General features: G+C 40.2%; 52 protein-coding genes (1 of these 52 running past the window's edge). 31 read left to right on the plus strand and 21 right to left on the minus strand.

The genetic code is table 11. The features are described from left to right. Window positions 1–1,447, plus strand: a 1,447-nt coding sequence (locus AAFN64_RS16180) for an OmpA family protein (protein ID WP_347761310.1), incomplete at its 5' end; no start/stop codon positions are given. 666 nt (window positions 1,448–2,113) lie between these two features. Here the strand turns inward: AAFN64_RS16180 and AAFN64_RS16185 are convergent. Genes AAFN64_RS16185 through AAFN64_RS16195 form a run of 3 tightly spaced genes read right to left on the minus strand, consistent with a single transcriptional unit; the run spans window position 2,114 to window position 6,948 of the window. Next, a complete protein-coding gene (locus tag AAFN64_RS16185; RefSeq protein ID WP_347761311.1) occupies window positions 2,114–3,478 on the minus strand; it encodes a DUF5689 domain-containing protein in 1,365 nt (454 codons plus the stop codon). Window positions 3,479–3,494: 16 nt separating this feature from the next. Then, window positions 3,495–4,106, minus strand: a complete 612-nt coding sequence (locus AAFN64_RS16190; protein WP_300485439.1) for a DUF5017 domain-containing protein — start codon at window positions 4,104–4,106, stop codon at window positions 3,495–3,497. 25 nt (window positions 4,107–4,131) lie between these two features. Further along, window positions 4,132–6,948, minus strand: coding sequence for a TonB-dependent receptor (locus tag AAFN64_RS16195; protein ID WP_300485440.1), 2,817 nt, complete (start codon window positions 6,946–6,948; stop codon window positions 4,132–4,134). A gap of 138 nt (window positions 6,949–7,086) precedes the next feature. Between AAFN64_RS16195 and AAFN64_RS16200 the strand changes: the two genes are divergently transcribed. From AAFN64_RS16200 to AAFN64_RS16210, 3 genes are all read left to right on the plus strand, one after another. After that, the gene (locus AAFN64_RS16200; RefSeq protein WP_300485442.1) at window positions 7,087–8,193 is read left to right on the plus strand and encodes an endonuclease/exonuclease/phosphatase family protein; all 1,107 of its coding nucleotides are present in this window, start codon (window positions 7,087–7,089) and stop codon (window positions 8,191–8,193) included. Window positions 8,194–8,259: 66 nt separating this feature from the next. Further along, a complete protein-coding gene (locus AAFN64_RS16205) occupies window positions 8,260–8,799 on the plus strand; it encodes a 3-hydroxyanthranilate 3,4-dioxygenase (protein ID WP_300485444.1) in 540 nt (179 codons plus the stop codon). 116 nt (window positions 8,800–8,915) lie between these two features. Then, window positions 8,916–10,463 carry an aldehyde dehydrogenase family protein gene (locus AAFN64_RS16210; protein WP_300485446.1) on the plus strand — a complete coding sequence of 516 codons (1,548 nt, stop codon included), beginning with the start codon at window positions 8,916–8,918 and terminating at the stop codon, window positions 10,461–10,463. 143 nt (window positions 10,464–10,606) lie between these two features. Here AAFN64_RS16210 and AAFN64_RS16215 read toward each other — a convergent pair whose 3' ends face one another. Genes AAFN64_RS16215 through AAFN64_RS16230 form a run of 4 tightly spaced genes read right to left on the minus strand, consistent with a single transcriptional unit; the run spans window position 10,607 to window position 13,850 of the window. After that, window positions 10,607–11,155: a DUF3575 domain-containing protein gene (locus tag AAFN64_RS16215; protein ID WP_300485449.1), complete on the minus strand. Its 549-nt coding sequence runs from the start codon at window positions 11,153–11,155 to the stop codon at window positions 10,607–10,609. 42 nt (window positions 11,156–11,197) lie between these two features. Next, on the minus strand, window positions 11,198–11,926 hold the full coding sequence (locus AAFN64_RS16220; RefSeq protein ID WP_347761312.1) for a metallophosphoesterase family protein: 729 nt from the start codon (window positions 11,924–11,926) through the stop codon (window positions 11,198–11,200). Continuing rightward, window positions 11,919–13,082, minus strand: a complete 1,164-nt coding sequence (locus tag AAFN64_RS16225; RefSeq protein ID WP_300485455.1) for an ATP-binding protein — start codon at window positions 13,080–13,082, stop codon at window positions 11,919–11,921. Before AAFN64_RS16225 ends, AAFN64_RS16220 begins: the two co-directional genes overlap by 8 nt. 15 nt (window positions 13,083–13,097) lie before the next feature. Continuing rightward, complete coding sequence (locus AAFN64_RS16230; protein WP_347761313.1) at window positions 13,098–13,850, minus strand: SDR family NAD(P)-dependent oxidoreductase; 753 nt, start codon at window positions 13,848–13,850, stop codon at window positions 13,098–13,100. A gap of 171 nt (window positions 13,851–14,021) precedes the next feature. Here AAFN64_RS16230 and AAFN64_RS16235 point away from each other — a divergent pair, with 171 nt between their 5' ends. The 8 genes from AAFN64_RS16235 to AAFN64_RS16270 all read left to right on the plus strand — a co-directional run bounded on the left by AAFN64_RS16235 (window position 14,022) and on the right by AAFN64_RS16270 (window position 22,954). Further along, a complete protein-coding gene (locus AAFN64_RS16235; RefSeq protein ID WP_136404041.1) occupies window positions 14,022–15,026 on the plus strand; it encodes a MoxR family ATPase in 1,005 nt (334 codons plus the stop codon). A gap of 73 nt (window positions 15,027–15,099) precedes the next feature. Further along, entirely contained in the window at window positions 15,100–15,966 is an 867-nt protein-coding gene (locus AAFN64_RS16240) for a DUF58 domain-containing protein (protein WP_300485464.1), read from the plus strand. A gap of 2 nt (window positions 15,967–15,968) precedes the next feature. Next, complete coding sequence (locus AAFN64_RS16245) at window positions 15,969–17,591, plus strand: hypothetical protein (RefSeq protein WP_347761314.1); 1,623 nt, start codon at window positions 15,969–15,971, stop codon at window positions 17,589–17,591. Next, window positions 17,591–18,592: a VWA domain-containing protein gene (locus AAFN64_RS16250; RefSeq protein ID WP_300485557.1), complete on the plus strand. Its 1,002-nt coding sequence runs from the start codon at window positions 17,591–17,593 to the stop codon at window positions 18,590–18,592. Before AAFN64_RS16245 ends, AAFN64_RS16250 begins: the two co-directional genes overlap by 1 nt. A 2-nt stretch (window positions 18,593–18,594) precedes the next feature. Next, on the plus strand, window positions 18,595–19,629 hold the full coding sequence (locus tag AAFN64_RS16255) for a VWA domain-containing protein (protein WP_300485469.1): 1,035 nt from the start codon (window positions 18,595–18,597) through the stop codon (window positions 19,627–19,629). Next, window positions 19,629–20,393 (plus strand): tetratricopeptide repeat protein, encoded by a 765-nt coding sequence (locus AAFN64_RS16260; RefSeq protein ID WP_347761315.1) that lies wholly within the window; start codon window positions 19,629–19,631, stop codon window positions 20,391–20,393. The genes AAFN64_RS16255 and AAFN64_RS16260 overlap by 1 nt, the downstream gene beginning before the upstream one ends. 54 nt (window positions 20,394–20,447) lie before the next feature. Further along, window positions 20,448–22,205 carry a BatD family protein gene (locus AAFN64_RS16265; RefSeq protein WP_347761316.1) on the plus strand — a complete coding sequence of 586 codons (1,758 nt, stop codon included), beginning with the start codon at window positions 20,448–20,450 and terminating at the stop codon, window positions 22,203–22,205. Between the two features lie 5 nt (window positions 22,206–22,210). Beyond that, window positions 22,211–22,954: a tetratricopeptide repeat protein gene (locus AAFN64_RS16270; protein WP_347761317.1), complete on the plus strand. Its 744-nt coding sequence runs from the start codon at window positions 22,211–22,213 to the stop codon at window positions 22,952–22,954. Window positions 22,955–22,956: 2 nt separating this feature from the next. On the opposite strand, the gene AAFN64_RS16275 is transcribed toward AAFN64_RS16270, so the two are convergent. Next, on the minus strand, window positions 22,957–23,490 hold the full coding sequence (locus tag AAFN64_RS16275; RefSeq protein ID WP_347761318.1) for a CvpA family protein: 534 nt from the start codon (window positions 23,488–23,490) through the stop codon (window positions 22,957–22,959). A 21-nt stretch (window positions 23,491–23,511) separates the two neighbouring features. Here AAFN64_RS16275 and AAFN64_RS16280 point away from each other — a divergent pair, with 21 nt between their 5' ends. The 5 genes from AAFN64_RS16280 (at window position 23,512) to AAFN64_RS16300 (ending at window position 29,184) form a co-directional block, all read left to right on the plus strand. Beyond that, window positions 23,512–24,348: a hypothetical protein gene (locus tag AAFN64_RS16280; protein ID WP_347761319.1), complete on the plus strand. Its 837-nt coding sequence runs from the start codon at window positions 23,512–23,514 to the stop codon at window positions 24,346–24,348. Window positions 24,349–24,355: 7 nt separating this feature from the next. Then, complete coding sequence (locus AAFN64_RS16285) at window positions 24,356–24,712, plus strand: hypothetical protein (protein WP_300485489.1); 357 nt, start codon at window positions 24,356–24,358, stop codon at window positions 24,710–24,712. Window positions 24,713–24,814: 102 nt separating this feature from the next. Beyond that, window positions 24,815–25,834 (plus strand): phenylalanine--tRNA ligase subunit alpha, encoded by a 1,020-nt coding sequence (gene pheS, locus AAFN64_RS16290; protein WP_300485492.1) that lies wholly within the window; start codon window positions 24,815–24,817, stop codon window positions 25,832–25,834. Between the two features lie 59 nt (window positions 25,835–25,893). Beyond that, on the plus strand, window positions 25,894–26,301 hold the full coding sequence (locus tag AAFN64_RS16295) for a hypothetical protein (RefSeq protein ID WP_347761320.1): 408 nt from the start codon (window positions 25,894–25,896) through the stop codon (window positions 26,299–26,301). 69 nt (window positions 26,302–26,370) lie between these two features. Beyond that, a complete protein-coding gene (locus AAFN64_RS16300) occupies window positions 26,371–29,184 on the plus strand; it encodes a GH92 family glycosyl hydrolase (RefSeq protein ID WP_347761321.1) in 2,814 nt (937 codons plus the stop codon). Between the two features lie 75 nt (window positions 29,185–29,259). Here AAFN64_RS16300 and AAFN64_RS16305 read toward each other — a convergent pair whose 3' ends face one another. Both AAFN64_RS16305 and AAFN64_RS16310 read right to left on the minus strand, forming a co-directional pair. Beyond that, a complete protein-coding gene (locus AAFN64_RS16305; protein ID WP_347761322.1) occupies window positions 29,260–30,237 on the minus strand; it encodes a TerC/Alx family metal homeostasis membrane protein in 978 nt (325 codons plus the stop codon). 224 nt (window positions 30,238–30,461) lie between these two features. Continuing rightward, on the minus strand, window positions 30,462–31,457 hold the full coding sequence (locus AAFN64_RS16310; protein WP_300485503.1) for an NAD(P)H-dependent glycerol-3-phosphate dehydrogenase: 996 nt from the start codon (window positions 31,455–31,457) through the stop codon (window positions 30,462–30,464). Window positions 31,458–31,617: 160 nt separating this feature from the next. Between AAFN64_RS16310 and AAFN64_RS16315 the strand changes: the two genes are divergently transcribed. After that, window positions 31,618–32,496, plus strand: coding sequence for a nicotinic acid mononucleotide adenyltransferase (locus AAFN64_RS16315; RefSeq protein ID WP_300485506.1), 879 nt, complete (start codon window positions 31,618–31,620; stop codon window positions 32,494–32,496). Window positions 32,497–32,584: 88 nt separating this feature from the next. Here AAFN64_RS16315 and AAFN64_RS16320 read toward each other — a convergent pair whose 3' ends face one another. After that, entirely contained in the window at window positions 32,585–33,745 is a 1,161-nt protein-coding gene (locus AAFN64_RS16320) for an iron-containing alcohol dehydrogenase (protein WP_300485510.1), read from the minus strand. Window positions 33,746–33,914: 169 nt separating this feature from the next. On the opposite strand from AAFN64_RS16320, the gene AAFN64_RS16325 reads away from it, so the two are divergent. Continuing rightward, a complete protein-coding gene (locus AAFN64_RS16325) occupies window positions 33,915–34,469 on the plus strand; it encodes a hypothetical protein (RefSeq protein ID WP_347761323.1) in 555 nt (184 codons plus the stop codon). Between the two features lie 5 nt (window positions 34,470–34,474). Here the strand turns inward: AAFN64_RS16325 and nadD are convergent, their stop codons facing one another. From nadD to AAFN64_RS16350, 5 genes are read right to left on the minus strand one after another with little or no spacing between them, the layout of a single operon-like run. Continuing rightward, window positions 34,475–35,056 carry a nicotinate (nicotinamide) nucleotide adenylyltransferase gene (gene nadD, locus AAFN64_RS16330; protein WP_300485518.1) on the minus strand — a complete coding sequence of 194 codons (582 nt, stop codon included), beginning with the start codon at window positions 35,054–35,056 and terminating at the stop codon, window positions 34,475–34,477. 14 nt (window positions 35,057–35,070) lie between these two features. Beyond that, complete coding sequence (gmk, locus tag AAFN64_RS16335; RefSeq protein WP_300485522.1) at window positions 35,071–35,643, minus strand: guanylate kinase; 573 nt, start codon at window positions 35,641–35,643, stop codon at window positions 35,071–35,073. 23 nt (window positions 35,644–35,666) lie between these two features. After that, entirely contained in the window at window positions 35,667–36,527 is an 861-nt protein-coding gene (locus tag AAFN64_RS16340) for a YicC/YloC family endoribonuclease (RefSeq protein WP_347761324.1), read from the minus strand. 54 nt (window positions 36,528–36,581) lie between these two features. Continuing rightward, a complete protein-coding gene (locus AAFN64_RS16345; protein WP_347761325.1) occupies window positions 36,582–37,508 on the minus strand; it encodes a DMT family transporter in 927 nt (308 codons plus the stop codon). Beyond that, window positions 37,509–37,859, minus strand: coding sequence for an ArsC/Spx/MgsR family protein (locus AAFN64_RS16350; RefSeq protein ID WP_300485531.1), 351 nt, complete (start codon window positions 37,857–37,859; stop codon window positions 37,509–37,511). Window positions 37,860–38,005: 146 nt separating this feature from the next. Between AAFN64_RS16350 and AAFN64_RS16355 the strand changes: the two genes are divergently transcribed. Beyond that, window positions 38,006–38,461: a DinB family protein gene (locus AAFN64_RS16355; protein ID WP_347761326.1), complete on the plus strand. Its 456-nt coding sequence runs from the start codon at window positions 38,006–38,008 to the stop codon at window positions 38,459–38,461. Here AAFN64_RS16355 and AAFN64_RS16360 read toward each other — a convergent pair. After that, on the minus strand, window positions 38,454–39,203 hold the full coding sequence (locus AAFN64_RS16360; protein ID WP_347761327.1) for a DUF4163 domain-containing protein: 750 nt from the start codon (window positions 39,201–39,203) through the stop codon (window positions 38,454–38,456). The two genes, AAFN64_RS16355 and AAFN64_RS16360, sit on opposite strands and share 8 nt — an antisense overlap. 69 nt (window positions 39,204–39,272) lie before the next feature. On the opposite strand from AAFN64_RS16360, the gene AAFN64_RS16365 reads away from it, so the two are divergent. After that, window positions 39,273–40,454: a cystathionine gamma-synthase gene (locus AAFN64_RS16365; protein WP_300485538.1), complete on the plus strand. Its 1,182-nt coding sequence runs from the start codon at window positions 39,273–39,275 to the stop codon at window positions 40,452–40,454. A gap of 61 nt (window positions 40,455–40,515) precedes the next feature. On the opposite strand, the gene AAFN64_RS16370 is transcribed toward AAFN64_RS16365, so the two are convergent. Then, window positions 40,516–41,307, minus strand: a complete 792-nt coding sequence (locus tag AAFN64_RS16370) for a glutamate dehydrogenase (protein ID WP_300485541.1) — start codon at window positions 41,305–41,307, stop codon at window positions 40,516–40,518. Between the two features lie 209 nt (window positions 41,308–41,516). Between AAFN64_RS16370 and AAFN64_RS16375 the strand changes: the two genes are divergently transcribed. The 7 genes from AAFN64_RS16375 (at window position 41,517) to AAFN64_RS16405 (ending at window position 50,829) form a co-directional block, all read left to right on the plus strand. Beyond that, window positions 41,517–43,808, plus strand: coding sequence for a two-component regulator propeller domain-containing protein (locus AAFN64_RS16375; protein WP_347761328.1), 2,292 nt, complete (start codon window positions 41,517–41,519; stop codon window positions 43,806–43,808). A 27-nt stretch (window positions 43,809–43,835) separates the two neighbouring features. Next, complete coding sequence (gene recO / locus AAFN64_RS16380; RefSeq protein WP_300485548.1) at window positions 43,836–44,549, plus strand: DNA repair protein RecO; 714 nt, start codon at window positions 43,836–43,838, stop codon at window positions 44,547–44,549. Between the two features lie 103 nt (window positions 44,550–44,652). Beyond that, window positions 44,653–48,057 carry an isoleucine--tRNA ligase gene (gene ileS / locus AAFN64_RS16385; protein WP_300485550.1) on the plus strand — a complete coding sequence of 1,135 codons (3,405 nt, stop codon included), beginning with the start codon at window positions 44,653–44,655 and terminating at the stop codon, window positions 48,055–48,057. A 9-nt stretch (window positions 48,058–48,066) separates the two neighbouring features. After that, window positions 48,067–48,447: a TraR/DksA C4-type zinc finger protein gene (locus AAFN64_RS16390; RefSeq protein WP_136404069.1), complete on the plus strand. Its 381-nt coding sequence runs from the start codon at window positions 48,067–48,069 to the stop codon at window positions 48,445–48,447. A gap of 83 nt (window positions 48,448–48,530) precedes the next feature. Further along, window positions 48,531–49,124 carry a lipoprotein signal peptidase gene (locus tag AAFN64_RS16395; protein ID WP_347761329.1) on the plus strand — a complete coding sequence of 198 codons (594 nt, stop codon included), beginning with the start codon at window positions 48,531–48,533 and terminating at the stop codon, window positions 49,122–49,124. A 325-nt stretch (window positions 49,125–49,449) separates the two neighbouring features. Beyond that, the gene (locus AAFN64_RS16400) at window positions 49,450–49,575 is read left to right on the plus strand and encodes a hypothetical protein (RefSeq protein WP_347761330.1); all 126 of its coding nucleotides are present in this window, start codon (window positions 49,450–49,452) and stop codon (window positions 49,573–49,575) included. Between the two features lie 45 nt (window positions 49,576–49,620). After that, the gene (locus tag AAFN64_RS16405) at window positions 49,621–50,829 is read left to right on the plus strand and encodes a hypothetical protein (RefSeq protein WP_347761331.1); all 1,209 of its coding nucleotides are present in this window, start codon (window positions 49,621–49,623) and stop codon (window positions 50,827–50,829) included. Window positions 50,830–50,873: 44 nt separating this feature from the next. On the opposite strand, the gene AAFN64_RS16410 is transcribed toward AAFN64_RS16405, so the two are convergent. Genes AAFN64_RS16410 through AAFN64_RS16420 form a run of 3 tightly spaced genes read right to left on the minus strand, consistent with a single transcriptional unit; the run spans window position 50,874 to window position 52,587 of the window. Continuing rightward, window positions 50,874–51,050, minus strand: a complete 177-nt coding sequence (locus AAFN64_RS16410) for a hypothetical protein (RefSeq protein ID WP_300489881.1) — start codon at window positions 51,048–51,050, stop codon at window positions 50,874–50,876. Between the two features lie 3 nt (window positions 51,051–51,053). Then, window positions 51,054–51,620: a 5-formyltetrahydrofolate cyclo-ligase gene (locus AAFN64_RS16415; RefSeq protein ID WP_347761332.1), complete on the minus strand. Its 567-nt coding sequence runs from the start codon at window positions 51,618–51,620 to the stop codon at window positions 51,054–51,056. Then, window positions 51,610–52,587, minus strand: a complete 978-nt coding sequence (locus AAFN64_RS16420) for a succinylglutamate desuccinylase/aspartoacylase family protein (protein ID WP_347761333.1) — start codon at window positions 52,585–52,587, stop codon at window positions 51,610–51,612. The genes AAFN64_RS16415 and AAFN64_RS16420 overlap by 11 nt, the downstream gene beginning before the upstream one ends. Window positions 52,588–52,710: 123 nt before the next feature. Between AAFN64_RS16420 and uvrC the strand changes: the two genes are divergently transcribed. From uvrC to AAFN64_RS16435, 3 genes are all read left to right on the plus strand, one after another. Beyond that, a complete protein-coding gene (uvrC, locus tag AAFN64_RS16425; RefSeq protein WP_300489889.1) occupies window positions 52,711–54,516 on the plus strand; it encodes an excinuclease ABC subunit UvrC in 1,806 nt (601 codons plus the stop codon). A 1-nt stretch (window position 54,517) separates the two neighbouring features. Beyond that, window positions 54,518–56,719 (plus strand): patatin-like phospholipase family protein, encoded by a 2,202-nt coding sequence (locus tag AAFN64_RS16430; protein ID WP_347761334.1) that lies wholly within the window; start codon window positions 54,518–54,520, stop codon window positions 56,717–56,719. A gap of 113 nt (window positions 56,720–56,832) precedes the next feature. Continuing rightward, on the plus strand, window positions 56,833–57,671 hold the 5' portion of the coding sequence (locus AAFN64_RS16435) for an amino acid permease (protein WP_347761335.1). The gene runs 799 nt beyond the window's last position; only the first 839 of its 1,638 coding nucleotides appear in the window; the start codon lies at window positions 56,833–56,835; the stop codon falls past the right edge of the window.

Here is a 57,671-nt window from a genome sequence, read left to right on the forward strand (position 1 = left end):
CTTTGATATCAAAAACATGGATATCAACAGTGATAAATCGGATTTTGGAGCGGTTTTAAGCAATGATAACACCCTTTATTTTGCCTCAGCGCGAAACACTTCGCGTAAAACCTACGGATGGAACGAACAACCGTTTTTGGATTTGTACAGTGCCACGTATAATTCCGATGGAACTTTTAGTCAGCCGACACCGGTAGAGAGTATCAACTCGAAATACCACGACGGACCGGCTACGATTAGTGCCGATGGAAATACAATGTATTTTGCCAGTGAGAGTTTTAAAGAGGGAGTGTTTGAAAAAGACAAAGCGCAGAAATTGAAATTCGGACAGGTAAACCTGTTTAAAGCTACTAAAAACGGAAGCAGCTGGAGTAATATCACTTCATTACCGTTTAACAGTAAAGACTATTCTACCAGTAACCCAAGTTTGAGTAAAGACGGTAAAACATTGTATTTCTCCTCCAACATGCCGGGTTCAGTTGGTGGCGTGGATATCTGGAAAGTGGCGATCAACTCGGATGGTACTTACGGAACACCGGAGAACCTAGGTAAAAAGATCAATACCGAAGGAAATGAAAGTTTCCCTTTTATCACGGATGACAACAAATTGTATTTCTCATCAGATGCCCGTCAGGGATTTGGAGGAATGGATGTGTATGTGATCGACTTAAACAAAGGAACCGACGCAACGAACGTTGGAAAACCGGTAAACTCGGAGAAAGACGATTTCGCGTTTAGTTTTAATACGACTAAAAACATCGGATTTGTATCGAGTAACCGTGCGGGTGTGGACAACATCTATATGGCGATTCCGGTTTGTGGTGTGGAAGTGGTTTCTTTGGTTAGAGATGCGAAAACAGGTGCTAAATTATCAGGTGCCCGTGTAGCGATCTTAGACGAGAAGAACAACATCATTTCGACTAAAACAACCGAGGCAGACGGTACGGTATCGTATGCTGTTGAGTGTGATAAAGCGTACACTATTCAGGTAGCGAAAGACGGTTATGAAAGCAATAACTTCCCGGTTAGCAAAACCAAAGGAGGTATTGTAAACATCAGCGCCGACTTACAGCCAATTGATGTTATTGTTACTGAAACAGAAGTTATCTTAAACGATATCTACTTTGAATACGACAAGAGCAATATTACCCAACAAGGTGCTTTTGAGTTAGACAAGTTAGTTCAGGTAATGAAAAATAACGCGGCTATGGTGATTATGGTTAAATCCCACACTGATAGCAGAGGTAGCGATAAATACAATATGAATTTATCTGATCGTCGTGCAAAATCGACAGTACAATATATTATCTCCAAAGGAATTGCTAAGGACAGAATCTCCGGAAAAGGTTACGGAGAAAGTGAGCCTAAAGTAAACTGTGGTGATAACTGTACCGAAGAAGAATACGCGAAAAACAGACGATCAGAGTTCCTGATTGTTAAGAAGTAATATAACACCTGACTGGTTTTAAAAACCGGTCAGGTGTAAAAAAGTAAAGGCGGCCAATCGGTCGCCTTTTTTATTTGTCTTTTTAGAGGTGTCTTTGTTGTTGGTAGGTATTTTATTACTGCGTGTGAAATAATGCGGCAGAAGGCTTAAAAATAGTGTTTTAAATGGTGTGGATCATGTGGTGGAGATTTTGTTTTGCCAGTACTTTTAGAAGCCTCATTTATCTTCGCGTTGGCGCGGATTTGTAATCCGTGCTATTTGTGCTACACCTGACAGGTTTCCAAAACCTGTCAGGTGTAAAAGATGAAGAAGCGAAAGAGGTGTAAAAAAATAAAGGCGGCCAATCGGCTGCTTCTATTTTTGCCATTTTGAAAGGTTCTTTTGTCTTGTGTAAAGGTTTTATTGCCTGGTTTGAGATGATGTTGCTCAGAGCTTAAAAAGGGTGTTTAAAACGGCGCGACTAATGTGTTGACAACTATTCGTTTCGCAAGAGCTTTTAATTGTGCATTATGCTTCGCGTTGGCGCAGATTTGCAATCCGTGTATTAATAGCTACATCCGACAGGTTTCCAAAACCGGTCAGGTGTATAGGGCGAAGAGGTGAAGCATTTAGAGGAAATAAAAAAAGCAGCCAATTGGCTGCTTTAAAAATATATAATTCTATTTTTTAGTTTACTGTAATATCATCAACCTGCATTGTAGTTGTAATAGTTGGTGTTCCCGAATGTTCGAAAACAAAATAACCGTTACCTGTTAAACTACCAGGAATGCTATAGGTACCACTAGACTGGAATGTTGAAGCCGATTGTCCTGTAGCCGGTGTAGAAATACTGAATGAAGAGGTAATATCTACAAAGTTAGCCAGGTTAATTGGTCCACCAGCAGTATAGTTAGCAGCAGTTACATAGTATACTTTTAATACATTACCCTGATAAAAACGAGCCAATGTTTTGAATGCAAATGTATTGGCAGCTGTAAAATCAACTGGTACAAAGAAATACGTTTTAGCTGTTACACCACCACTTCCGAAAGAAGTCATTTCGATGTATTTGTTTCCGGTATTAGCCGGGAACTGTTTTAACTGCCAGTATCTTCCTCCAATAGTCTGATCGTTTACATATTTAGGGAAAGCTGTTAAGTTAACCGCATAACTTGTAAAATCTTCAGTGAAAGATCCGTTAAACTGAATGTTTGTTCCTCCCTGAGCAGTACTGATATAGAATCTTGGGTTTTCCAACATAATATCTCTTTCTGTACGAGCAAGGAATTGGAAATCACTGTTGTATTTTGTTAATACACCACGAACTTTTCCACTTTTGTTAGGTACCATTTTAGCCGCAAACTTAGCGAACTCACTTGTTCTGAAAATAATTTCATGACCGGTATTGTCTGTAAGTTTCCAGTTGGTTGCACCACCGATGGTAGCCGTACTGTTAGCATCATAATAAGTCGATCCCATTGCAGCATCGTTAAACTGAACATTGTCAAACTCGATAAGTTTGTTAATGTGGTTGTTGTTTAATGCCTCAGCAATAGTCATGTGTGATACTAATTCATCTTCGTTTACGAAATCACAAGACGCTTTCGCTGTTCTTCTGAATTCTTCCGGTACCAAACGTCCTACGGCATTTCCTTGGTATAAATCACCAATTACCAATGAACTGTGTGCAATCGCGATATAACGGTTTTTTAGGCTTACGTATACTTTTCTTCCCGGTTCGAATTCGGTGTAGATGTTATACATATCAACCGGAATGCTGAAACCTCTTGATTTGTCAAGTGTCTCTAAAGAAACCGTTTTGTAAAATGTACCACCTTCATCGCTCGATACTACATAAGCTTCGATAACATCGTCGGCTGTAATTTGCGTCGGAGTACCGGTAGCAACTGTAAAAATATCAGCAACTGTTTTTGTCGGTGTTAAGGTATAACAAGGGCTATCCGCTTTAGGATAATGATCGCCATTCACACAGCCTGATAATATTCCAGCTGAAAGTGATGCGAATAAAAGGGATTTAATTGAAATTTTCATCGTTGTATTTTTTAGCTTAGAATATTTTTACGTTGTCAATCATATAAGCTCCGGAAAGTGCTGTAGCAGTACCTCCGGTTGCTTTAAATCCGATGTAAATTGTACCGGAATAGTTAGCAAGATTGATTGCACCCGCTTTAAAAAAGTCGTAGTTATGTGTGCTTCCCGCTAAAGGTGGCGTAAAGGATACCTGAGTCCAGGTAGCATCCGTTACGTTAGTTCCATCATAATCGGTAGAAATAAAAACTTCTAATTTATTGTTTACCAAATCGGTTACGTGGTGTTGTGCCACGTCGAAAGTTAAACGTTTTTTAATGGCTCCGTCGATGTTGATTCCCGGTGTTACGATCCAGGCAACATTCGATGCCTGTCCGCTGTTAAATGGCGTAAACTCGGCATATCCGTTACCCTGATATCCGTTTTCAATCCATTTTTTAGTACCTACCTGTGCGAAGTTAGTCCATCCTTCAAAATCAAATGGCGTATTGGCCACAGCAGTCTGGAAATCTTCAAAATAGATAGCCGGAACAATTGGTGGCAAATTAGTATCGTCTTCTTTAGTACAGCTGCTCAAAGCACCTAAGGCAACCAAAGCAACACAAAGTGTTTTTATATTAAAATTTTTCATGTGAGTTCTTCTTTACTGGTTTAAATTAGAATGTTAAGTAAACATTTACGAAATACGTTCTGCCGTAACCGTAGAAATATTTCGATCCGAATGAACGGGTACCGCTGGCATAATCCATATTTAACTCTCTGTAGTTCGCGTTTCTAGCTTGTTCGAAACCTCCAGTTTTGTAAGTAACATCAAAGATGTTGTTAACACTTGCAAAGAAACCTAAAGTATTTCCGCTAATTCTCCATGATTTACCACCTGTAAGGTTAACCAACATGAAAGAATCGAATTTCTCCTGGCTTAATAACTGACGTGCTCTGTCTTCTGTAACTTCCGGATACGATACTCCAGAACCTCCAGGTTGCATAAAGAAGTTGTTTGTACGGATTAATGGATCTACTTCAACATAACTGTCATCTAAGTAGTTTGCATTGGCTCCGATCCACCAGAATTTAGGATCTCTATATTCAATTCCAAGAGAGTAAGCCTGTTGTGGCATACCACCTTGTCTGTAGTTTTTAAGGTAAGAATCACCGAAGTTAACAATCGGGTTAAGACCCGCTGCCTGACGTGAATCGATGTTAAGAAGTACCGTTGGGTTGTTGCTGTAGATGTATTGACCATATGAAGCAGAACCGGTAACTTTAATTGTTTTAGACAATTGGTACTCTAAACCTAACTCTAAACCGATGTTTTGTTTGTCGATATTTTTTGTGATCTCAGCCACAAAGTCATTCTCACTGTCGTTACCACCATCTTCGATAGCTCCTAAACCTTCTGCATAGAAGAAACCAACTTTAGTTGCATCTTCGATTTTAGAGTAGAATCCGGTTAAACGTGCTTTTAATTTTGGTGCTCTGATGATATAACTTGCATCAACACTTGAAATTTTCTCATCTTCTAATCCACTAACGATACTGTTGTTTAAACGAGCGTTGTTGAATGCATTTCGCAACATAGGTGCTTTAGTCATATAAGCAGCGTTAACACTTAACATGTGTTTTCCAGTGATTTTATACGTAAGTCCTCCTTTAAATCCGTAGTTGTTGAATTCTAACTTGTCGCTTTTTCCAAATGAGTTGTTCGCATATAATCCGTTTCTGTAAAGACCTTCTCTCTGGTATCTTGTCTGAGAGAATGTTTGTGCTAAATAGAAATCGAATTTGTTGTATGTAAATTTAAACTGTGTAAATGCATCCGCAACGATAGCGCGCATGATGTAGTTGTATCCGTAACGGTCACCAGCGTTAACAACGCGGTTCGGGTTGTTTAAGTCACTTTGAGACTGGCCAGCTGTAAAACCGTTTCCTTCGTAGAATAAATCAGTATCAATAAAACCATAATCTCCAAGTGGATCTAACATTTTCTGGAAGTTTTCCGATTTTAATGAACGGAAGTTAATTCCTGCATTTAAAGTAATGTTATCCGATAATTGAGAGTTTAAGATAGAGTTGGCAGTCAGGGTAACATCTTCCATACGGTCTTCATACAAAGCATAGATACTGCGTTTGTTGATTTCGTTTGCATGGTACATTCTTTCCCAGTTGATCTGGCTGTTGTTGATGAAATCCGTTCTTGCGATATCAGCCTGTGCATAGTTTGGTGTATGCGTTGGTAAAGAACCGTCAGCTGGAATATTGTGTAAGTTTAAATAATAACTTGGTAAGTTTTTATAGTACGTTGGATCAGGGTTGTTTCCTCCGTTATAGTCTAATCTGGAATTTCCGATTCCTCCTGATTGGTAAGAAACATTCGTGTTTAACGTGTTTTTCTCGTTTATTTTCCAGTAGTGGCTCAACATTAAGATTGGCTCATCAACGTTTTTGTCTCTTGAGTTTCTCTTTTTACCATTTTGCCATCCCCAATACGAGTTGTACTCTGTACCCATTAAGTCAGTAACTTCCTGAGTGTTTGGTGAATTTTTACCTCTGCTGTTCTGCGCGTAGATAGAAGTAAAGTTAATACTGTGTTTGTCATTGAATTTTTTCTCGATACTTGCGAAAAGGGAATTAGCAGAATAATCTGTTCCTTCGAAGTAACCTTCTTTAGCCCATCTTCTGGATCCTGAAACCACAAATGCCCATCCGTCTTTGTTCATTCCGGAAGCATAAGTTGCCATAGTTCTCCAGCTGTAGTTTGAGTTTGTTCCTGAAAACGAAACACGTGTTCCAGGACGGTAAAAAGAAGCTCTAGTGTTTATCTCCTGTGTACCTAAAATGTTACCAAAGGTATAATCGGAAGGAGCAGATCCCATAGTGAACTCCTGGTTTCTGGTCGCGTCATTAAGACCTCCCCAGTTACTCCACTGTGGTCTTCCGTCAAAAAGTTTGTTCATTACGATACCATTAATCATAGTAGTACCATACTCGTTATCCAAACCTCTGATTCGGAATCTTGCCTGACCCCAGTTGAAAGCAGCAGCTTGTTGGTAAGTGTCGCGGGATGCCTGTAGCAAACCTGCAGTACTCTCGGAACCACTGTTGTCATCTCCAAGATCATTTTCTGTGATGGTGATCAAGCTTAGTTGTTGCTCAGATGTAATGTCTTCTTCTAAGAAAACCACACCCAAATCCAAAGATTGCCCTTTCACAATGCTAAGTGTAAAAGTCTGGGTAGTGTACCCTGTACTTCCTACAGTTAACTTTTGTTGTCCTTCTGTTGCTACATCAAAAGAGAAAACACCCGCTGCATCTGTTAAAGCAGACTGGTTAGTGCTTAAGATGGTCGCAACAACATTTCTTAATGGTTTTTGCGTTTTAGAATCAACAACTTTTCCCTTTAGTGCTGGGGAATGTTGTGACCAAACAAAAACGGCTTGCAGTACAAATAAAATACTAAATACAAGTTTTTTCATAAATAAAATTAAGTTAATTTTTTGTTTGCCAAGTCTTAATAAAAACTTAACAGCCTGCAAATGTACATCTTTTAATAATATTATTTACTTTTGGCCCGGAGTTTGTCTCAAACTTGATGTTAATTTAATATACCTTACATGAAAATTAGAAATTTCATCGCGCTTTTAATTGTATGTTTCTCATTTAATGGGATTTACGCGCAAAACAAAAAATTCAAAGTGTACACTGTTGCGTTTTACAACCTGGAAAACCTGTTTGATACAATCAATGGGCCGAACAATGACGAGGAGTGGTTGCCTAACGGTACACAACGCTGGACCAGAGCGAAGTATCAGAAAAAACTGGCTAATTTAAGTCGTGTTATTCCGGAAATTGGAACCGGTGAAAATCCACATGCTCCGGTAATCGTAGGATGTGCCGAAGTTGAAAACAGAGGGGTATTGGAAGACCTGGTAAAGCAACCGGGAATGATCGAAAAAGATTATGGTGTGATCCATTTTGACTCTCCGGACAAAAGGGGAATTGATGTGGGCTTTTTATATCAGAAGAAACACTTTAAGCCGTTAAGCTATAAAAATATACCATTATATATATATGAAAACGAGCAAGGTCTGAATAAAAAAGACAAAGAAGAAGGTGATGACAAGGTAGAGGTAAATGTGAATCTGGATACCAAAACCAGAAGAATATATACTCGTGACCAATTATTGGTAACCGGATTATTAGACGGTGAAGAAATCAGCGTTATCGTAAATCACTGGCCATCGCGTTCCGGAGGTGAGAAAAAAAGTAGCCCGTTCCGTGAAGCTGCCGGTGCTTTAAACAAAAAAATTATCGATTCCCTATACCGAATCAACCCGAATGCCAAAGTAATTACTATGGGTGACTTGAACGATGGTCCTTATAATAAGAGTGTAAAAGAAGCTTTAGGTGCCAAAGGGAAAAAAGATGATGTTAAAGAATTCGGAATGTTTAACCCAATGGAGCAAATGTCTAAAGACGGTATCGGTACATTAGCCTATCGTGATGCATGGGATTTATTCGACCAGATCATCATTAGCGAACCATTGATCCGTAAAGATTATTCATCATTGCGTTTCTGGAAAGCAGGCGTGTTTAATAAACCATATCTGATCCAGAGTTCAGGGCAATACAAAGGGTATCCGCTGCGTAACTCCAATGGTGAAGTCGGATTTAGTGACCACTTTCCGGTGTACATTTATCTGATTAAAGAAGTGAAGTAATAATAAAGGCAGGTTTTTTTAACCTGCCTTTTTCCTTTTTTGTACTTTAGTACAAACATTCAACCTATGGCAATCCAACCCCCTTTTAATCTTAATCAGTGGATTAATGAGAACCGGCATTTGTTAAAACCGCCGGTTGGCAATAAAAATATATATGTAGACGCTAACGATTTTATTGTAATGATTGTGGCCGGTCCTAATGCGCGAAAAGACTATCATTATAATGAAACGGAAGAAATCTTCTACCAACTGGAAGGCGATATTAAAATCGTAATTCAGGAAGAAGGTGTGCGAAAGGAAATGCCGCTCAAAGCCGGCGATATGTACCTGCATCCGGCAAAAATACCGCACTCACCGGTGAGAAGTGAAGGTTCCATCGGATTGGTAATCGAACGGAAAAGAGCCGGAAAAGGGTTTACCGACGGATTACTATGGCATTGCGACAATTGTAACCATAAATTATACGAAGTGTATTTCGAATTAAATGATATCGAGAAAGACTTCCTGCCGCATTTCCAGCATTTTTATAATTCGGAAACCTTACGAACCTGCGAGAAATGTGGAACCGTAATGGAATCCGATCCGCGTTTTGTCGCAAAAAAATAAAAAAATAGAAAGGTTATTGTTTCGGAAACATAAGCGTAAAAGTTAATCCTTTATAATGCTAAACAAAAAACAGTAACTTTGTGAAAAATAAAAACACACGAAAATAACTTAGAATAATGGCAACAGCAATTGACCAATTCGGTATTCAGGAAGCGCTACAGCAATTAGGGCTTAAAGAAATAAACGAAGGAACATCAACCGGATCAAACTGGTTTTCAAATGGTAAAATTATCGAATCGTATTCTCCTGCAACCGGAGAATTAATCGGAAAAGTAAAATCATCGACAAAAGAAGATTATGAAGCAGCCATGAAAACGGCTGAAGAAGCTTTTAAAGAATGGCGATTGATCCCGGCTCCGAAAAGAGGAGAAATTGTGCGCCAAATGGGTGAAGCACTTAGAAAATATAAAGAACCCCTGGGGAAACTGGTTTCTTACGAAATGGGTAAAAGCCTTCAGGAAGGTTTAGGTGAAGTTCAGGAAATGATTGATATCTGTGATTTCGCAGTAGGATTATCCCGTCAGCTTTACGGATTAACCATGCATTCCGAAAGACCAATGCACAGAATGTACGAGCAATGGCATCCGTTTGGAGTAGTAGGGGTTATCTCTGCTTTTAACTTCCCGGTAGCCGTATGGAGCTGGAACTCAATGTTGGCTTGGGTTTGTGGAGACGTTTGTATCTGGAAACCAAGTTCAAAAACACCTTTGTGTGCGGTAGCTTGTCAGAATATCATTGTTGAAGTATTGCGCAACAACAATGTGTCGGAAGGTGTTAGCTGCTTAGTAGTAGGTAATGAGTCTGGTGATTTAATCAATAACGACAAACGTATTCCATTGGTATCGTTTACAGGTTCTACAAGAATCGGACGTCACGTATCTAAAACCGTAGCGGAGCGTTTCGGAAATACCATTTTGGAATTAGGAGGAAACAACGCCATTATCGTTTCAGAACATGCCGATATCAGCATGGTATTGGTTGGAGCGGTATTCGGAGCGGTAGGAACTGCCGGACAACGTTGTACCTCTACAAGACGTTTAATCGTTCACGATAGCGTTTACGACAAAACAATCAGTGTATTGAAAAATGCATACGGACAATTAAAAATTGGAAATCCATTGGATTCTAACAACCACGTTGGACCGCTAATCGACAAAGGTGCGGTTAACGATTACCTGAATGCTATTGAAAAAGCAAAACAGGAAGGTGGAAACATTATCGTTGAAGGTGGTGTTTTAGAAGGTGAAGGATACGAAAGCGGATGCTATGTAAAACCATGTATCATCGAAGCGAAAAATGAATTCCATATCGTTCAGGAAGAAACATTCGCGCCGATCTTATATGTGATGAAATATTCAACTATCGAAGAAGCGATCGCTATGCAAAACGGAGTGCCTCAGGGATTATCTTCGTCGATCTTTACCAACAACATGAGAGAAATGGAATTATTCCTTTCTCAGGCGGGTTCTGATTGTGGTATCGCAAACGTAAACATCGGAACATCTGGTGCTGAAATCGGTGGTGCTTTTGGTGGTGAAAAAGAAACCGGAGGAGGACGTGAGTCAGGATCTGATGCGTGGAAAGCGTATATGAGAAGACAAACGAATACCATCAACTACGGAACTGCGTTGCCATTGGCACAAGGTATCAAGTTTGATTTCTAATCGATACATCTCTTATAGAAAAAGGGCTGTCTATTTTTGTAGACAGCCCTTTTTTATTTTTAACACCTGATGACCAGATATGTTATTTAGATTTCTAACACCTGACAGGTTTCAAAAACCTGTCAGGTGTAGCATTTAACGTTTTAAAAACGATACCCGATACTTACTCCGGCGTTAAATTCAAGCGCGCTAAAACGATCGTTTACCGCACGGCTAAAGTTACGTCCGATATTAGCATACGGAGCAATCGCAAATTTATTGTTCCAAGCCCATTTGTATCCGGTTCCAAAACCGATGATAAAACTGTTCATATCGGTAGTGAGGGTTACTTCCACATCGTCGATGACTTCTTTTTCGTTAAAATCACCAAAACGGTATTTTAAAAATGGCGATAGATAATAACCGGAATTGCTTTCGCCATTGGCTCCTAAATAAAAATTATAAGAGGCTAGAATACTATTGGTTTTAAATTCTTTAGCACCACCACTCTTTTCAGTAGTATAGGAAAAACGATCGTTAATCAGAAATTCAACCCCGATAGACTGGTTGTTGTCCAGGAAATGCTCGTAGCCTAATTCCACTGATGCCAGTACGAGCGTATTTAAAATATTAACTTTAACCTCGTTCTTGGATTGTGCATTGGCAAAAAGGCCGCTCAATAGTACGCCTAAAAGAATAATGTGTTTTTTCATGTCTCAAAATTTTTACAAAAGTATAAAAATTGGACGAAACACTTAGTTACGTCCTTTTTCGTTGGCGTAAAGTTCGTGTAACGGATCACTTTGCCAGAAGGCTTTGGTATCCACATCCATAATGGTTAACCGGCCTTTAAACGCAGCTCCGGTATCGACATTCCAAACATTGGCTTTGTTTACCGGAACGGTTTCTCCAATTCGGGTTACCGGCGTATGACCGATAAAAATTTCCTGATATAACGTAAGACGTTTCGGGTAAAACAAATCGTCTTTCGAAAGCGCCGGGTTTAACGACATGGCCGTTTCCCATAACGTTCGATCCCAACAGAACATCCCGCGGAAAAACTCGTAATAAACCCCTTTCTGATTCGTAAAACCGGCATGAACATACAGTCGGTTCTGTTCGTCGATATAATAGTCGTTTAAACGCGCCAGAAAACCTACGTGACGGTCTTTGGTGTGAATGTCGAGATCCTGATAGGCATCTACAGTCGATTGTCCACCGTGGATACGCCATTCGGCATTGTCGTCGCCAGCCGTTAACCAGCGTAAAACCATTTCTTCATGGTTGCCGCGGATAAAAAAACAATCGTGGGTTTTGTCCAGTTCAATTAAAAAATCGATTACACGAGGCGAATCACTCCATCCGTCGATATAATCGCCTAAAAACACTAATTTATCGTTTGTAGTAACCTGGGCGCGCTCCAGAATCTGATGTAACGCTTTCAGTCCGCCGTGTATATCTCCAATAACTAACGTTCTACTCATTATTCATTCCGTATTTCATTTTTCGTAAAATGCGCATGGCTTCTTTAAACGACACATAAACCGTAGGATTATCGTGCGCCTTAAGGAGCAATTTGGCATCAATAAGTTTTTGTTTGGCCTCGTCAAATCCATTCAGATAACAGATCATTAGGGTCGAAGGCAGGTTTTCCAGGTCTTTGTTCTCGCGTTCGGACAACGGTAAACCTTTTTGCAATTTACGGATTAATGCCAAATTGGAGTTATAAATATGAAATAACATTTTCCGGTTAAATTCCGGTGGCTCGAAAAGCATCTGGTTGTCGATCTTGTAATAACCATTGTCATAAAACCGGATGCTGACCTGTTCCAACGGGTAATAACTCGTTTTGTCGTTTAATCCTAAAAGCAGGTATTCGGTGATCCTAAAACAATCGTCCGAATAATCTACCGTCACTTCGTCTAATGCCGAATAAAAAAGTTTGACCTGTTCGTTGATTAATTCGATATCAACCCGGGATAAAAAAGTCGTGTCCCGTATTTTCTTTTTGTTTCCGGCCCAGCAAACAATGAAGAATTCCTTGAAAACCTTATACTCGGGATTCATGTCCTTGTGCCGGTTGTTCATAAAATCGATAACGCCTTCCAACGTATATTCAATGCTGTTACGGGAGTTGTTTTCGATACTGATAACGGTTTCGGTATTGGAACTCGCTGCGGGTTCCTGTGAAAAATCCGGCTCGTCAATCGGGATCGAATTGCTGCCACGTCGCATAAAAATGGCTTTGGCCGGTATGGTATAAATCGCTTTTTTAAAAGAGGACATTTTATGCGTGGGTCGAATCGTAACCAATCCGACAACCTTGTCTTTTGGTAAATGCGGAAACGGAACGTTTTCGTACTGAATCCGCGGTGGATTATCCAAAAAAGCATTGACCAGATTCTGAATCCGGCTGTCGTCGAAAAAGTCGTCGCCCACAATTTCGTTGTCCTGATCTTCCACGCCAACCACAATATAGGAATTGTTCGTAGGGTTGGAATTCGATAACGCACAAATGTGCTTTAAAAACTTCGCCTTGCCTTCTTTGGTATGCAGGTTCAGCTGACGTTTTTTGTCATAGAAGCTGCTCTCATCGTTGTGAGCCAATAGGTTTTTGATAAGCAGGCGCTTGTTAATCATCGAATGAAACGAACTTTATAAATTTTTATTTATGATTGTAGACGTAGCCTGAGCAGTCGATAAGACCATCAGGTCGGCAATGTTAACATGATACGGTCTCGAAATTACAAAGTGGATAATATCCGCGATGTCTTCGGCTAGTAAAGGCTGGAAACCTTTGTATACGTTGTCGGCACGAACGGTATCGCCTTTAAAACGCACTTCCGAAAAAGCCGTGTGAACCATGCCCGGATGGATACCGCCAACTTTAATTCCGAAAGCATTCAGGTCGATCCGCATGCCCTGCGTAATTGCATCAACAGCGTGTTTGCTCGCGCAATAAACGTTTCCGTTGGGATAAACTTCCTTTGCAGCGGTCGATCCGATGTTGATAATATGACCGGATTTGCGTTCGGTCATCTGCGGCAGTATGGCTTTCGAAACATACAACAAACCTTTTACGTTAATATCGATCATCGCATCCCAGTCGTCGGTGTTCCCGGTTTGAATTGGATCCAGTCCGTGGGCATTTCCGGCATTATTGATCAGAATGTCGATTTTTGAAAAGTCCTCCGGAAGAGACGAAATGGCTTTGAAGACCGAATCTTTGTCCTTCACATCAAAGACAAGTGACGTAATTTGTGTATGTTTTGCTAAATCGCTTTCTAATGTTTCGAGAATTTCTTTTCTTCGTCCACAGATAATCAGACGATATTGATGACGGGCCAAAAGCTCAGCTGTCGCTTTTCCGATTCCGCTTGTAGCACCCGTGATAAGAACTGTTTTCATGGTAATTAAATTTCAGATCTTAAAAATATAAAAACAAAATCATAATTCAGGCTTAAAAAGAAACGGTTACCAAGACTTTTAACCAATTGTTAACAACAAAACACTAAATAAATTTTCAATTTGCAGTGTTAAAATAACTTATTTAATTTCACGGCTCAAAAAAACATAAAAATGGACGACACCACAGCTACTTTAGACATTAGAGCAATTAATGAAAAAATAGAGAGAGAAAGTGCTTTTATCGATCTGCTGACAATGGAGATGAACAAGGTGATTGTAGGTCAGAAGCACATGGTAGAACGATTATTAATCGGACTTTTAGGACAAGGGCATATCCTTTTGGAAGGAGTTCCGGGATTGGCAAAAACATTAGCCATCAATACCCTGTCGCAAGCGGTTCAAGGTTCTTTCAGCAGAATTCAGTTTACGCCCGATCTTTTACCGGCGGACGTAGTGGGAACCATGATCTATAACATCAAACAAAATGACTTCTCGATAAAAAAAGGACCGATCTTCGCCAATTTCGTATTAGCGGATGAGATTAACCGTGCTCCGGCAAAAGTGCAATCGGCATTACTGGAAGCCATGCAGGAAAAACAGGTAACCATTGGCGACGAAACCTTTAAATTGGACAAACCATTCCTGGTAATGGCAACCCAAAACCCGGTGGAACAGGAAGGAACCTATCCGTTACCGGAAGCGCAGGTCGATCGTTTTATGTTAAAAACGGTAATCGACTATCCTAAAATGGAAGACGAGCGTATGGTTATCCGTCAAAACCTGAAAGGAAGCTACGAAAAAGTGAACGCGGTGATTTCTTTGGATCAGATCCGAAGAGCACAGGAAGCGGTTCGCGAAGTCTATATGGACGAGAAAATTGAAAAATATATCCTGGATATCATCTTTGCTACCCGTTATCCGGAAAAATACAAACTGGCCGATTTAAAACCATTAATCAGCTTCGGCGCTTCTCCAAGGGGAAGTATCAACCTGGCTACGGCGGCTAAATGTTATGCCTTTATCAAACGCCGTGGTTATGTAATCCCGGAAGACGTTCGCGCCGTGGTTCACGATGTGTTGCGTCACAGAATCGGAATTACCTACGAAGCAGAGGCCGAAAACATCACTTCTGTAGAGATCATCAATAAAATTGTAAACGAAATCGAAGTGCCTTAGAATATAGATGACTGATTTTTAACCCTGTTGCCAGACAATAGGATCGAATCGTTAATCTGTAATCACTCTTAGAATGGATACCAAAGAGCTTTTAAAAAAAGTACGAAAAATAGAAATCAAAACCCGAAGACTGAGCGATCATATCTTTTCGGGCGAATACCATACGTCCTTCAAAGGACGGGGGATGACGTTTTCGGAAGTGCGCCAGTATCAGTTTGGCGACGATGTTCGTGCGATCGACTGGAATGTAACGGCACGTTATAACGAACCGTATATCAAGGTTTTCGAAGAAGAACGTGAACTCACGATGATGTTGCTGGTCGACATCAGTGGATCGGAAAGTTTTGGAACCCGTAACCAGCTTAAAAAGGATGTGGTAACCGAAATCGCGGCAACCTTAGCTTTTTCGGCGACAAAAAACAACGACAAAATCGGATTGATCTTGTTTTCGGATCAGATCGAATTGTTTATTCCGCCTAAAAAAGGGAAATCCCACGTGTTGCGCATCATTCGCGAACTAATCGAGTTTACGCCAAAAAGCAAAAAAACCGACTTTTCGCAGGCGTTGAAATTCCTGTCAGGTGTTATGAAGAAGAAAGCCATCGTATTCGTGATTTCGGATTTTATGACTTCCGATTACGAGCAAACGCTGAAAATCGCCGGAAAAAAACACGATGTAACCGGAGTAAGGGTATACGATGTCCGCGAAGAAAAAATGCCAAACATTGGAATGGTACATATGGAAGATGCCGAAACCGGCGAAACCTTATTGGTCAATACCAATTCGAAATCGGTTCGGACAGAATACGAAAAACACTATCTGGAAAACGTAAAATATTTTAAAGAAACGTTTTCCCGTTGTGGTTCCGGAACGGTTAGTACCCGTGTGGACGAATCTTATGTAACCAAGTTATTGGGTTATTTTAAAGCAAGAACCTAGAAATGATAAAGAATAAGTTTTACATACTGCTGTTTTTAATGCTCGGTACTGTGGTTTTCGCACAGCAAAAACCGGTGCAGGCTACGGTAGATTCGACAAAGATCAAAATAGGATCGCAGTTTAACCTGACGTTAAAAACAACAGTAGACAGTACGACACAGGTCTATTTCCCGGATAGCAAAACATTTGGCTATCTGGAAGTACTGGAATCCTATCCGGTGGATACCATCAAAAAAGCAAACCAATACGAGCTAATCAAAAGATACGGCCTGACGCAGTTTGATACCGGAAAATATACGGTACCGCAATTACCGGTGATCATCAATAACAAACAGTTCCTGACCGATTCACTTGCGATTCAGGTTATGGGGGTGGTGGTCGATACGACCAAACAACAGATGTATGATATCAAACCGGTGATCACGGTTAAAAAGCCAATCAGCAACGTTTGGAAATATAGTATTATTCTGGCTTTGATAATTGGTGCCGGGTTTTTGGTGAACTGGTTGCTAAAACGCTATCAGAACAAAGACAAAAAAGTAGAAGAGATTTATGCGACACCCATTGAAAAAGCAACGAATCTGCTACAAAATCTGGAGAAAAAAGAGCTTTGGCAAAATGGGGATGTAAAATCCTATTATTCCGAAATGACCGATATCACGCGTACCTATATCGAGGAAACCATTCAGGTTCCGGCGATGGAAAGTACGACGGCCGAATTGCTTACCGCCTTGAAAGAAGCGGTGATCAAAAAGAAAATGGGCATCAAAAAGGATACGTTCGAAACCTTTGAAAAAATCCTTAAAAATGCCGATTTGGTAAAATTCGCAAAATCCAAACCGCTGGATTTCGAAATTGCCTCCGACCGTAAAAATATCGAAGGGATCATCTTTACCATCGAAAAATCCATCCCGAAAGAAGTAGAGCAGGCGATTGTTGACGAACGATTACGACAAGAACGATTATTAAAACAACAAAAAGTACGACGAATCCTGATTTCGACAGCGACAAGTCTTGTGCTTTTTATTGCCGCCTTTACCTACTTCCTGTCGACCGACGGATTGGATTTTATTAAAGACAAACTAATCGGTCACAGTACCAAAGACCTTTTAAAAGGCGAATGGGTAAAAAGCGAATACGGAGAACCGTCGGTGATTATCGAAACGCCAAAAGTGTTAAAACGATTTAGCGACGAACGCGTTCAGACGAATTTACCGGCCAATATTAAGTCAACTCAGAAATTCCTATATGGAAGTCTGATCGATAATTTTAGTATTGCAATCAATACAACCACGTTTAAAGATTCACTTCGCGCGGATAACGATGCCATTCTGAATGAGAATATTACCCGATTTGAAAAAACAGTCGGAGCCAAAGGAATCATCGTAAAAACGGATGATTTTGAAATCAAAGACGGATTTACCGGAAAAAGAGGTTATGGAACGATGACGATCTTTAATCCGGCGAAAAACGAAGACGAACGAATGGAATACCAGATTATTATCTTCTCCCAAAAATTCGGAATACAGGAAATTGCACTGGTATACCGCGAGGGAGACGAAAATGCAAAAGAAATAGCCGACAGGATTGTGAAATCCATTGAACTTAGAAAAGTAACCGAATGATGAAGAATATCTCTTTTTTACATCCCGAGTTTTTTTGGCTGTTTTTGGTAATACCGGTCGTAATCGCATGGTATTTCTGGAAAAGAAAAAAACAATCGGCGACCTTAAAAATCAGTTCGGTAAAAGGATTTAAAGGAACAACCTCGATTTTACCAAAGTTAAAACCGTTGTTGTTTGTACTGCGCATACTAGCGTTAAGCGCGATGATTGTCGCTTTAGCGCGTCCGCAGTCGACCGATGTGACCAATAAAACCCGTACCACCAGTGGAATCGATATTGTAATGGCAATTGACGTTTCCGGAAGTATGCTGGCCAAAGATTTAAAACCCAACCGAATGGAAGCGCTGAAACGCGTGGCTTCCGAGTTTGTAAAAGAACGTCCGAACGACCGGATCGGATTGGTGGTGTATGCGGCCGAAAGTTATACCAAAACACCGGTAACGAGTGATAAAGCCGTGGTGCTTGAAGCCTTAAAAGGCGTAAAGTACGACAACGTATTACAGGACGGAACCGGAATTGGCGTAGGATTGGCAACTGCCGTAAACCGATTAAAAGATAGTAAAGCCAAAAGTAAAGTAGTAATCCTGTTAACCGATGGTGTGAACAATGCCGGGTTTATCGATCCGAGAATGGCATCCGAAATCGCCAAAGAATACGGCATTAAAGTCTATACCATTGGAATCGGAACGAACGGAATGGCGGAGTTCCCATATGCGATTGCACCAAACGGGCAATTCCTGTTCCGCATGATGCAGGTGGAAATCGATGAAAAGCTGATGAAAGAAATCGCAGCAACCACCGATGGGAAATACTTTAGAGCGACCAGTAATAAGAGCCTGGAAAATATCTATAACGAAATCAATAAACTGGAAAAAACCGAAATAGAAGAAATGCGCTATTTCAACTATGATGAGAAATACAGACCGCTTGTATTCCTGGCCTTAGGCTTACTGGTTTTGGAAATTTTATTACGAAAAACTATTTTTAGAAGTTTTATCTGATTATGTGGCAATTTGAAGAACCAAAATATTTTTACCTGTTGGGCGTGATACCGTTTTTGGTATTGCTTTTCCTGATCAATCTCTATTGGAAACGGAAAAAGCAAAAACAATTCGGTGATCTCGAACTGATTAAAAAATTAAGCCCGGAGAAATCCATTTTTAAACCGGTATTAAAACTGGTGGTGTTACTATTGGCATTGGCGGGAATCATCCTGGCTTTGATCAACCCGAAAATCGGAACCAAAATGGAAACCGTAAAACGACAGGGAGTGGATATCGTTTTTGCCGTGGATATTTCCAAAAGTATGCTGGCAGAGGATATTGCACCCAATCGTTTGGAAAAGAGTAAACAGTTGGTTTCTCAGATCATCAACCAATTGGGAAGCGATCGTATCGGGATTGTTGGATATGCCGGAAGTGCCTATCCGGTTTTGCCGATTACAACCGATTATAGCGTGGCTAAAATGTACCTGCAAAGTATGAATACCGATATGGTGTCGTCGCAGGGAACCGCCTTGTCGGAAGCGGTTAAACTGGCAACCTCTTATTTTGATGATCCGCAAACAAGTAAACTGATCGTGTTGATTTCTGATGGAGAAGACCACGGAGAAGGTTTTGAAGATGCGGTGGAAGAAGCCAAAGAAAAGCGAATCAAAATCCTGACCATCGGTGTCGGAACCGAAAAAGGCGGGCCGATTCCGTTGCGAAATCAGGGCAAAATAGAAGGCTATAAAAAAGATTCCAAAGGGGAAACCGTGGTGACGAAATTATACCCGGAAACCTTAAAAAATATAGCGAAAAGCGCTAATGGCGGTTATGTATATGGCGGAAACACCAAAGAAGTAGTGGAGTTCGTGAAAAACGGATTGGACAATCTGGAAAAAACCGACTTCGAAAGTCAGCAGATAGCCGATTTTCAATCGCAATACCAATGGTTTTTAGGCATTGCATTTGCACTATTATTATTGGATGTTTTCCTACTGGAACGCAAAACAGCCTGGGTTAAAAAGTTGAATTTATTTAATGAAAAAGAATAATGAAGAAGTGGTTTAGTTGTTATTTTCTGTTGTTTTCATTGGTAATGGCGGCTCAGGTCAAAGACCGGAACCTGCCGCGCGGCAATGAAGCGTTCGGCGAAAAAAACTATTCGGAAGCCGAAGCGGATTATCGTATCTCGCAATCTAAAGTGCCAACACGAGCGACTTCATCCTATAATCTCGGGAATGCCATTTACAGGCAAAACCAACCCGGGGAAGCGAAGTTTGCGTATATGAAGGCGATTGAAAATGCCAAAGGGAAAAAGCAAAAGTACAAAGCAATGCACAACCTTGGTAACGTTTTTATGTTGGAAAAAAACTATTCGGGAGCGGTGGAAGCCTATAAAGACGCATTGCGGAATAATCCGTATGACGAGGAAACCCGTTATAATTATGCATTGGCCAAACAGAAGTTAAAAGAAAATCCGCCGAAAAATAATAATAAAGACAAAAACAAGGATAAGAATAAAGATCAGCAGGATCAGAAAGATAAGGATAAAGACAAAGATAAAGGCGACAATAAAAAAGACCAGAATAAAGATAAAGGTCAGGATAAAAAAGACGATAAAGGCGATCCGAAAGACAAAAACGGAGATAAAGGCGACAAAGACAAACAGAACGCCCAGCCAAAACCAAGTGGCGCTTCCAAACAACGAATGGAAAATATGTTGGACGCTTTGAATAACGAAGAGAAGAAAATTCAGGACAAAGTGAAGGCAAGAGAAGTCAAAGGAAGTCCTGTTAAAAATGAAAAAGATTGGTAATCGGACAAAAAAGTATACCTTGTCGGACAAACTAAGTAGTGACACAAAACAACAATGAATAGAGTTATTTTTCTGCTATTATTATGCTTTCAGGGGCTTTTTGCTCAGGTGCAGTTTGAAGCAACCGTGAGTAAGAATACCCTTGGGATTAACGAACGCCTTCGTATTGATTTTACAATGAACGAAGACGGGGATAATTTCAGCCCACCGGCTTTTGAAGGATTCCGGGTTGTAGGTGGCCCGAATCAGGCGGTGAGCTATTCGTGGATTAACGGAAAAAAATCATTTAATAAATCCTTTTCCTATTTTCTGATGCCGTTAAAAAAAGGACCGGCGATCATTAAATCGGCTTCTATTGAAATCGAAGGGAAAATTTATAAAACAAATCCGGTAAAAGTAACGGTTACCAATGCGGTACAGGAAGAGGTAAATCCATATTATCCACAACAAAAAACCGGCGAAGGAATTCATCTTGTAGCCGAAATTTCCAAAACCAATCCGTATATCAACGAACCGATAACGGTGGTGTATAAATTATATGTGAGCAATACGGCCAGTGTGAGAAACTGGCGCGAAATGGCCAGTCCGAAATACAACGATTTCTGGAGTCAGAATATCGATATCAAAAAACTGGTTGTGGAAAACGGAAAATACAACGGTGAAGACTATCGTTATGTGGTGTTGCGCAAAACCGTGTTATACCCGCAAAAAGCCGGAAAACTCGAAATAGAACCGCTTTCACTGGATATTGAGGTCGACTTACCAACCGGACGTCGTGATTTCTTCGGACGTATGGAATATGCCAGCGGTAATAAAACGGTTTCGGCCGGAGCCAAATCGATCAATGTACGCACCTTGCCGGAAGCCGGAAAACCAATCGATTTTACCGGTGCCGTGGGGGATTTCGATTTTAAAGTTACACCGTCGAAAACCACATTAAAAGCAGGCGAATCGTTGAATCTGGTAGTGAGTGTTTCCGGAAAAGGAAACCTGAAATTGTTTAACCTTCCAAAACCGGTAGTGCCAAGTGCGCTCGAAATGTACGATCCGGAGCATAAAGAAAAAGTAACCACACCGCTTTCCGGTATGCAAGGCGAAGTGTCGGATACGTATGCAATCATTCCGCAATACAAAGGAAACTATCTGATCAAACCAATGGTTTTCTCCTATTTCGATCTGAATGCCAATAAATATAAGACAATCAATACGCCGGAAATAATGGTCAATGTGATGGACGGACCGTCGCCAACTTCAGGTGATAACCAGGTGGCTTCGGTACCCGGAAAACAAAATGTGGTGGCAAACGATCAGTTTCAGTTTATCAAACTAAAAACCAATCTGACCAGCATACATCAAAAAGGATTCCTAGGTTCCGGTTTGTTCTATTCCTTATTGATGGCACCATTCCTGATCATTCCGATAATTGTATTGGCTAGAAAGAAAAAAGAAGCGATCGATGGCGATGTGGTTGGAAACAAAATCCGTCAGTCGAATAAACTGGCCAAACGATTCCTGTCGGAAGCCAATAAGCAAATGGGTAATAAAGAAGCCTTTTATGTGGCAATGGAAAAAGCCCTGCACAATTTCTTAAAAGCAAAATTGAATATTGAGACTTCGGAGATGAGTAAAGAGAATATCCAGGAATTGCTATTATCCAGAAAAGCGACTCCTGAAACGGTTCAAAACTTTTTAGGATTGATGGATAGCTGCGAATTTGCACGCTATACACCGGCTTCGGTTGGAACCATGCAACAGGATTATGATAAAGCTGTAACCGTAATTTCCGGACTGGAAAAACAAATCACGAACTAATCGCTATGAAAAAGCTATTGTATATCGTCCTTTTAGTTTCCCAGGTATTTTGGGCACAGACTGCTTTTGATAAAGGAAATGATTTCTATAAAAAAGAAAAATACGAAGAGGCAGCTGCCAGTTATGAACAGGTGGTTCAATCCGGAAAACAATCGGCCGAGTTGTATTTTAACTTGGGAAATGCCTATTATAAGCTGCATAAAGTAGCACCGGCTATTTACAATTATGAAAAGGCGTTGTTGCTAAATCCGAAAGATCATGCCGCGCAGACAAATCTGCATTTTGCACAGAAAATGACCATCGATGAGATTAAAGTCGTGCCGAAAGTAGGTTTTTCCAAAATGATTAACGATCTGTTGGACGTATTCCATTATGAAGAATGGGCATGGATTGCCGTTGGATCATCTGCTTTTTTCCTATTGTGTTTTATTGGCTATTATTTTGCCAGTCAAACCGTAGTAAAGCGAATCTTTTTCTTCGGAATGTTTGTCGTGCTATTATCGATGCTGATCAGTGTATCGGCGGCTATTGCAGAAAAAGATAATTATAACAGCGAACGACCGGCTATTGTTTTTGCTGAGGTCGTTCCGGTAAAAAGTGAGCCTAAAGCAACTGCTTCAGATGCCTTTGTATTACACGAAGGAGCTAAAGTCTTTGTTCTGGAATCGCTCGATAACTGGCGGAAAATCCAACTGACCGACGATACGGAAGGCTGGATCGAAAAAGATGCTATTAAAGAATTAAAATAAAATTACGATGCCGATGAAGTCTCTTTGTTGGCATCGATCGTTTTAAAGTCCTCATACCATTCCTGAACACTTGGGAAAATCAGTTGTGAGGTTTTCTGAATCGGATTGTAAAACAACGAATTATCCATCGTTTCCTGCGATAGGAAATAATTATTGATGTTGATTTTCTGGAAAAGATTCAGTAATATACTCAGGATTAAAGCCATTTTTAAAATCCCGAATACACCACCGGCAATTGTATTTAGCCAACCTATCTGAGCAAAACTGGCAATTCCGGTAAATAATTTGGCCAGCAGGATTATGCCCACAACGACCAGGACAAACGTAAGTCCGAAAGCGGTTACTTCAATATATTTCGGATTCCAGGAAACATGATTTTCGATAACCGAACGTACCAGATGTGAAAATTTGATAGCCAGAATAATACCGACAATCAAAGAGATCAACGAGGCAAAAGCGGTGAATAATCCCTGGCGAAAGCCTTGGATAAATCCGTAGAGTAAAACAGCGGCAAGTAGAATATCAAAGAAAGACATAGTGGCTAATATAAATTTGTTATGTTTGCAAAAAAACGAAAAACAACCTTAATTATGATAAAAAAAATATTTTTAGCAGTTTTATGTATAGCTGCAATTGGGTGTTCGAGTGATGATAGTGCTAGTGGTGATAATGGTAATGCCGGTAATGGTACGCCAAAATACAGAATAAAAAAAATCACAGAATTCAGATATTATAATTCTCAAATTTTTGATACGAGTATTATATATTTCAGTTATGATGAAGATACTGGGGAGTTGGATAAAATAACAGATTTCGGAGACAAACTTGTTGGACGTTTTGGCTATGCAGGTAATAAAATCGAACGATTTTATATAGCTGATAATCATGTTTTTGGCCTTGGAAGCAGTGCAACAGTGGGTTATAGCGGGGATAACCTGGTACATATGTATTCCACCACAGGAAATAGAATAACAGCGCTTTCTTATGAAAATGACGTTTTGAAAACCATAAAAATAACATCGGGTAATGCAACTTCTCTTCAGGAGCTTACATTCGATCAAAATGGTAATCGGATAGAAAAACTGACCTCTGCTTTAGGTCAGACGAATAAAATAAAGAGCAGGTATTTCTACGATGATAAAAAGAATCCTTTGAGTGATATGAATCCGTATTTAAAATATATGCTAAATTATAGATCCATGGATATGCATAGTAAAAACGGTGTCACCAAAGAGGAACAATATGCAAATGAAACGAGTACGGAGCCTATCGAGACGATTTATTATGAAATGCAATACAATGAAGGGGGCTTTCCAACGGAGATTATAAAAACGTTTGCAAGTACGAGTACTCAGTTTACTAAAACGATAATAGAATATAAAAAAATTCAATAAATAAAAAGTGTCAAGAGACGAACAATTAAAACAGCGTTGGGATACGCTGGTCAAGATATTATCCGAACGTTTTGCCGATGGCGAAATGTTGGATCTGGACGCGATCATTTACCTGATCGGCGTTCAGGAACTGGGAAAAATTAAAACAAAATTCAAAAAAGACGAAAAGATCAATCTGATGCATATCGCGATCTGTCGTCTGTTGGAGCCTTATGGTTACTATGAATTTTCTTTTTTTGATGAAGACGGTTGGCCGCATTATACGGTAAAAGAACAATTGCCGCCCTTAAAAGCCGGCGAACAATCGGTGTTGATGAAAGAGGCCATTGTGAATTATTTCCTCGAAAAAGGATTGATCGAATAAAACAAAAAATGGACAAAAGGCACAATTTACCGGTAAATTAATCGGCAAAAGCTGTAGAAGCTGAATCCAAAATCCGTAAATTTGCCCTTTATTGATAGAACGATGATTGATAAGATAAAAGAATACATTGGCGAAGCGCAGGCTTTTACTACAGATAATAAAGAAACCCTGGAAACATTCCGTATCAAGTTCTTAGGAAGCAAAGGCCTTCTTAAAGACTTGTTTGCCGAATTTAAGAATGTTCCCAACGATCAGAAAAAAGAATTCGGTCAGGTGATTAACCTGCTGAAAACAACCGCGGAAGATAAAGTAAAATCCATTCAGGATGCTTTAGAAAGCAAAGAAGAAACCAAAGGCATTTACGGCGATTTGTCTCGTCCGGGCGAACCCTTGGTGATCGGATCACGCCATCCGATTTCAATTGTGAAAAATCAGATTGTTGATATTTTTTCCAATATCGGATTCAACGTTTCCGAAGGTCCGGAAATCGAAGACGACTGGCATAACTTTACCGCGTTAAATTTACCGGAATACCATCCGGCACGCGATATGCAGGATACGTTCTTTATCCAGACCAATCCGGATATCTTATTGCGTACGCATACGTCGTCCGTTCAGGTGCGTTATATGGAAGACAATAAACCGCCAATCCGAACCATTTCTCCGGGAAGAGTGTTCCGTAACGAAGCGGTATCGTCCCGTTCACACTGTATTTTCCATCAGGTGGAAGGTTTGTATATCGATCAGAATGTTTCGTTTGCCGATTTAAAACAGACCTTGTTGTATTTTACAAAAGAGATGTTCGGAAAATCGAAAATCCGTTTGCGTCCATCATACTTCCCATTCACCGAGCCAAGTGCCGAAGTGGATATTTACTGGGGATTAAAAACCGAAACCGATTACCGTATCACCAAAGGTACCGGTTGGTTGGAAATCATGGGATGTGGAATGGTCGATCCGAACGTTTTGAAAAACTGCGGAATCGACGCCGATAAATACAACGGATTTGCGTTCGGTATGGGTATCGAACGAATTGCCATGTTGCTATACCAAATCGGAGACATTCGTATGTTCTACGAAAATGACGTCCGATTCTTAGAACAATTCAAATCCAGCATTTAAAAAATAAAAAGCGAATAGGTCACACTATTCGCTTTTACACTATTATACCCCGTTAAAAAATGAAAAAAGATATCACGATCCCAAAAGTTGAAAATGTATATGTAGCCGCTATTCAGGAGTGGAACGACGACTTTATGGAAAATTCATGGTATGCCTACCTGATTAACGACAGCGATGTAAAATTGGAAATGGCACTGGTGGTTTCCAGAGCCTATGGGAAAATAAACGGAGAAGACCGTAAAACCGGAACCTTCCGTCACGCTTTTAAAGAAGTGGAGCCCAATTCGTCTGTTAAAATCGAATTGCTGGAAAACAATGTCCTGCAATTGAACAATGAGTTTATGGTAACCTATTTTCAGGATGGGAAATTATTCGATAAAACCTATGTCTTCCGTACCAATACGATTAATGATAAAGCTTTAGTCGATCTTCCGGTGTTGACAAAAAGAGGAATTTTAGGGAAGTAATTTTAATGCAGGAATTGGTCTGTTCGCGAAATTTTTTCAACTTTATGGAAAATTTACAGCACCATCCGCATGAGAAAGATTCTTTTTTGCTTCCTTTTACTACAGACAGCCACGCTGTTTTCGCAAAAAAATAACTACGCACAATTCGTAAATCCTTTTATAGGAACCGGAGGTCATGGTCATACCTTTCCCGGAGCAACGGTTCCGTTTGGAATGGTGCAGCTTTCACCCGATACCCGTATCGACGGTAGTTGGGACGGATGTAGCGGTTATCATTATTCCGATTCGGTTATCTATGGCTTTTCACATACCCACTTAAACGGTACCGGAGTTTCCGATTTTGGCGATATCATGCTGATGCCTACTATGGGTGAACCAAAACTAAATAGTGATCAGTATAGCTCGCCTTTTTCGCATAAAAATGAAAAAGCATCAGCTGGCTATTATGCCGTCAAACTGGATAACCACAATATCGATGTCCGCTTAACCGCTACTACTCGTGTAGGCTTACAGGAATATACGTTTAATCAATCGGGTAAGGCAAATATTATTCTGGATCTGAACCATCGCGACAAATTGTTAATGGGCGATGTTCGGATAATCGACAACCAAACCATTGAAATCCTTCGCAGAAGTGAAGCCTGGGCAAGGGATCAATATGTGTATGCACGAATGGTATTCAGCGTGCCGATGCAAATTACAAATGTCCGCAATAATGGATTCGCACCACCCAAAAATACCGATACTTTTTTTGCCGGATCCCAACTGGCGATAAGCTTTTCGAAAGAAGTAAAAAAAGGGGAAAAGATTCTGGTAAAAGTAGCGTTATCGCCTACGGGTTATGAAGGAGCTAAAAAAAACCTGCTGGCCGAAATGCCCGACTGGAATTTCGATGCCGTAAAAAAACAGGCGGAAACCCTTTGGAATAAAGAACTATCCAAAATTGAAATTACGACTTCCGATAAAGACAAAAAAACGATTTTTTATACCGCATTATACCACACCATGATGCAACCCAACATCGCTATGGATGTGGATGGGCTGTATCGCGGACGTGACAACGAATTACACAAAACCGAAGGGTTCGAGTATTATACCGTCTTTTCGCTTTGGGATACGTTTCGGGGCGCACATCCGCTGTACACGCTTATCGATAAAAAAAGAACCGCCGATTATTGCAATACGTTTATCAAACAATACGAGCAGGGCGGTCGTTTGCCGGTTTGGGAACTGGCCTCCAATGAAACCGATTGTATGATCGGGTATCATTCGGTTTCGGTACTCGCCGATGCGATGGCAAAAGGAATCAAAGGTTTTGATTATGAAAAAGCGTTTCAGGCAGCCAAACATAGTGCGATGCTTGATCATCTGGGATTGGAGGCCTACAAAAAAAATGGTTTTATCAGCATTGACGACGAACATGAGAGTGTTTCCAAAACGCTGGAATATGCCTACGATGACTGGTGTATCGCGCAAATGGCGATGTTGTTAAACAAAGTAGACGACTATCATTATTTTATCAGGCGTTCGCAAAACTGGAAAAATATTTTTGACAATCAGACTGGGTTTATGCGCCCGAAGAAAAACGGTGGTTGGGACAAGCCTTTTGATCCAAGGGAAGTGAACAACAATTTTACCGAAGGAAACAGCTGGCAATATTCCTTTTTTGTACCGCAGGATATTCCGGGTATGATTGAAGCCTATGGCGGAAAGGATGCTTTTGAGAAAAAACTCGATGCGATGTTTGTCGCGCCATCGGAAACAACCGGTAGGGAACAGGTCGATATTACCGGATTGATAGGACAATATGCACACGGGAACGAACCGAGTCATCATATGGCCTATTTGTATAATGCGATTGGAAAACCGGAAAAAACCGCCGAAAAAGTAAAATACATTCTGGATACGTTTTATAAAAATACCCCGGACGGATTAATTGGAAATGAAGATTGCGGACAAATGAGTGCCTGGTATGTTTTGAGTAGTATGGGGATTTATGCGGTAACGCCGGGACTACCGGTATGGAGTACAACCACACCGTATTTTGATAAAGTACTGATTCATCTGGAAGATGGAACCACACGAACCATTACCAAAAAAACAACGGCAGACAGCCTTAAAAATCTGGGATTGAATGCGGATGTTGTAGTAGTGAATACCAGTGCGTCGGATAAGATCGTGCCGGTTCCGGTAATTGAAGCTGAAAGCAAAGCGTTTAAAGACAAACAAACCATCACGATTCGCTCCGGAAATAAGGAGGATAAATTGTATTATTCGGATAGTTCCGCTTCGCAAAAACAATTTGTTCCGTATACCAAACCGGTTACGATTGGAAAATCGGCGGTTATTCGCGCCTATGCCGAAAATAACGGAAAGAAAAGTGCAACTGTAGAAGCGTCCTACTTTAAAAAAGAAAACGACTGGACGGTAACGATTGCTTCCAAAAACCATCCGCAATACCACGCCGGTGGACCGGATGGATTGATAGACGGGATTCTCGGTACTGAAAACTGGCGAAAAGGGGATTGGCAAGGTTATCAGGGACAAAATTTTGAAGCTGTGATCGATCTGAAAAAAGTACAATCGGTTTCGCAAATCGATGCCCGTTTTTTACAGGATAGCCGCGCCTGGATTCTAATGCCGGTTAAAGTGGATTATTTCCTTTCGGACGACAATGTAAACTTTAAACCGGTGGCTACGGTAACCAATACGCTCGATGCTAAAAATACCGATGTCGCAATTCGTTCGTTTAAAGCGGCGTTAAAAAATAGTACGGCGCGTTATGTGAAAATAGTAGCCTATAATTATGGGAAATTACCGGAATGGCATCAGGGTGCGGGTGGTGATGCCTATATTTTTATTGATGAAATTCAGATAAAATAAAAACACTTGTCTAAATAAAAAACACCTGACAGGTTTCAAAAACCTGTCAGGTGTTATATATGAAATTCTTGTTTTTTACTCCTTTACCGGGAAAAGTAGTGAAGCCACAACCGATAAAATCAAAATACTACCTACGATTAGTAAAGAAACCGGAGAGGAAATATGAAAGAATGGTGAGATAAGCATTTTAATACCGATAAAACTCAAAATAACGGCCAATCCGTACTTTAATCGGCTAAACATATACATGAAGTTGGCTAAAAGAAAATAAAGCGCTCTAAGGCCTAAAATCGCGAATATATTCGACGTGTATAAAATAAAAGGATCGTCCGGAGCAATGGCGAAGATCGCCGGAATACTATCGACTGCAAAAATAAGATCCGTAAATTCGATTACTGCAACGACTACCAATAGCGGTGTCGCCATTTTGATCCCGTTTTCAATCGTGAAAAACTTATCACCATCGTAGTTTTCGCTCACTTTAAAAAAGCGATGGATTAATCGGGCACCGGGACTTTTGGTAAAGTCTTTGTCACCGTCGTCACCATCTTCGGCAAACCAGGATTTGATACCGGCAATAACCAGGAAAATACCAAAAATAGACAACACTACATTAATTCGGACAGCATGACCAAAAAGATCCATTTCCGGTAAGTAGGTCATGTTGATCAATTCCACACCGGTGAAAATAAAAATCGCCCGGAATACTAACGCACCAATGATTCCCCAAAAAAGTACTTTGTGGTGTAGTTCTTTCGGAACATTAAAAAATCCGAAAACAAGAATAAACACAAAGAGGTTGTCGACCGATAGCGCCTTTTCGATCCAGTAGGCCGATTGAAACTGGGTGAATTGTTCCAATCCCATAAAGTAATAAATAACCCCGCTAAAGCCCATGGCCAGCGAGATCCATACAACAGACCAGATAAGTGCCTCGCGGTTGGAAACCACATGACTCTTCTTGTTAAAAACACCAAGATCGAGTAGCAACATGACAAAAATAATAATGGAAAAAGCGGTTAGAATACCCGGATGATTGATTAAATGATCCATTGTTGGTTTTTTTTAGTTTTTGCGAAAATAAGACTTCTTTTTTTATCCAAGGGAAAAGAATGTAAGTCGTTGTATTTGAAATGGTTATGTTGTTTGTTTTGAGGGTGTTTACAAATAAAAAAGAATCCTAAAAATATTTTAAAACATTGATTATCAATAGTTTAAAATCTTTTTAGGATTCTGAGAACGGTATTTTTAGCGTAAACGGGTAAAAATAAAATTTTTTAATCCAATTTTTCCGTCAGTTTTTTAAATACTTTTTTAGGTTCTTTTCCTTCGTATAATATATCGTAAACGGCATCTATAATTGGCGTTTTAGCTTTGTATTCTTCGTTTAATTTATGGGCACTTTTAGTCGCATAGTAACCCTCGGCAACCATGCTCATTTCCATTTGCGCCGATTTTACCGTATAGCCTTTTCCAATCATGTTTCCAAACATCCGGTTACGGGAAAAAACAGAATATCCGGTTACCAGTAAGTCGCCCAGATAAGCCGAATCGTTGATGTTGCGCTTCATTTTGTGTACTTTCTTGATAAACTTTTTCATCTCGCGGATGGCATTGCTCATCAATAAAGCCTGAAAGTTATCACCATAGCCCAAACCGTGTGCAATTCCGGCGGCAATGGAGTAGATGTTTTTTAGCATCGCGGCATATTCGGTACCGACAATGTCGTCCGAAATTTTGGTTTTAATGTAGTGACTGTTCAAATTTTTAGCCATTACCTTGGCGGTTTTCATATCGCCACAAGCAATCGTCAGATAGGATAAACGCTCCAAAGCCACTTCTTCTGCGTGACACGGACCGGTAATCACGCCAATATTGTCGTATGGAATATTATAGGTTTTATGGAAATGTTCGCCAACGATCAGACTGGTTTCCGGAACAATTCCTTTAATCGCCGAAAAAATAATCTTGTTTTCAAGGCTAACCGTTAGTTTTTCCAGTTCACCACTTAAAAAAGCCGATGGAATGGCAAAAATCACATAATCGGCATAAGCAACCGCCTCGTTTATGTCGTTGGTTAAAAGTAATTTAGTAGTATCGAATTCAACAGAACTCAGGTAATTCGGATTGTGTCTGTTTTGTTTGATATGTTCGATAGCATAGGTACTTCTCATGTACCACGCTATCTCCGAAAGGTTTACGCATAACATCTTTGCAATGGCCGTAGCCCAACTTCCCCCGCCTATTACTGCAAATTTTGGATGGTCACTCATTATCGATTTTAATTTATGAATCCAAATGTACTTAAAAACATAGGAAGTACAAAGTATAGGCTGCAAAAGTGCTTCCCACTGTTAAAATCCGATCCGAAAATCCGGAAAAAGAAAAGTGGCACGCAAATTGGTTATCGTGTTATAACAAAACCCCGAAGTTATGAAAACGATAAAATTACTTTTAGCTTTACTAATCGCACCCATACTGTTATCGTCTTGTTCTATTAACTATGATGACGGTTATGTTGGCGGAAATGAAACACTTCCACAACTAATGCATCGTTATGAATTATGGTATGTGGATTATGACCGGACAACCGGAAATGGAGATATTCCGTTTTTGTCACGGGCTTTTACGATCTCGTTTGTCAACGGAAATCTTTTTGCCAATAACAACCTGGTCGGAATCGGTTCTACCGGAAACGGCTATGGGATTAATGTGGGTTATTATGATTTTTATCCGGATGCCATCCGCTTTTTTCACAATGTCTACGGACAATATAATCTGGAAGTGACCCGATTGAGTGCGAATGAAATCCGCTTGTACGACCGAAATCAGAATACGTCCTATTATCTGGTCGGTTACCAACGCAACGGATTTGATTACAACCGTTTGTTTTACGATAACATTACCTATTTCCTACAGGAATACAAAGCCTGGGAAAAAGTTTATACCAGTCAGTATGGTGCTTTAAACGATTTTGATCACGAAAACTTTGTTCAGTTTCTATCCAGTGGAAATAATTTCAGATCGTCGCAGGATGCTTCCGGAACACCGGTAAATAACATTTATTGGGATTTTACAGGAGGCTACGGAATCTATAATGTGCCGGGAAATGCCTATGCGAAAACTTTAACATTAGATTATGATTTCTGGGGCAATGAAGCGTTTCGATTAACCGTTATTAATGACAGTAGAATTCGATTGTTTCATCAGGCTTCGGGTACGACCTACGAATTTCAGGGAAGAGGATTTATCCAGTACCTTAAAGAAGGCGGACTAAAGCGTGTTAAACAGGAGGAACTCAAGTTAAGTTAAAAATAAGTTACTATTTTTTGTTTTTGGTGAAGAAAGGCGCTCCGGATTTTTTCGGGAGCGCCTTTCGTTTTTTAGCATTCGGAAAGGATTAGTAACTCATTTCTACGATTTCGCGTACTTTTTCAAGGGTGATGTTCTGACGTTCGCCCATGGCTTTCCATCCTCTTTCCTGAAAACGGTCTACGATAAAATCGGCTGTTTTTTCATAGTCGGTGGTATAATTGGAAATTTTGGTATCCATTCCCATCGTATGGAAAAATTGTACGGTTTTTTCGATTGCCTGAGTGGCTTTTTCTTCTACCGTTTCGCCGCTTACATTCCAGATACGTTCGCCGTATTGTGCCAATTTTTCTTTTTTGGTTTCAAACAGCACACGGTATAGGTTCGGACCGATAATAGCCAGTGTTCGGGCATGATCGATTTCGTATAAGGCAGTTAATTCATGTCCGATCATATGCGTTGCCCAATCGGTTGGAACTCCTTTTTGGATTAATCCGTTTAAAGCCATCGTACAGCTCCACATAAAGTTGGCTGCCAATTTATAGTCGGTTGGATTCTCTACCACATCCGGTCCGATTTCGACTAAGGTTTGTAAGATACCTTCGGCGATACGATCCTGTAATAAAGCGTCGTGCGGATAGGTAAGGTATTGTTCCATAACATGGGTAAAGGCATCAACCACACCATTTTGTAACTGACGTTTTGGTAAGGATGCAATAACCGTAGGGTCACAGATGGAAAATTTAGGAAATAAAGCCGAACCGCCAAACGAAAGTTTTTCCTGTGTTTCGTTAATCGTGATTACCGCTCCGGAGTTCATTTCACTTCCTGTAGCCGGTAAGGTTAATACTGTTCCAAACGGCATCGCATTTTCTTTGATCAATAATCTTTTGTGAAGGATTTCCATTGGGTTTCCGTCGAAATGTACGGCAGCCGATATAAATTTTACACCGTCGATAACCGAACCACCACCAACAGCCAGAATAAAATCCAGTTTTTGTTCGCGGATTACCGTTACGGCTTTCATCAGGGTTTCGTAGCGCGGATTCGGTTCGATACCGCCAAATTCTACGATTTCAAAACCTTCTAAAGCGGCTTTAACCTGATCGTAAACACCATTTTTAAAGATGCTTCCGCCACCATAAGCCAGTAAAATTTTGCTGTTTTTCGGAACCAACTGACCTAGTTTTTCCGTTTGCCCTTTCCCAAAAATTAAGTTGGTCGGGTTATATAATTCGAAGTTTAACATAGTATATTTTTTAACAAAGGTATTTAACGTGCTAGCAAATGACGTTAATATAATGATAAAATAAACTGCCGTTTGTCGGTTGTTTTAATAGCGTTGTCGATATAATGATCTGGTTTTTAAGTATTTGAATGTTTGTGTGTAAATTTGTGTATAACCAATTAAATAGTTGATGATGAAAACAATAGTACGCTCACTGCTATTTTGCAGCGCCTTGTTGTTAATGGCTGCCTGCGAAAACGAACCGGTTGTTTCCAATACTCCGGATTCGGAAATGAACAAAACAGAAAATCTTGTTTTTGATGTTTCCAACGCCTGTTATACTACCGATCTGATGGCGGGTCAATTTTACCTTGCCGGGAATGTTTATGTAAAAATGGATGCGAATAATGTGTATGTAATTTACAATGCGATAAATGACTGGAAGATAAAGGCAACGCATTTGTATGTGGGCGATTGTAATCTGATTCCACAAACCAAAACCGGAAACCCGATTCCGGGGAAATTCCCATTGGCTACAAATAACCCTTCGGGAGTACAACAGGTGGTGTATACGATTGCTAAGTCCGGATTAGGCGATTGCTTTTGTATTGCAGCACATGCCGAAGTGTCCAGACCGGGTCAAAGTGAAACCGCCTGGGCGAAAGGGGAGAACTTCCCGGGTAGTAACTGGGCGATGTTTTTTAGTATCTGTAAATCCAATTGTGCGCTACAGGAAGAGCATTAAAAAGACTATTTTTTGTAAAAAAGATTATGGTCGATATAGTCCCATACTTTAATCGGTAACATTGGTTTGATGTTTTTACCGTTTTTGATATTGTCTCGAATAAACGTGGAAGACAATTCAATTACTGGAGCGCCAACCCTATGGATTTTCGGATGGTTGATAAATTCACCGGAGATTACTTCGGATGAAATGCGCGGATAAACAAAAATAGTGTGGTTTTGAAGGATTACTTCGTAGTTCTTCCATTTGTGAAGTGAATTCAGGTTGTCTTCACCCATAATCAGGGAAAATTCATGATTTGGAAACTTTTCCTGTAAATGTGCGAGCGTGTTTACCGTATAATTAGGTTGGGACAGCTTGAATTCAATATCGGAAGGCTTTATTTTGGGATAGTCTTCGGTGGCCAGAAAAACCATTTGCAGGCGATGGTAATCGTCCAGCAAACTATTTTTCTTTTTGTGCGGATTATGTGGCGTTACAACCATCCATATCTGATCCATATCGGTGTTTTCGGCCATATGATTGGCAATGATCAGGTGTCCGATATGAATGGGGTTGAAGGTTCCGAAATAAAGCCCTATTTTCATGGGAATTACGTTGCTTATTGTACGAAATCACGAACCAGCTCGTAGGCCTCCTGTTTGGCGGTATCGAGATCGTAATTTTTAATGATTCGATCAAATTGTGGTGCCGTAGCCAGTTCTACCGAAGCTTTGGCGATACGCATGTTGATTTTGTCTTCACTTTCGGTGGAACGCTTTTTCAGGCGGATTTTAAGCTCGTCAATACTTGGCGGCTTTACAAAAACAGCTAACGTTTGCTCCGGAAATTTTTTCTTAATACGCAATCCGCCGGCTACATCGATGTCGAAAATAACATTTTTTCCTTTGGCCCAGATACGTTCCACTTCGGCTTTTAGCGTACCGTAAAAATTATCGCGGTATACTTCTTCCCATTCCAGGAAATCTTCGGCCTTGATGTGTTTTTTAAAATTTTCGAGTGAAATAAAGTAATAATCGGTTCCGTCGATCTCTTCACCTCTCGGTGCGCGAGACGTAGCCGATATGGAAAATTCCAGGTTTAAATCGTCTTTTCCTAATAAATGTCTGACAATGGTTGTTTTTCCCGAACCCGATGGTGCCGAGAAAACAATTAATTTCCCTCCTGTATTCATTGTTGTATTGTTGGGTACCGTAGTTATAAAACGTTTAGTACTTGTTCTTTAATTTTTTCTAATTCGTCTTTCATCTGTACCACCAGTTTCTGCATACCGGCATGATTGGATTTGGAACCCATAGTGTTGATTTCACGTCCCATTTCCTGGGTGATAAAACCAAGTTTACGTCCGTTGGCTTCACTTCCGGAAAGGGTTTCCAGAAAATAATCCAAATGGTTACCCAAACGAACTTTCTCTTCGGTGATATCCAGTTTTTCCAGATAGTAGATTAATTCCTGTTCAAAACGATTTTCGTCAACATTGGCTTGCAATTCGGTAATGGCATTTTGCAAACGCTCTTTAATCAGTTGGATTCGTTCCGGATCCAATAGCAGTGCCTGTTCCATAAACGAACGGATATTGCCAATTCGCAAACGGAATTCTTTTTCCAAAGAGGCGCCTTCGTCTTTTCTGAAATTATTGATGTTTACCAATGCATCGTTAATAACCGACTGAATTTGTTGCCATTCGTTTTCGTCAATTTCGTCTCTTTCGGTTTTTAAAGCATCGGGCATCCGTACGGCCATTTTCATCAATTCCGTAGCATCGGCTTCCGGTAAAATGTCCCGCATCTGATGGATATACGCTTTTACAATCGGAGCGTTCACTTTGGTAGAAGTCTCTTCTCCTGTTACTTCAATATACATCGAGAAATCTACTTTACCGCGTTCCAGCTGTTGTGCAATCTGGTTGCGAAGACCCAGTTCCATTTCGCGGAAAACAGACGGCATACGAACATTAAGATCCAGACCTTTGCTGTTTAAGGATTTGATTTCTATGGTAATTTTCTTGGTTGGCAATTGCAATGATGCTTTGCCAAAACCCGTCATCGATTGTATCATATAAAAATGTAATAGCTACAAATGTACTAAAAAGAGTTTAGTCTGTTAAAAAACTTAATCAAAGCCTTTTGATTCCGTTGGTTTTACTTTTTTCTGTGTGACCAGATAAACCCCGGTAAAGATCAGTAAAGACGAGCCGATTTTAACCCAGCTTAATTCGTCTTTCCCAAGTCCGATTGCGAAAACGGAAGCGAAAAAAGGCTGTAGGTAAATAAAAACGGCTACCGTAGTAGGCTTTAATTCCCGCATGGATAGCAGGTTTAACAGATATGTTAAAAAAGTTGAGATCACAATCACAAAACCGATTTTCCAGTAAATGTCAAATGGAACGGAAGGCCAGTCGATTTGACGAAATTCCTGCCAGCCAAATGGGATTACCATCAGAAATCCAAACAGGTAAATCCATTTTACAAAAGCATAAGCACTGTATTTGTCCATCAATTTTTTAACCAGAATCAGATAAAAACCATAGGAAACGGCGTTGACAAAGACCAGAAAGTTACCCAAAGCGGCATTTGGCGCATTGATCATAGATCGACCGTATAAAATCAAAAGTAAGGTTCCGGCCAATCCGAGGATAATGCCGAAGATCTTTTGACGCTGCATTTTTTCTTTCATGATAAAAGCCGATAAAACGAGTACGATCATCGGCGTGGTAACCATTAATACGGCACCCATAATCGGAGAAGTATAACTCAGTCCTTTAAAAAATGTCAGCATATTAAAAGCCACGCCAAAAAATGCCGCAGCGATAATTCTTGGGAAATCTTTTAAGTCGATTTTCTGGCTTTGCGACGGATTGGCAAGTGCCATTCCGAGTGCGGTGAGCCAGAATAAAACCGTCGAACCGCCAACGCGCATAAAAATAAAACCGAACGCATCGACATGCGCCGGCATCACATCTTTGGCAATGGTAAACGTCACACCATAAATGATAGCTACCGTCCAGGCAGCAATCAATGCATAGGTTCGTTTGCTCATTTAGCTTACAAAAGCAATCGCTGCTTCGACTACTTTCGGACTATTGCCTACAAATGCTTTTCCATCGGCCAAAATAACCGGACGGTTTAAAAAAGTGTAGTGTTCCAGGATATACCGTTTAAAATCCGGTTCGGATAAGGTTTCGTTTTTAAGTCCCATTTCTTTATAGAGTTTGGCTCTTTTGCTAAACAGCATTTCGTAACTGCCGGTTAGCGCATGAATTTCCTCCAGTTGTTTTACTGTAATCGGGCTTTCTTTGATGTCTTGCAATACAAACGTATCCAGATTGGGAATTGTTTTTAAGATGCGTTTACAGGTATCGCAGGTTTTTAAATAGTATATTTTTCTCATGGTATGTTCCGTACTATAATACAACTGCAAAAGTAACGATAAACGAAAGAAATAATAGATATAGCCATCTATATTTTAGTTGGTAAAAAAGGAACAGTGCTGTTTTTCGAATAGGACTTTTGCCTACATTAGCGAAAAAACAAAACATGAAAACAAGCTTTGAAATCACCCGAATGAACCGTCGGAAACTACTGGATGTATTGGAAAATAATACGCTTGAGCAATTGAATAAAGTTCCGGAAGGGTTTAGTAATAACCTAATCTGGAATATAGCACACATCGTAGTGGTACAGCAAATGCTGGTCTATAAATTGTCGGGATTGCCAATGCAGATTTCGGATGCGATGGTAGATGCCTACAAACGCGGAACCAAACCAGAAGCCGATGTGACAGCCGATGAAGTTGAAACAATCAAACAATTGCTAACAGCAACAATCGATCAGACGGAAGCCGATTATAATGCCGGGATTTTCCGTGACTATACCGATTTTACCACCATGTCGGGTTTTGTGATTACCAATGCGCAACAGGCTATTGAATTTAACCATTATCACGAAGGAATTCATGTCGGTATTATGATGGGTATCCGAAAATTTATTTAAGAATCAGGTACGGTTTTATACTGTCATACGGTAATAGCAATTCTCTCGGACCATCGACATACGGAGCGATTTCATAGGTGTTATAGTATAAAACCAATCCTTTTTCGGAAAAGATATAGGTTTCCGGAAGTTGAAAGACTTCGTTTTCGAACATCAAGCCGTTTTCATTAATCGGTTTTCCGGCCGGAATATTGAATTTTTCCCGGAATTTCTTTTCGGCATACGCCTGAAAACCTTTTTTGTCTTTTATAAAGCCTTCTTCAGGGATGGTTTTTCCGGTTTCGGCATTCAATACTATCGAACGTTTACCGGAATAGCCATGGGCACCTCCGGTAAACGTATAATGTTTTAAGGTAATGTTGATAATGTTTTCCGAATGGTAAACGACTTTACCTTCAACGGTTGCTTCCCAGGCCGGCATCTTGTCGTTTGGAAACTGAGCGATCAGATCGTTATACGATTTTACAAAATTTTCCATCAATTCCTGATAGTTGGAAGCCGTATACGGTTGTTCTCCAAAATAGACAATTTCACGAACGGTATTGAATACCGCATTATTAATACTGTCCTCGACAACCGGGCTGTTTTCGGCTATCGGAACATTTATTTTTACCTGAGTGCACGTAGAATCACACGGCTTTTTACTCTGCTTTTCATAAGCGATATTTTCGAATTGCAATTCCTTTTTTTCGCAGCTAACAACGAAAAGTCCGATAAGTAGAAAATAAACGATCTGTTTCATGGTAAAAATGTGTTAATAATATATAAAGGTACGGCTTTCTGTGCGGTTGACAGAAAATAAAAAGTAAATTTGCTTAGTTTATACGATAAAAATCAGAAAAAAGATATGAAATTTAATACAAAAGCAATACACGGAGGACAGCATCACGACCCGAGTACGGGAGCCGTTATGCCACCGGTATATCAGACATCGACCTATGTGCAAACCAGCCCGGGTGTTCCTTTAAATGAATACGAATACAGTCGCGCAGCAAACCCGACAAGAACGGCTTTGGAAAATGCTTTGGCCAGTATTGAAAACGGAACCCGAGGTTTGGCATTCTCTTCCGGACTTGCGGCAACCGATTGTGTGCTTCGCTCGTTAAAAGCCGGTGATGAGGTGATCGCTATGGACGATTTATACGGAGGAACCTACCGTATGTTTACCCGTATTTATAAGGATTCCGGAATCGTTTTCCATTTTGTGGATATGAACGATCTGAATAAATTCGAATCACTTATCAATGCCAATACGAAATTGGTTTGGGTGGAAACACCAACAAACCCGTTGATGAAACTGGCGGATATTGCTGCGATTGCTACCATCACGCAAAAACATAAAATCCTTTTTGCAGTGGATAATACTTTTGCCACACCGTATTTGCAAAAACCATTGGATTTGGGCGCAGATATCGTAATGCATTCGGCTACAAAATACCTTGGCGGACATTCGGATGTTATTGCCGGAGCGTTAATCGTAAAAGATAAAGAATTGGGCGATCAGTTGCATTTCCAGCAGTTTGCTACCGGAGCAACTTTAGGACCACAGGATTCATTTTTGGTATTGCGTGGAATCAAAACCTTACACCTTCGTGTGCAAAGACATTGTGAGAACGGTGAAAAAGTAGCCGAGTTCCTTTTAAATCACCCGAAAGTAGAAAAAGTATATTATCCGGGATTACCGTCGCATCCGTTTCATGAAATTGCCAAAAAACAAATGATTGGTGGTTTCGGCGGAATGGTAACCTTTACCTTCAAATCCGGTAAAAAAGAAGACGCCATCGACTTCCTGGAAAAAGTAAAAGTGTTTACACTGGCAGAATCATTAGGTGGAGTGGAGTCATTGGCCAATCACCCGGCTTTAATGACGCATGCTTCTATTCCGGAAGACAAACGTAAAGAAATCGGTATCTCCGATGACCTGGTTCGATTGAGCGTTGGGGTAGAAGATATCGAAGATCTGATCGAAGATTTAAAACAAGCATTAGCCTAATAAATAAAAAACCGGGATTCTAAAATCCCGGTTTTTTATTTTATGATCAAATAATTTTATACTAGTTTAAATAGTAGATGTAACCTACGTTTAACCAAACCAACCAGTCGTTGTGTTTGTTTTCCGGATAGCGTGTCGGATCCGGACTCATACCATCAACCCAGTTGGAGAAATAATATTGCATACGAAGGTCAATCATTAAATCGGACAACTCCGTTAGTTTATATCGGGTTCCTACACTCGACACGACAGACCATGTTGTGCCGCTGTCGTTACGTACGGCTCCGATATATTTTTCGGGTGTTACATTTGGATTGGTTCCTAAATTGGGACCTAAAGTAGAATAAGCTTCGGTAGTAAAATAATTAAAATGCGCTCCTAAACTTACAAACGGTGCCCAGGCGCCCGGTGTAACAGAAAAATCACGAATGCTAAACGGGTAATATTCCAATTGCATTCCTAAATCGGTTACTGCAGTCGATCCGCGCATACCTCTAAGCTGATTCGCCATAACCGATTGACGGCTGTCTTCAACCCATTTACCAAAGTGTTTTAATTTGGTTTTATTGTACGATAATTCAGTACGTAATTTGAAATGGTCATTAAAGTAAGTCTCTGGAGTATAACAACTACAGTCAGATCTGTAAGAAAAATTCAGATAATGCACAATACCAATCCCGTATCCGGTATTACCGGCATCCGTGCTCAGGTTATCTCTTTCCCCATAATCCGATTGGAAAGCTACAGGGCCCGCAATAACTCCTATTTCGTGAGAAAATCCGAATTGCGCTTTAACTGACGTGCTGCTCCCTAGCACAATGGTAAGGAGTAGTAGTAGAATTTTTCTTCGCATTTTTAACTAAAAGATATAACTTTTCCTGACAAATATATAAAAACATAATTTCATTGTGATAAAAAAAAGCGTTATATTGAAAATATAATCGATGAAAGGGAATTTTTATTTTTTAATAGCAGTAAAAGTTAAAATGATGACAGATATACGATATACAAAAAATGAAATAATTGCGTTTTAGTCTATATTTGTAAATCAATCTGCGGTTAATGAAAAAAATATTATATAGCATCCTTGCACTACTGTTTGTAACTCCTTTTTTTGCACAACAAAACCAACTTTGGAGAGGCTTTTTTTCGTTTGCCGAGGTAACGGATATTGCGGCAACTCCTATAAGGGTTTTTGCGACTTCAGAAAATGCGGTTTTTTCAAAAAGCCTGGTAACGAATGAATTAAAAACCACAACGTCTATTAACGGATTTAAAGCAGAAACCATTACGGCTATGCATTTTAGTGTTACCAAGAATAAGACGTTTGTAGGAAATGATAATGGTTTATTGCTGGTTGTTAACGAGGCAGACGGAAGTGTGTTTAATGTAGTGGATATCGTAAATAAACCATCAATAGCACCGAACAAGAAAAAAATCAATCATCTTTACGAAAGCGATGGTAAGCTGTATATCTCCTGTGATTTTGGACTTTGCGTGTACAATCTGGCTACGATGGAGTTCGGAGATACCTATTTTATTGGACCTACAGGTCAGGAAGTAGAAGTGTTGCAAACCACGGTTTATAATGGTATGATTTACGCGGTAACCCGCAATAACGGAATTCGTCGGGCGAGTGTGGCCAATCCGAATTTGATCGATTTTTCCCAATGGCAGGAATTTGATGCCGGAACGTGGTTGGGAGCGGTAACATTCAATAACCGACTGTTGTTAGCCAATGCCAATAACCGAATTTATAGTTATACGAATGCCGCTATTCAGGAAGTGTATGCGACCATGCAACAAGCTGTGGATTTTAAGAGTTTTAACGACCGACTGGTATATACATCGGCAAATCATGTCTATGTGTTTGATCCGGCGATGGTCTTACTGGCGCATATCACTCAAATACCGGATATCGTTACCACATTTACCTGTGGCGTAGCGACGGGGAATAATATTTTTATCGGGACTAAAGACAAAGGGATGTTTAGTACGACTACAACCAACAGTATGACATTCCAGAATAATACTCCCGACGGACCGGTTCGGAATAAAATCTTTTCCCTAAAAAAGGCACCCAGTGCGCTTTGGGCACTTTACGGAGATTACGACCGGTATTATAATCCGTATCCATTGGACGCCTACGGTATCAGTAAATTTAAAGAAAGCAGTGGTTGGTCGTTGATTCCGTATGAAGAGTTAAGCGGTGCGAAATCACTCAGTAGGGTGGCACTCAATCCGAATAATGAAAATCAGGTGTTTGTGAGTTCGTATTATTCCGGGCTTTTGAAAATTGAAAATGATGCATTGGTTACACTTTATACACAGCTGAATACCGGTAATAACGGACTGGAATCGTTGCCGCCGCCTAATAATAATGATATCCGTATCAATGGTCCTGCTTTTGATCGAAGAGGAAATCTTTGGATGACCAATAGTTTGGTGGCAAAAGGACTCAAAGTGCTTCGTGCCGACAATCAATGGGTGTCTTATGACTTGTCTAATGTAACCGTACAGCCGGAAACCAATAGCTACGGACCGCTGATTGTAGATAAAAACAATACCAAGTGGATTCCGTCGGTAAGTAATGGATTAATCGGGTTTAACGAAAACTATGGAAATAAGTTTATTACAATCAAGAGTGGTACCGATAGCGGAAATCTGGCCGATAACGATGTTAGAACGGTTGCGGTTGATACCCGAAATCAGCTTTGGATCGGAACGAATAAAGGATTGCGGATTTTACCGAGTGTGGATCGTTTTTTAACCGAAACCAGTTTGACAACAAATGCGATTATTATCTTGGAAGACGGTTTGGCGCAGGAACTTTTTTACCAACAGGTAATCCTGGATATTGCAGTCGACGGATCAAATAACAAATGGTTGTCCATTGCCGGTGGAGGTGTCTTTCAGGTATCGCCAAACGGACAGAGCGTATTGCATAAATTTACGAAGGAGAATTCCCCTTTGCCGAGTAATAATATCAACGATATTGAAATTGATGGTGTTACGGGGGAAGTGTTTTTTGCGACCGATAAAGGATTGGTTTCGTTTCAGGGAACGGCAACGAAGGCTAACGAAAATCTGAATAATGTATATGTATTCCCGAATCCGGTACGTCCGGGATTTGAAGGCGATGTAAACATTAGCGGACTAATCGATAAGGCGAATGTGAAAATTACCGATATCGAAGGAAATCTGGTATACGAAACAACGTCACAAGGTGGAACGATTACATGGGATACGCGGGCATTCGGAAAATATAAAGTAGCTTCCGGGGTTTATATGATCTTTATCTCATCAGAAGACGGTTCCGAAACCAAAGTCAAAAAAGTAATGGTGATTCGTTAATCCGATCGGAAAATTCCAATAATTAAGATGCTTGTCAAAACAAAAGCAATTGTACTTAGTTCTATTCGATTTCAGGAAAAAAGCCTGATTGTAAAATGCTTTACCCAATCGGATGGCCTAAAATCTTATTTTGTACAAAGTGCCTTTTCCGGAAAAAAGAGCAATCAGAAAATTGCCTATTTCCAACCGCTTACCTTACTGGAAATTGAAGCCAGTCATAAAAATAAAGGAACTCTCGAACGGTTTAAAGAAGTAAAACTGGCAACACCTTATACGTCGGTTAATGTCGATGTGGTGAAAAGTACCATTGTGATTTTTATCTCCGAAATGCTGCATAATTGTATCCGGGAAGAAGAGCAGAACGAAAACCTGTTTGCGTTTCTGGAAACCGCTTTGCTTTGGCTGGATACGCACGACGAAGTGGCCAATTTTCACCTGATGCTTTTAATGGAAATCACCAAATTCCTCGGGTTTTACCCGGATGTTTCCAACGACGAACATGCCTTTTTTGAAATGACCGAAGGGATGTTCGTGCCTTTTCACGGAATTACCTGTCTGACGGAACACGAAACACTGTTGTTTAAGAAGTTAAAGGAGCTGAAGTTTGATAGTAATCAAAAGATTTTTAACGGAAAAGAACGACAAATACTACTCAAAATACTACTCGATTATTACGCCTTTCATTTCGACGGATTTAAAAAACCACGATCGCTGGAAGTACTCAAAGAAGTTTTTCAGTAAAAAACAACAAAAAGTCTTTGTAAACCATCTATTTTCTAATTGTCTTAACTAAGAATTATTCAAAAATCCTTACTTTCGCAAATTGATTAGAAAAAACGATAAAATGAGTACGAAATTTACTGAATACAAAGGACTTGATTTGCCAACAGTAGCATCTGAAGTGCTTGAATTTTGGAAAAAACAGAACATCTTTGAACAGAGTATTACTTCCCGTGAAGGAAACCAGCCGTTTGTGTTTTTCGAAGGACCGCCATCGGCAAATGGTCTTCCCGGAATTCACCACGTAATGGCGCGCTCCATTAAAGATATTTTTTGTCGTTATAAAACTCAGAAAGGATACCAGGTAAAACGTAAGGCCGGATGGGATACGCATGGGTTGCCGGTAGAGTTGGGGACCGAAAAAGAATTGGGAATTACCAAAGAAGATATCGGAACCAAAATCACCGTAGCCGAATACAACGAAGCGTGTAAGCGAACCGTGATGCGCTATACGGATGTATGGAACGACCTGACTGAAAAAATGGGATATTGGGTGGATATGGAAAATCCGTATATCACCTACAAATCCAAATATATGGAAACCGTTTGGTGGCTTTTAAAACAGATCTACAATAAAGAGTTGTTGTACAAAGGATACACCATTCAGCCGTACTCGCCAAAAGCCGGAACCGGATTGAGCTCGCATGAAGTGAATCAGCCGGGAAGTTACCGTGATGTGACCGACACGACTATAGTGGCGCAGTTTAAAGCGATCGATGTAACATTGCCGGAAGCCTTACAAGGTTTCGGAGTGGTGCACTTTTTAGCATGGACAACCACACCATGGACGTTACCGTCGAATACCGCGTTAACCGTTGGTCCGAAAATCGATTATGTATTGGTGAAAACGTTTAACCAGTATACGTTCGAGCCAATCAATGTGGTATTGGCAAAACCGCTATTGGCAAAACAATTTGCCGGGAAATATTTCCTGTCTGAAAACGAAGAAGACTTTGCGAATTACAAAGCGGAAGATAAAAAAATACCGTATACCGTTTTAGCCGAAGTAAAAGGAGCGACGCTCGTAGGAACCCGCTACGAACAATTGCTGGACTACGCGTTACCGTATCAGAATCCGGAAAATGCATTCCGCGTGATTTCGGGTGATTTCGTAACGACGGAAGACGGTACCGGAATCGTACATACGGCGCCTACATTTGGTGCAGACGATGCCAAGGTAGCAAAAGAAGCCACACCGGAAGTGCCGCCAATGTTGGTATTGGACGATGCCGGAAATCCGGTTCCTTTGGTAGACTTACAAGGTAAGTTTGTCAAACAAATGGGAACGGAAATGGGTGGTAAATACGTTAAAAACGAATATTATAACGACGGAGAAGCGCCGGAACGCTCGGTGGATGTCGAAATTGCGATCCACTTAAAAGAAGCAAACAAAGCCTTTAAAGTCGAAAAATATGTACACAGTTATCCACACTGTTGGAGAACCGATAAACCGATCCTGTATTATCCGTTGGATTCCTGGTTTATCAAAGTAACCGAAGTAAAAGACCGTATGTTCGACCTAAACGAAACGATCAACTGGAAGCCAAAAGCAACCGGTGAGGGACGTTTCGGAAACTGGTTAAAAAATGCAAACGACTGGAATTTATCGCGTTCCCGTTATTGGGGGATTCCGTTGCCAATCTGGAGAACGGAAGATAAAACCGAAGAAATGCTTGTCGGTTCTGTTGAAGAACTATATACTGAAATTGAAAAAGCCATCGCTGCCGGAGTTCAGGATGAAAATCCGTTTAAAGGCTTTGTGATAGGTGATATGAGTGAAGCAAACTACGAGTTGGTGGATCTTCATAAAAACGTAGTGGATAACATTACGTTGGTATCGGCTAGTGGTAAACCGATGAAACGCGAAAGCGACCTGATCGACGTTTGGTTCGATAGTGGTGCGATGCCGTATGCACAATGGCATTATCCGTTTGAAAATAAAGAATTGGTAGACGATCAGTTGGCGTTTCCAGCCGATTTTATCGCCGAAGGAGTCGATCAGACACGTGGATGGTTCTACACCTTACATGCTATCGCTACATTGGTATTTGATAAAGTAGCCTATAAAAACGTAGTTTCGAACGGGCTTGTATTAGACAAAAACGGACAAAAAATGTCCAAACGATTAGGGAATGCAGTCGATCCGTTTGAAACGTTAAAAGAATACGGACCGGATGCGACCCGATGGTATATGATTGCAAACGCAAATCCGTGGGATAACCTGAAATTTGATATCGAAGGTGTAGCGGAAGTACGTCGTAAGTTCTTCGGAACACTATATAATACGTATTCTTTCTTTGCGTTATACGCTAACATCGACGGATTTAGTTATACAGAAGCCGAAGTGCCGTTGGAAGAAAGACCGGAAATTGATCAGTGGATTCTTTCGGAATTAAATACGTTGATTAAAAATGTAGACGAATATTATGCCGATTACGAACCGACGAAAGCGGCGCGTGCTATATCCGATTTTGTTCAGGAAAACCTGAGTAACTGGTATGTGCGTCTTTGCAGAAGACGTTTCTGGAAAGGGGACTATGCGCAAGATAAGATTGCGGCGTATCAAACGTTATACAGTTGTTTGCTAACGGTAGCCAAATTAAGCGCACCGATTGCGCCGTTCTTTATGGACAAACTTTACAAAGATTTAACCCACGCAACACAGTCGGAAAATTACGATAGTGTACATTTGGCCGAGTTTCCGGTATACGTTGAAAACTTTGTTAATAAATCGTTGGAAAGCAAAATGCAGAAGGCGCAAACCATTTCATCGCTGGTATTATCACTGCGTAAAAAGGAAATGATTAAAGTGCGTCAACCGTTGCAAAAGGTAATGATTCCGGTACTTGACGATGATCAACGTGCTGAAATCGAAGCGGTTTCCGACCTGATTAAAGCGGAAGTAAACGTGAAGGAAGTCGAGTTGTTGGACGATGCTTCCGGGGTATTGGTAAAACAAATCAAGCCAAACTTCAAAGCTTTAGGGCCGCGATTTGGTAAAGATATGGGATTGATTTCTAAGGAGATACAGAATTTTTCTCAGGAGCAAATCAATCAATTGGAGAAAGAAGGGACGTTAACACTTGTTATATCAGAAAAAAGTGTTAATTTAACAACTGAAGATGTTGAGATTTCTTCTCAGGATATCGAGGGTTGGCTGGTAGCAAATTCCGGTGGGATTACAGTGGCATTGGATATTACGATTTCCGATGAATTAAGAAAAGAAGGTATCGCCAGAGAATTAGTAAACCGTATCCAGAATATCCGTAAAGATTCGGGATTAGAAGTAACGGACAAAATTAAAGTGCATCTGCAAAAAGACCTGCAATTGGAAAATGCAGTCAGTAGCAATGAAGACTATATCAAAGCAGAAACGTTAACCGAAACTTTAATTTTTGAAGAACAACTCAACAATGGTATAGAAATTGAGTTTGATGACATTAAAACTAGAGTATTAATTTCAAAATAGAAAGAAATTATGGTGGATGAAAAAATAAGATATTCCGACGCTGATTTAGCCGAGTTCAGAGAGATCATCTTAAAGAAAATGGAAAAAGCAAAAGCCGATTTGGATCTGATTAAAAGTGCGTATCTGAATGACCTGAATAATGGTACTGATGATACATCACCAACATTCAAAGCCTTTGAGGAAGGAAGCGAGACCATGTCGAAAGAGGCAAACTCTCAGTTGGCGATCCGTCAGGAAAAGTTTATCAGGGATTTAAAAAATGCATTAATCCGAATTGAAAACAAAACCTATGGTATCTGTAAAGTTACCGGAAAATTAATAAGTAAAGAAAGATTAAAACTCGTTCCGCACGCGACGATGAGTATCGAAGCGAAAAATTTACAACGTTAATCTTTTCAAAATATCTCGAAAACGCTCCGTAAGGAGCGTTTTTATTATATAATTCTTTTATTTTTGCTGTCAAATTATTGAAAATGTCTTTACGAAAAGCTTATTTGTTAGTAATACTGGTCCTTGTTGTTGATCAGCTTTCTAAAATCTATATCAAAACCAATTTCGCGCTCAACGATGAAGTCTATGTTTTTGAGTGGTTCCGTATTCATTTTATCGAAAATGAAGGAATGGCATGGGGTGTCGAAATACCCGGAGCCTACGGTAAACTGTTTTTAACCTTATTCCGAATTGTAGCCGTATGCGGAATCGGATACTGGTTATATGATTCGGTAAAGAAAAAATGTTCCAACTACCTGATCGTAGCGGTGGCATTAATTCTGGCCGGTGCTTTTGGTAATATTATTGACTCGGTTTTTTATGGCGTGATCTTTAATGACAGTATTCATGAACCGGCAACTTTATTTGCTTCCAATCCATACGGAACCTGGTTCCACGGAAAAGTGGTCGATATGTTGTATTTCCCAATCTGGGAAGGGAACCTGCCAAAATGGTTACCGCTTTGGGGAGGCAAACACTTTACCTTTTTTAATGCGATTTTTAACGTAGCCGATATGGCGATATCCGTAGCGGTAGGAATGCTGATTGTGTTCAACAAAAAAGCCTTCGGAAAATAAAAAAACAAAAGCGTCATCTCTGACGCTTTTTTTATTGCTGTTGTATTTAAAAGTATGTTTGCCTGAATAACGAAATAGTTACAATAAAAAGAACCTGATTCATGTAATCAGGTTTTGTTGTTTTAAGGAAAGAAATGACGAAGGTTGAATTGAAATAGCGATGAGATTGTGTTGAATTATTTTTTAATATGTAAAATGTTTTTTTAAGTAGTGTTAATTGTTTAATTTTAAATTCGTTTTTAAATGACTGATTACTAGTTGTTTTTGTTCTATTTTGTTAATTTGCGTAGTATATATCTGTTAATTCGTATAAAAATAAAAGAAAATGTCGGAAGCAAAATTTGTAAAATATGATTTAAAATTAGTCGAGCCGGCATTCGGCTCCACGCTTACGGATTTAATCATCGAATTGGACTATCTGAAAAAAAGCGAAAAATTAATTTCTTATTAGTGAGAAATTTCTATTTTTGGCACCTTAATTTTAAAATGAATTATTGTGAAAAAAATAGTACTATTCTTGCTGTTTTCTTTGATTTTTGTTGGCTGTAGTTCGGATTCATCAGATGCGAATCCGGGAGGTCCATCGCCTAGTCCAACAGATGTGCCACCGGTATTGGTGACATTAGCTCCTACTTTTCCTGCCGGAGCAATTCAGTTTAACGGGAGCATACAGTCGTTAGGCGACGGTTATTATCAAAGAGGTTTTTGTTGGGGTTACAATACAAACCCAGTCATGGATATGTCAAACTATATTTATGTTGATGGTTCGGGAACAGGAAACTTTTTTAAAGCAACTCCGTATACGGATATATTAGAAACTGGTGGTCGTACCTATAATGTTAGAGCTTTTGCTATTACAATGAGAGGGCAAACGGTATATGGGAATAATATTGTAATGACTACACCGTATAAATATTCGCTTACTACAGCAGGTGTAAAAGAAATACATACCAATAAAGCTACATTTTCCGCAGAAATAATTTCAAACAACCTTTATTATCAAACAATATCTGAAAAAGGTTTTTGTTACAGTACGGCATCAAATCCAACATTAACAAACGGAATGAGTGTTAGTATGGTAGGAATGATAGGAAATCCTAATGCTATAGGGGATTATTCGAGAGAGGTTACAGGATTAGTACCCAATACAACCTACTATGTGAGAAGCTATGGCAAAGATTTTAACGGTGAAGTATTTTATGGTAATGAAACAAGCTTTAAAACCGCAGGACGCATAGGGGCTTCGGGTGGTGTTGTTTTCTACGATAAAGGGGAAACAACAAACGGATGGCGTTACCTTGAAGCGGCCCCGAATGATTTAACGTTCAACGGTTCTATTGTAATGGCATGGGGTTGTAACGGTACGGTAATCGGACAAACGCAGGCGATTGTGGGTTCAGGATTGGAAAATACCGCCAGAATCCTGTCGCAATGTTCGAATAGCGGTACGGCAGCCAGAGTTTGTGACGAATATTCGATCAACGGACTTAATGATTGGTTTTTACCGTCTATTAAAGAGCTGGAAATTTTCTACGTAAGTTCTGTTGGAGCCTATACACTTCCGACATCTCAGCCCAGAGAATATTGGTCATCGACAGAAACAGATATGAACCAGGCACAATCATATAATACGCAATATGGAAGTATATACCAATGGGAAACAAAGAGCTACGGAAAAAAAGTTAGAGCGATTCGTAGATTTTAATACAATTTCGATAAATAAAAAAAGCGTCAGAGATGACGCTTTTTTTATTTCTGTTGTCCCGGAGCAAAAGGCTTGGCGCTTTTGGTTCCGTAAATTTTCTTCGCTTGACCCGGAGGAAGCGGCTTGCCGGAATTGCTGTTTCCGGTCGTGTGAACCGTTGTGCTGCAACCGGAAAGGATAAGTGCAAAACTGCAACCTAAAAGTAGGACAAATGACTTCATAAGCTAAAAAGTATAAATTTTATCTGGGGTAATACAATAATCCAAAGCGATATCGCTCTCAAATACATCGGCAATCGCATTTTCGGCCTCAAAAAACGACAATCCAACCTTAATCACATCTTCTTTGCATTCCGAAAGAAAACGGTCGTAAAAGCCTTTTCCGTAGCCAACGCGATGTCCGTTCGTGTCAAAAGCCAATAGCGGAACAAAAACCACATCGATTTTTGCCGAAGGAACTTCAATTCCGTCTACCGGTTCCGGAATGTTGTATTCGTTTTTCCGGATCTTCGTACTATCGGTTAACAAATAGTGTACCATTTTTCCGGTTTCAAAATCCGATTTTGAAATAACCGTTTCTTTGTCTTTACCAGCCAGGATTTGTAAAACAAACTCAGTGTCGACTTCATTTTGCTCGGTGATCGAAAGAAACAAATGGTAGTAGGTATGATCCCAGATGGCAACCTGCAATAAACGGTTGGCGATTTCGAGACTTTTGGTTTCGATCGCTTCCGGCGAAAGTGCTTTTCGCAGTTCTTTATATTTTTTTCGCAGCTCGCGTTTAGTTGTCATGGCTTAAAGTAGTTGAAATATGATAAATCGCATCACCCTGATATACAATTGGTGATTCGTTTACATTGATAATATAACCGGAATTTGGCGCTTTTAGCTTGTGTTCTTCTTTGCCATACGGATCGGAAACCACCGCAAGCAAATCACCGCGTTCTACATATTGACCAATTTCGGTGTTGCTGTGAAACAAACCCGAAAAACGGGCGCGTACCCAGGTCGATTTTTCAATATAAATAATTTTGTCTTCCGGCATATTCGTTTTTTGTCGGTCGTTTAACATATGCAGGTAATCCAATACTCTTTTGGCACCGTCTACACCTTGTTCGGTTATGGTGTTGTTGATGTCGTTGGATTTTCCGCCTTCAAAAAGCAACATTTTTACACCCAGTTTATGACAGGCACTGCGAAACGAACCGTTGATATTTTTGGAGAACAATGTAAACGGTGCGTGAAAAACATCGGCCAGTGCTTTTAATTCGGTGTTGTCCGGAATGATCCGGATTTGTGCCGCGTTAAAACGACTGGCGCCACCGGCATGAAAATCGATGGCATAATCCACGTGAGGAATGATTTCTTTTAGTAGATAATAGGCAAACCGACTGGCCAGAGAACCGGTTTTACTACCTGGAAAAACCCGATTCAAATCCCGTCCATCCGGGAATTCACGCGTTTTATTGACAAATCCAAAAATGTTTATGATCGGAATACAGATAATCGTCCCGATTTTGGGTTTGTTGATTTTCTGTACGATGAGTTGTCGGACAATTTCCGTCCCGTTAATCTCATCGCCGTGTAATCCGGCCGTAAATAAAACGGTTGGTCCGGCTATTTTGGAACGTTCTACAATGATCGGAATTTTTAATTTGGTCATCGTGTGGAGCTTCGCAATTTCCATATTGATGGTTTTGCTTTCGCCCGGTAATACAGTCTCTTTTAGTATCGTAATGCCTTTGTGCTGGTAACTCATAAATATAATCAAAAGATAAAAGTAACTATTTCTGCGGTAAGCCGGCTAAGTTGACGCTGTTTTTCGGTTATCAGAAATGTTATTTGTAAATTTGAATGCAATTCCGAAAATAGCAGACTTACAATGAGTATTCCTTCTTTAGAGCTTCAGATACAAACCTTACCCGATAGTCCGGGTGTTTATCAATATTATGATAAAGACGGGAAAATACTATATGTCGGAAAAGCCAAAAACCTCAGAAAGCGGGTCGCTTCCTATTTTAATAAAATACACGATACGGCCAAAACAAACGTTCTGGTCAAAAAAATCGTATCCATTAAACATATTGTTGTTCCAACGGAAACGGATGCGCTGTTGTTGGAAAACAACCTGATCAAGAAATTGCAACCGCGGTATAATGTCCTTTTAAAAGACGATAAAACCTATCCGTGGATCTGTATTAAAAAAGAACCCTTTTCCCGGATATTTCCAACCCGTAATATGGTAAAAGACGGATCGGAGTATTTCGGACCGTATACCAGTTTTAAAACGGTAAATACGCTGTTGGAACTGATTAAGGAGTTATATCCGTTGCGGACGTGTAATTACGATCTGAGTAAGTCGAATATCGATAGCGGAAAATTTAAAGTATGCCTCGAATACCATATCGGAAATTGTAAAGGCCCTTGCGAAGGTTACGAATCACTCGAAAACTATCAGAAACACGTCAATGCGATTCGGGAAATCCTAAAAGGTAATTTTAAAGAAAGTTTAAAAGACTTTAAAAAACTGATGATCACACTTGCTTCGGAAATGCGGTTTGAAGAAGCACAAAAAATAAAGGAAAAAATCGAAGTGCTGGAAAACTACCAGGCCAAGTCGACCATCTTAAATCCGAAAATTTCGAATATCGATGTGTTTTCGATTGTATCGGACGAAAGTATGGCATATATCAATTTTCTTCAGATTTCGCATGGAGCGATTGTGCGTTCGCATACGATGGAGTTAAAAAAGAAACTCGAGGAAACCGATCAGGAGTTACTCGAATTGGCCGTAGTGGAACTTCGCGAGCGTTTTCATCTCAATTCAAAAGAAATCGTAGTGCCGTTCGAAATGGATTTGGGAGAAACGATAAAAGTTACCGTACCCAAACTGGGCGATAAAAAACAAATTCTGGATTTGTCCGAACGAAATGCCAAATACTATCGTTTGGATCAGCTAAAGCAAATCAAGATTGTCGATCCGGACCGACATACCAACCGAATCATGGCGCAAATGCAAAAAGACCTGCGTTTGTCGGTCGAACCGCGTCATATCGAATGTTTCGATAACTCCAATATTCAGGGAACGAACCCGGTTTCGGCCTGTGTGGTGTTTAAAGATGGCAAACCGAGTAAAAAGGATTACCGCCATTTTAATATTAAAACTGTCGAAGGGCCAAACGACTTTGCCTCAATGGAAGAGGTGGTATACCGTCGTTATAAACGCCTGCTTGACGAAAACGAATCCTTACCGCAACTAATCATTATCGACGGTGGTAAAGGACAATTGTCATCCGCTTTAAAAAGTCTTGAGGAATTGGGATTGCGCGGTAAAATTGCCATTATCGGAATTGCGAAACGACTGGAAGAAATCTACTATCCGGGCGATTCGGTTCCGTTATATCTCGATAAAAAATCCGAAACCCTGAAAACGATTCAGCATCTTCGGAATGAAGCACACCGTTTCGGGATTACATTTCACAGAGATAAAAGAAGTAAAAACGCTTTGCAAACGTCGATAGAATCCATTCCGGGCATCGGCGAAAAAACCATGATTACGCTGTTAAAGCATTTCAAATCGGTAAAAAGACTCACTCAGGCATCGGAAAAAGAAATTTCTGAGGTCGTAGGGCTTTCAAAAGCCAAAAAAATTACCGAATTTTACAAGGCAACCAATTCGACCAAGTGATATGAAAAAAATACTACTGCTACTTTTGAGCCTATGTTTGATACAGGCGATACAAGCACAGGATAAAAGGCCTAAAGTCGGAGTTGTATTGAGTGGTGGTGGCGCAAAAGGACTGGCGCATATTGGTGTGTTAAAAGTGCTGGAAGAAGCAGGAGTTCAGGTTGATTATATCGGAGGAACCAGTATGGGGGCGATTATCGGCGGATTGTATGCCTCCGGATATTCGGCGCGACAGTTGGATTCGATATTCCGCGAAGTGGATTCGGATGCCTTGCTACAGGATTATATTCCGCGTGCATCCAAAAGTTTTTTCGAAAAACGCAATGACGAAGTATATGCGTTATCACTTCCGTTTAATAAATTTAAAATCGGTGTTCCTACGGCTTTGTCAAAAGGATTGTATAATTATAACCTATTGACGCGACTTACCAATCACGTACGACATATACGCAATTTTAACGACCTTCCGATTCCTTTTGTTTGTATTGCAACCGATATTGAAACCGGACAAAAAGTAGTCCTGAACAAAGGAATATTGCCTCAGGCGATTTTGGCGAGTGGCGCTTTTCCATCGTTATATTCGCCGGTGGAAATCGATGGTCGTATTTTGATTGACGGTGGTGTAGTGGATAATTACCCAATCGAGGAAATTAAAAAAATGGGTGCGGATATTATTATCGGTGTCGATGTACAGGATGGATTGAAAGATCGGAATACCATTGGCGGTGCTACGGGAGTACTGTTGCAGATCACGAATTTCTCAATGATCGGGCAGATGGAAGCCAAAAAGAAAGCGACCGACATTTATATCAAGCCCAATATACAAGGCTATTCGGTGATTTCGTTTGATCAAGGTGGTGAAATTATCAAAAAAGGTGAGGAAGCGGCTTTTTCCGTTTATGAAGATCTGGCAAAACTCGGCGCGATCGCCAGTAAATCGGTACTGTTCGAACCGCGAAGGCTTACCGATACACTGCAAATTTCCAAAATTGAAATCAATGGAATTGAAGGCTATACCAGAGCCTATGTTTTGGGAAAACTGCGCTTTCATCAGAATTCAAAAATCACAAATGCGGCGCTGGATAAAGGAATCAATAATCTAAATGCCACACAAAACTTTAGTTCGATTTCCTATTATTTCGAAGAAGCCGAAAAAGGAGATAATCTGGTGCTGAGTTTAAAAGAAAACCCGATGAACCGGTATTTGAAGTTCGGATTGCATTACGACGAACTATATAAAAGTGCAGTGTTGCTCAATCTGACACAGAAAAAGTTCCTGCTAAAAAACGACGTGGTTTCACTGGATGTTATTTTGGGGGACAATTTCCGATATAACCTGAATTATTATATCGATAATGGCTTTTACTGGAGTTTTGGATTTAACTCCCGCTACAACCGATTTAATAAAAATGTGGCTACCGATTTTAGCGACGGACAAATATTGACAAACCTGGGGCTAAAATCGATTAATGTTGATTTTTCCGATTTTACAAACCAAATTTACCTGCAAACCGTTTTTGCTCAGAAATTCCTGATTGGCGCCGGATTGGAACATAAACATCTTAAAATACGCTCTTCCACACTCGAAAATATCGGTGGTGTGATTAGCAGTGACGATTATTTTTCCATTTTCGGAAACCTGAAGTACGATTCGTTCGATCAGAAATATTTCCCGAAAAGAGGTTGGTATTTTTCCGGTGATTTCCATACCACGGCCTATACAAAAAACGGTCATGATCGTTTAAGTCAGTTTTCTATTGCCAAAGCAGATGCTGGTATTGTTAAAACGTTTTACAAAACGATTTCACTAAAAGTACAGTCGGAAGCCGGATTTACAATCGGAAAAGAAGGCGTGCCGTATTTTAATTTTGTATTGGGTGGTTATGGTTATCAGATGATTAACAATTTTCGCCATTTTTACGGCTACGATTTCCTGAGTATTGCCGGCGACAGCTATATAAAGGGAAGCGCAACACTGGATTATGAATTCTATAAAAAACACCATATCAACTTTACGGCAAATTATGCCAATGTAGGTCAGAAAATCTTTAATACGACCGATTGGTTTTTAAATGCCAACTATTCCGGATATGCACTCGGTTATGGTTTTGAAACACTTATCGGGCCAATTGAAGTAAAATACAGTTGGTCGCCCGAAACCAAAGACGGCAATACCTGGTTTAGCGTAGGTTTTTGGTTTTAATCTTACAAAAAACGTTTTAAAAGCGACATTTTTCGGATTAAACTGTATTTTATATGTGAATGTTTTTAAAAAATTATATTTTTGGAAACTAAAAAAACCGAAAAACTATATTTATGTCAATTTGGAAACGTAAACCACTGGGGCAACTCATCGAAGAAGCCTCGGAATCAGAAAAAGGATTAAAGAAAACATTAACGGCATCGGGATTAACCGCGTTAGGTGTAGGAGCGATTATTGGAGCGGGATTGTTTTCGATTACCGGTTTGGCTGCGGCAACCAATGCAGGACCGGCGATTACCATTTCTTTTATTGTAGCGGCTATCGGATGTCTTTTTGCCGGTTTATGTTATGCTGAATTTTCATCCATGATTCCGGTTGCAGGTAGTGCGTATACCTATTCGTTTGCCACTATGGGGGAATTCGTTGCCTGGATTATCGGTTGGGATCTTGTGCTGGAATATGCCGTTGGTGCGGCAACCGTTTCCATTAGTTGGTCGCGCTATCTTACAAAATTTTTAGATGGCTATGGTATTCATCTCAGCGAACAGTTGACGCATTCGCCTTTTGAAGGTGGTTTGATTAACATTCCTGCGGTGCTTATTGTAATGGTTATGTCATTAGTATTAATGCGCGGAACAAAAGAATCGGCTTTAGTAAACGGTATTATCGTATTGCTAAAAGTAACAGTGGTTTTGGTGTTTATCGCATTGGGATGGCAATATATCCGTCCGGAAAACTATACCCCATATATTCCGGAAAACACCGGAACTTTTGGTGAATTCGGATTTACAGGAATCATCCGTGCTGCGGCGATCGTATTCTTTGCCTATATCGGTTTTGATGCGGTGTCGACTGCTGCTCAGGAAGCGAAAAATCCGAAAAGAGATATGCCAATTGGTATTTTGTTATCGTTGATCATCTGTACAGTACTGTATATCTTGTTTGCACACGT

This window comes from Flavobacterium sp. CAU 1735 (assembly GCF_039888695.1).
Classification (GTDB): domain Bacteria; phylum Bacteroidota; class Bacteroidia; order Flavobacteriales; family Flavobacteriaceae; genus Flavobacterium.

What these genes read in the sequence shown, in the direction of transcription:
- AAFN64_RS16415 (WP_347761332.1), bottom strand. Translation starts at nt 51,620, where the DNA reads ATGACAACTAAACGCGAGCTGCGAAAAAAATATAAAGAACTGCGAAAA.
- AAFN64_RS16360 (WP_347761327.1), bottom strand. Translation starts at nt 39,203, where the DNA reads ATGAAACAGATCGTTTATTTTCTACTTATCGGACTTTTCGTTGTTAGC.
- AAFN64_RS16270 (WP_347761317.1), top strand. Translation starts at nt 22,211, where the DNA reads ATGAAAAAGCTATTGTATATCGTCCTTTTAGTTTCCCAGGTATTTTGG.
- AAFN64_RS16190 (WP_300485439.1), bottom strand. Translation starts at nt 4,106, where the DNA reads ATGAAAAATTTTAATATAAAAACACTTTGTGTTGCTTTGGTTGCCTTA.
- pheS (WP_300485492.1), top strand. Translation starts at nt 24,815, where the DNA reads ATGATTGATAAGATAAAAGAATACATTGGCGAAGCGCAGGCTTTTACT.
- AAFN64_RS16240 (WP_300485464.1), top strand. Translation starts at nt 15,100, where the DNA reads ATGGATACCAAAGAGCTTTTAAAAAAAGTACGAAAAATAGAAATCAAA.
- nadD (WP_300485518.1), bottom strand. Translation starts at nt 35,056, where the DNA reads ATGAAAATAGGGCTTTATTTCGGAACCTTCAACCCCATTCATATCGGA.
- AAFN64_RS16230 (WP_347761313.1), bottom strand. Translation starts at nt 13,850, where the DNA reads ATGAAAACAGTTCTTATCACGGGTGCTACAAGCGGAATCGGAAAAGCG.
- AAFN64_RS16210 (WP_300485446.1), top strand. Translation starts at nt 8,916, where the DNA reads ATGGCAACAGCAATTGACCAATTCGGTATTCAGGAAGCGCTACAGCAA.
- AAFN64_RS16280 (WP_347761319.1), top strand. Translation starts at nt 23,512, where the DNA reads ATGTTTGCAAAAAAACGAAAAACAACCTTAATTATGATAAAAAAAATA.
- AAFN64_RS16315 (WP_300485506.1), top strand. Translation starts at nt 31,618, where the DNA reads ATGAAAACGATAAAATTACTTTTAGCTTTACTAATCGCACCCATACTG.
- AAFN64_RS16350 (WP_300485531.1), bottom strand. Translation starts at nt 37,859, where the DNA reads ATGAGAAAAATATACTATTTAAAAACCTGCGATACCTGTAAACGCATC.
- AAFN64_RS16205 (WP_300485444.1), top strand. Translation starts at nt 8,260, where the DNA reads ATGGCAATCCAACCCCCTTTTAATCTTAATCAGTGGATTAATGAGAAC.
- AAFN64_RS16260 (WP_347761315.1), top strand. Translation starts at nt 19,629, where the DNA reads ATGAAGAAGTGGTTTAGTTGTTATTTTCTGTTGTTTTCATTGGTAATG.
- AAFN64_RS16400 (WP_347761330.1), top strand. Translation starts at nt 49,450, where the DNA reads ATGTCGGAAGCAAAATTTGTAAAATATGATTTAAAATTAGTCGAGCCG.
- AAFN64_RS16220 (WP_347761312.1), bottom strand. Translation starts at nt 11,926, where the DNA reads ATGAGTAGAACGTTAGTTATTGGAGATATACACGGCGGACTGAAAGCG.
- AAFN64_RS16235 (WP_136404041.1), top strand. Translation starts at nt 14,022, where the DNA reads ATGGACGACACCACAGCTACTTTAGACATTAGAGCAATTAATGAAAAA.
- AAFN64_RS16200 (WP_300485442.1), top strand. Translation starts at nt 7,087, where the DNA reads ATGAAAATTAGAAATTTCATCGCGCTTTTAATTGTATGTTTCTCATTT.
- AAFN64_RS16320 (WP_300485510.1), bottom strand. Translation starts at nt 33,745, where the DNA reads ATGTTAAACTTCGAATTATATAACCCGACCAACTTAATTTTTGGGAAA.
- AAFN64_RS16390 (WP_136404069.1), top strand. Translation starts at nt 48,067, where the DNA reads ATGGTGGATGAAAAAATAAGATATTCCGACGCTGATTTAGCCGAGTTC.
- ileS (WP_300485550.1), top strand. Translation starts at nt 44,653, where the DNA reads ATGAGTACGAAATTTACTGAATACAAAGGACTTGATTTGCCAACAGTA.
- AAFN64_RS16215 (WP_300485449.1), bottom strand. Translation starts at nt 11,155, where the DNA reads ATGAAAAAACACATTATTCTTTTAGGCGTACTATTGAGCGGCCTTTTT.
- AAFN64_RS16255 (WP_300485469.1), top strand. Translation starts at nt 18,595, where the DNA reads ATGTGGCAATTTGAAGAACCAAAATATTTTTACCTGTTGGGCGTGATA.
- AAFN64_RS16245 (WP_347761314.1), top strand. Translation starts at nt 15,969, where the DNA reads ATGATAAAGAATAAGTTTTACATACTGCTGTTTTTAATGCTCGGTACT.
- gmk (WP_300485522.1), bottom strand. Translation starts at nt 35,643, where the DNA reads ATGAATACAGGAGGGAAATTAATTGTTTTCTCGGCACCATCGGGTTCG.
- AAFN64_RS16305 (WP_347761322.1), bottom strand. Translation starts at nt 30,237, where the DNA reads ATGGATCATTTAATCAATCATCCGGGTATTCTAACCGCTTTTTCCATT.
- AAFN64_RS16325 (WP_347761323.1), top strand. Translation starts at nt 33,915, where the DNA reads ATGATGAAAACAATAGTACGCTCACTGCTATTTTGCAGCGCCTTGTTG.
- AAFN64_RS16395 (WP_347761329.1), top strand. Translation starts at nt 48,531, where the DNA reads ATGTCTTTACGAAAAGCTTATTTGTTAGTAATACTGGTCCTTGTTGTT.
- AAFN64_RS16225 (WP_300485455.1), bottom strand. Translation starts at nt 13,082, where the DNA reads ATGATTAACAAGCGCCTGCTTATCAAAAACCTATTGGCTCACAACGAT.
- AAFN64_RS16420 (WP_347761333.1), bottom strand. Translation starts at nt 52,587, where the DNA reads ATGAGTTACCAGCACAAAGGCATTACGATACTAAAAGAGACTGTATTA.
- AAFN64_RS16370 (WP_300485541.1), bottom strand. Translation starts at nt 41,307, where the DNA reads ATGCGAAGAAAAATTCTACTACTACTCCTTACCATTGTGCTAGGGAGC.
- AAFN64_RS16195 (WP_300485440.1), bottom strand. Translation starts at nt 6,948, where the DNA reads ATGAAAAAACTTGTATTTAGTATTTTATTTGTACTGCAAGCCGTTTTT.
- AAFN64_RS16410 (WP_300489881.1), bottom strand. Translation starts at nt 51,050, where the DNA reads ATGAAGTCATTTGTCCTACTTTTAGGTTGCAGTTTTGCACTTATCCTT.
- AAFN64_RS16355 (WP_347761326.1), top strand. Translation starts at nt 38,006, where the DNA reads ATGAAAACAAGCTTTGAAATCACCCGAATGAACCGTCGGAAACTACTG.
- AAFN64_RS16300 (WP_347761321.1), top strand. Translation starts at nt 26,371, where the DNA reads ATGAGAAAGATTCTTTTTTGCTTCCTTTTACTACAGACAGCCACGCTG.
- uvrC (WP_300489889.1), top strand. Translation starts at nt 52,711, where the DNA reads ATGAGTATTCCTTCTTTAGAGCTTCAGATACAAACCTTACCCGATAGT.
- AAFN64_RS16345 (WP_347761325.1), bottom strand. Translation starts at nt 37,508, where the DNA reads ATGAGCAAACGAACCTATGCATTGATTGCTGCCTGGACGGTAGCTATC.
- AAFN64_RS16265 (WP_347761316.1), top strand. Translation starts at nt 20,448, where the DNA reads ATGAATAGAGTTATTTTTCTGCTATTATTATGCTTTCAGGGGCTTTTT.
- AAFN64_RS16310 (WP_300485503.1), bottom strand. Translation starts at nt 31,457, where the DNA reads ATGAGTGACCATCCAAAATTTGCAGTAATAGGCGGGGGAAGTTGGGCT.
- AAFN64_RS16295 (WP_347761320.1), top strand. Translation starts at nt 25,894, where the DNA reads ATGAAAAAAGATATCACGATCCCAAAAGTTGAAAATGTATATGTAGCC.
- AAFN64_RS16250 (WP_300485557.1), top strand. Translation starts at nt 17,591, where the DNA reads ATGAAGAATATCTCTTTTTTACATCCCGAGTTTTTTTGGCTGTTTTTG.
- AAFN64_RS16185 (WP_347761311.1), bottom strand. Translation starts at nt 3,478, where the DNA reads ATGAAAATTTCAATTAAATCCCTTTTATTCGCATCACTTTCAGCTGGA.
- recO (WP_300485548.1), top strand. Translation starts at nt 43,836, where the DNA reads ATGCTTGTCAAAACAAAAGCAATTGTACTTAGTTCTATTCGATTTCAG.
- AAFN64_RS16275 (WP_347761318.1), bottom strand. Translation starts at nt 23,490, where the DNA reads ATGTCTTTCTTTGATATTCTACTTGCCGCTGTTTTACTCTACGGATTT.
- AAFN64_RS16340 (WP_347761324.1), bottom strand. Translation starts at nt 36,527, where the DNA reads ATGATACAATCGATGACGGGTTTTGGCAAAGCATCATTGCAATTGCCA.
- AAFN64_RS16375 (WP_347761328.1), top strand. Translation starts at nt 41,517, where the DNA reads ATGAAAAAAATATTATATAGCATCCTTGCACTACTGTTTGTAACTCCT.
- AAFN64_RS16430 (WP_347761334.1), top strand. Translation starts at nt 54,518, where the DNA reads ATGAAAAAAATACTACTGCTACTTTTGAGCCTATGTTTGATACAGGCG.